The sequence below is a fragment of the Limosilactobacillus caviae genome (assembly GCF_014635905.1).
GTDB classification, from domain to species: domain Bacteria; phylum Bacillota; class Bacilli; order Lactobacillales; family Lactobacillaceae; genus Limosilactobacillus; species Limosilactobacillus caviae.
Genome location: NZ_BMDS01000001.1, coordinates 346,028 through 403,698, shown reverse-complemented (window position 1 = coordinate 403,698; position 57,671 = coordinate 346,028). Strand labels below are relative to the sequence as shown.

At 37.7% G+C, this 57,671-nt stretch carries 55 protein-coding genes, 2 pseudogenes and 1 other annotated feature (2 of these 58 running past the window's edge); of the genes and pseudogenes, 22 read left to right on the top strand and 35 right to left on the bottom strand.

The window, feature by feature from the left end; translation table 11 throughout:
* Nucleotides 1-634, bottom strand: the 5' portion of a protein-coding gene (locus IEU90_RS01660) for a galactokinase (protein ID WP_153709221.1). 545 nt of this gene lie to the left of the window's left edge; 634 of the gene's 1,179 nt are visible here — the first part of the coding sequence; its start codon is at nucleotides 632-634; the stop codon falls past the left edge of the window.
* Between the two features lie 194 nt (nucleotides 635-828).
* Here IEU90_RS01660 and IEU90_RS01655 point away from each other — a divergent pair, with 194 nt between their 5' ends.
* Genes IEU90_RS01655 through IEU90_RS01640 form a run of 4 tightly spaced genes read left to right on the top strand, consistent with a single transcriptional unit; the run spans nucleotide 829 to nucleotide 3,388 of the window.
* Entirely contained in the window at nucleotides 829-1,797 is a 969-nt protein-coding gene (locus tag IEU90_RS01655) for an SGNH/GDSL hydrolase family protein (RefSeq protein WP_188357636.1), read from the top strand.
* A gap of 29 nt (nucleotides 1,798-1,826) precedes the next feature.
* Nucleotides 1,827-2,609, top strand: a complete 783-nt coding sequence (locus IEU90_RS01650; RefSeq protein ID WP_153709223.1) for a tyrosine-protein phosphatase — start codon at nucleotides 1,827-1,829, stop codon at nucleotides 2,607-2,609.
* A gap of 34 nt (nucleotides 2,610-2,643) precedes the next feature.
* On the top strand, nucleotides 2,644-3,150 hold the full coding sequence (locus tag IEU90_RS01645) for a YbhB/YbcL family Raf kinase inhibitor-like protein (RefSeq protein ID WP_153709224.1): 507 nt from the start codon (nucleotides 2,644-2,646) through the stop codon (nucleotides 3,148-3,150).
* Between the two features lie 13 nt (nucleotides 3,151-3,163).
* Nucleotides 3,164-3,388, top strand: a complete 225-nt coding sequence (locus IEU90_RS01640; protein WP_153709225.1) for a hypothetical protein — start codon at nucleotides 3,164-3,166, stop codon at nucleotides 3,386-3,388.
* Nucleotides 3,389-3,443: 55 nt separating this feature from the next.
* Here the strand turns inward: IEU90_RS01640 and IEU90_RS01635 are convergent, their stop codons facing one another.
* Nucleotides 3,444-3,770, bottom strand: coding sequence for a hypothetical protein (locus IEU90_RS01635; protein ID WP_153709226.1), 327 nt, complete (start codon nucleotides 3,768-3,770; stop codon nucleotides 3,444-3,446).
* Nucleotides 3,771-3,791: 21 nt separating this feature from the next.
* Nucleotides 3,792-4,910 (bottom strand): hypothetical protein, encoded by a 1,119-nt coding sequence (locus IEU90_RS01630; protein ID WP_153709227.1) that lies wholly within the window; start codon nucleotides 4,908-4,910, stop codon nucleotides 3,792-3,794.
* 105 nt (nucleotides 4,911-5,015) lie between these two features.
* Between IEU90_RS01630 and greA the strand changes: the two genes are divergently transcribed.
* Nucleotides 5,016-5,513: a transcription elongation factor GreA gene (gene greA / locus IEU90_RS01625; protein ID WP_153709228.1), complete on the top strand. Its 498-nt coding sequence runs from the start codon at nucleotides 5,016-5,018 to the stop codon at nucleotides 5,511-5,513.
* Between the two features lie 248 nt (nucleotides 5,514-5,761).
* Nucleotides 5,762-6,514 (top strand): nicotinamide riboside transporter PnuC, encoded by a 753-nt coding sequence (pnuC, locus tag IEU90_RS01620; protein WP_188357635.1) that lies wholly within the window; start codon nucleotides 5,762-5,764, stop codon nucleotides 6,512-6,514.
* Between the two features lie 50 nt (nucleotides 6,515-6,564).
* Here the strand turns inward: pnuC and IEU90_RS01615 are convergent, their stop codons facing one another.
* Nucleotides 6,565-7,407, bottom strand: a complete 843-nt coding sequence (locus tag IEU90_RS01615) for an aldo/keto reductase (protein ID WP_153709230.1) — start codon at nucleotides 7,405-7,407, stop codon at nucleotides 6,565-6,567.
* 118 nt (nucleotides 7,408-7,525) lie between these two features.
* On the opposite strand from IEU90_RS01615, the gene IEU90_RS01610 reads away from it, so the two are divergent.
* From IEU90_RS01610 to cysK, 6 genes are all read left to right on the top strand, one after another.
* Nucleotides 7,526-8,206 carry a response regulator transcription factor gene (locus IEU90_RS01610; protein WP_153709231.1) on the top strand — a complete coding sequence of 227 codons (681 nt, stop codon included), beginning with the start codon at nucleotides 7,526-7,528 and terminating at the stop codon, nucleotides 8,204-8,206.
* On the top strand, nucleotides 8,199-9,176 hold the full coding sequence (locus IEU90_RS01605) for a sensor histidine kinase (protein WP_153709232.1): 978 nt from the start codon (nucleotides 8,199-8,201) through the stop codon (nucleotides 9,174-9,176). Before IEU90_RS01610 ends, IEU90_RS01605 begins: the two co-directional genes overlap by 8 nt.
* A gap of 117 nt (nucleotides 9,177-9,293) precedes the next feature.
* Nucleotides 9,294-10,049: an ABC transporter ATP-binding protein gene (locus IEU90_RS01600; RefSeq protein ID WP_188357634.1), complete on the top strand. Its 756-nt coding sequence runs from the start codon at nucleotides 9,294-9,296 to the stop codon at nucleotides 10,047-10,049.
* Between the two features lie 3 nt (nucleotides 10,050-10,052).
* Nucleotides 10,053-11,978, top strand: coding sequence for an ABC transporter permease (locus IEU90_RS01595; RefSeq protein ID WP_188357633.1), 1,926 nt, complete (start codon nucleotides 10,053-10,055; stop codon nucleotides 11,976-11,978).
* A gap of 244 nt (nucleotides 11,979-12,222) precedes the next feature.
* Nucleotides 12,223-13,050 (top strand): homoserine O-acetyltransferase/O-succinyltransferase family protein, encoded by an 828-nt coding sequence (locus tag IEU90_RS01590; RefSeq protein WP_188357682.1) that lies wholly within the window; start codon nucleotides 12,223-12,225, stop codon nucleotides 13,048-13,050.
* A 5-nt stretch (nucleotides 13,051-13,055) separates the two neighbouring features.
* On the top strand, nucleotides 13,056-13,979 hold the full coding sequence (gene cysK, locus IEU90_RS01585) for a cysteine synthase A (protein WP_188357632.1): 924 nt from the start codon (nucleotides 13,056-13,058) through the stop codon (nucleotides 13,977-13,979).
* A gap of 119 nt (nucleotides 13,980-14,098) precedes the next feature.
* Here cysK and IEU90_RS01580 read toward each other — a convergent pair whose 3' ends face one another.
* The 12 genes from IEU90_RS01580 to IEU90_RS01525 all read right to left on the bottom strand — a co-directional run bounded on the left by IEU90_RS01580 (nucleotide 14,099) and on the right by IEU90_RS01525 (nucleotide 27,753).
* Nucleotides 14,099-15,643: a glycoside hydrolase family 43 protein gene (locus tag IEU90_RS01580; protein WP_153709237.1), complete on the bottom strand. Its 1,545-nt coding sequence runs from the start codon at nucleotides 15,641-15,643 to the stop codon at nucleotides 14,099-14,101.
* Nucleotides 15,644-15,670: 27 nt separating this feature from the next.
* On the bottom strand, nucleotides 15,671-16,906 hold the full coding sequence (locus IEU90_RS01575; protein WP_188357631.1) for an MFS transporter: 1,236 nt from the start codon (nucleotides 16,904-16,906) through the stop codon (nucleotides 15,671-15,673).
* A gap of 219 nt (nucleotides 16,907-17,125) precedes the next feature.
* Nucleotides 17,126-18,124, bottom strand: coding sequence for a LacI family DNA-binding transcriptional regulator (locus tag IEU90_RS01570; protein WP_153709239.1), 999 nt, complete (start codon nucleotides 18,122-18,124; stop codon nucleotides 17,126-17,128).
* Between the two features lie 126 nt (nucleotides 18,125-18,250).
* Nucleotides 18,251-19,744, bottom strand: a complete 1,494-nt coding sequence (gene cls / locus IEU90_RS01565; RefSeq protein ID WP_153709240.1) for a cardiolipin synthase — start codon at nucleotides 19,742-19,744, stop codon at nucleotides 18,251-18,253.
* A 76-nt stretch (nucleotides 19,745-19,820) separates the two neighbouring features.
* The gene (locus IEU90_RS01560; protein ID WP_153709241.1) at nucleotides 19,821-20,981 is read right to left on the bottom strand and encodes an MFS transporter; all 1,161 of its coding nucleotides are present in this window, start codon (nucleotides 20,979-20,981) and stop codon (nucleotides 19,821-19,823) included.
* A 97-nt stretch (nucleotides 20,982-21,078) separates the two neighbouring features.
* Nucleotides 21,079-21,582 carry an O-acetyl-ADP-ribose deacetylase gene (locus IEU90_RS01555; RefSeq protein WP_153709242.1) on the bottom strand — a complete coding sequence of 168 codons (504 nt, stop codon included), beginning with the start codon at nucleotides 21,580-21,582 and terminating at the stop codon, nucleotides 21,079-21,081.
* A complete protein-coding gene (locus IEU90_RS01550; protein WP_153709243.1) occupies nucleotides 21,582-22,229 on the bottom strand; it encodes a helix-turn-helix domain-containing protein in 648 nt (215 codons plus the stop codon). Before IEU90_RS01550 ends, IEU90_RS01555 begins: the two co-directional genes overlap by 1 nt.
* A gap of 172 nt (nucleotides 22,230-22,401) precedes the next feature.
* Nucleotides 22,402-24,306 (bottom strand): M13 family metallopeptidase, encoded by a 1,905-nt coding sequence (locus IEU90_RS01545; RefSeq protein ID WP_153709244.1) that lies wholly within the window; start codon nucleotides 24,304-24,306, stop codon nucleotides 22,402-22,404.
* Nucleotides 24,307-24,379: 73 nt separating this feature from the next.
* Nucleotides 24,380-24,673, bottom strand: a complete 294-nt coding sequence (locus tag IEU90_RS01540; RefSeq protein ID WP_153709245.1) for a hypothetical protein — start codon at nucleotides 24,671-24,673, stop codon at nucleotides 24,380-24,382.
* A 6-nt stretch (nucleotides 24,674-24,679) separates the two neighbouring features.
* Complete coding sequence (locus IEU90_RS01535; RefSeq protein WP_153709246.1) at nucleotides 24,680-25,975, bottom strand: vWA domain-containing protein; 1,296 nt, start codon at nucleotides 25,973-25,975, stop codon at nucleotides 24,680-24,682.
* Nucleotides 25,972-27,117, bottom strand: a complete 1,146-nt coding sequence (locus IEU90_RS01530) for a P-loop NTPase family protein (RefSeq protein ID WP_188357630.1) — start codon at nucleotides 27,115-27,117, stop codon at nucleotides 25,972-25,974. The genes IEU90_RS01535 and IEU90_RS01530 overlap by 4 nt, the downstream gene beginning before the upstream one ends.
* A gap of 3 nt (nucleotides 27,118-27,120) precedes the next feature.
* The gene (locus tag IEU90_RS01525) at nucleotides 27,121-27,753 is read right to left on the bottom strand and encodes a DNA-3-methyladenine glycosylase (protein ID WP_153709248.1); all 633 of its coding nucleotides are present in this window, start codon (nucleotides 27,751-27,753) and stop codon (nucleotides 27,121-27,123) included.
* Nucleotides 27,754-27,816: 63 nt separating this feature from the next.
* Between IEU90_RS01525 and IEU90_RS01520 the strand changes: the two genes are divergently transcribed.
* Nucleotides 27,817-28,194: a DUF488 domain-containing protein gene (locus tag IEU90_RS01520; RefSeq protein ID WP_153709249.1), complete on the top strand. Its 378-nt coding sequence runs from the start codon at nucleotides 27,817-27,819 to the stop codon at nucleotides 28,192-28,194.
* Between the two features lie 307 nt (nucleotides 28,195-28,501).
* Here the strand turns inward: IEU90_RS01520 and IEU90_RS01515 are convergent, their stop codons facing one another.
* The 5 genes and pseudogenes from IEU90_RS01515 to IEU90_RS01495 form a co-directional block, all read right to left on the bottom strand.
* Nucleotides 28,502-28,675: a hypothetical protein gene (locus IEU90_RS01515; RefSeq protein ID WP_188357629.1), complete on the bottom strand. Its 174-nt coding sequence runs from the start codon at nucleotides 28,673-28,675 to the stop codon at nucleotides 28,502-28,504.
* A 1-nt stretch (nucleotide 28,676) separates the two neighbouring features.
* The gene (locus IEU90_RS01510; protein ID WP_153709250.1) at nucleotides 28,677-29,360 is read right to left on the bottom strand and encodes an NAD(P)H-dependent oxidoreductase; all 684 of its coding nucleotides are present in this window, start codon (nucleotides 29,358-29,360) and stop codon (nucleotides 28,677-28,679) included.
* 5 nt (nucleotides 29,361-29,365) lie between these two features.
* Nucleotides 29,366-29,675 (bottom strand): annotated as a pseudogene (locus IEU90_RS01505) (DUF7671 family protein).
* 14 nt (nucleotides 29,676-29,689) lie between these two features.
* Entirely contained in the window at nucleotides 29,690-30,637 is a 948-nt protein-coding gene (locus tag IEU90_RS01500; RefSeq protein ID WP_153709252.1) for an Lreu_0056 family protein, read from the bottom strand.
* A gap of 119 nt (nucleotides 30,638-30,756) precedes the next feature.
* Nucleotides 30,757-31,854: an Rpn family recombination-promoting nuclease/putative transposase gene (locus IEU90_RS01495; RefSeq protein ID WP_188357628.1), complete on the bottom strand. Its 1,098-nt coding sequence runs from the start codon at nucleotides 31,852-31,854 to the stop codon at nucleotides 30,757-30,759.
* Between the two features lie 174 nt (nucleotides 31,855-32,028).
* Here IEU90_RS01495 and IEU90_RS01490 point away from each other — a divergent pair, with 174 nt between their 5' ends.
* Together IEU90_RS01490 and IEU90_RS01485 are read left to right on the top strand one after the other, a co-directional pair.
* Nucleotides 32,029-32,409 carry a hypothetical protein gene (locus IEU90_RS01490; RefSeq protein WP_153709254.1) on the top strand — a complete coding sequence of 127 codons (381 nt, stop codon included), beginning with the start codon at nucleotides 32,029-32,031 and terminating at the stop codon, nucleotides 32,407-32,409.
* A 189-nt stretch (nucleotides 32,410-32,598) separates the two neighbouring features.
* Nucleotides 32,599-32,883: a hypothetical protein gene (locus IEU90_RS01485; RefSeq protein ID WP_153709255.1), complete on the top strand. Its 285-nt coding sequence runs from the start codon at nucleotides 32,599-32,601 to the stop codon at nucleotides 32,881-32,883.
* A 322-nt stretch (nucleotides 32,884-33,205) separates the two neighbouring features.
* On the opposite strand, the gene IEU90_RS01480 is transcribed toward IEU90_RS01485, so the two are convergent.
* The 6 genes from IEU90_RS01480 to IEU90_RS01455 all read right to left on the bottom strand — a co-directional run bounded on the left by IEU90_RS01480 (nucleotide 33,206) and on the right by IEU90_RS01455 (nucleotide 42,422).
* Nucleotides 33,206-33,655 carry a hypothetical protein gene (locus tag IEU90_RS01480; RefSeq protein ID WP_153709256.1) on the bottom strand — a complete coding sequence of 150 codons (450 nt, stop codon included), beginning with the start codon at nucleotides 33,653-33,655 and terminating at the stop codon, nucleotides 33,206-33,208.
* 105 nt (nucleotides 33,656-33,760) lie between these two features.
* Entirely contained in the window at nucleotides 33,761-35,953 is a 2,193-nt protein-coding gene (locus IEU90_RS01475) for a DUF7017 domain-containing protein (RefSeq protein ID WP_153709257.1), read from the bottom strand.
* Nucleotides 35,954-35,966: 13 nt separating this feature from the next.
* Nucleotides 35,967-37,958 (bottom strand): AAA family ATPase, encoded by a 1,992-nt coding sequence (locus IEU90_RS01470; protein ID WP_188357627.1) that lies wholly within the window; start codon nucleotides 37,956-37,958, stop codon nucleotides 35,967-35,969.
* A complete protein-coding gene (locus tag IEU90_RS01465; protein WP_153709259.1) occupies nucleotides 37,958-38,950 on the bottom strand; it encodes a hypothetical protein in 993 nt (330 codons plus the stop codon). The genes IEU90_RS01470 and IEU90_RS01465 overlap by 1 nt, the downstream gene beginning before the upstream one ends.
* Before the next feature lie 90 nt (nucleotides 38,951-39,040).
* Complete coding sequence (locus IEU90_RS01460; RefSeq protein ID WP_188357626.1) at nucleotides 39,041-41,980, bottom strand: LPXTG cell wall anchor domain-containing protein; 2,940 nt, start codon at nucleotides 41,978-41,980, stop codon at nucleotides 39,041-39,043.
* Between the two features lie 16 nt (nucleotides 41,981-41,996).
* Nucleotides 41,997-42,422 (bottom strand): hypothetical protein, encoded by a 426-nt coding sequence (locus IEU90_RS01455; protein ID WP_188357625.1) that lies wholly within the window; start codon nucleotides 42,420-42,422, stop codon nucleotides 41,997-41,999.
* Nucleotides 42,423-42,763: 341 nt separating this feature from the next.
* On the opposite strand from IEU90_RS01455, the gene IEU90_RS01450 reads away from it, so the two are divergent.
* Together IEU90_RS01450 and IEU90_RS01445 are read left to right on the top strand one after the other, a co-directional pair.
* Nucleotides 42,764-43,117 (top strand): helix-turn-helix domain-containing protein, encoded by a 354-nt coding sequence (locus IEU90_RS01450; protein ID WP_229723520.1) that lies wholly within the window; start codon nucleotides 42,764-42,766, stop codon nucleotides 43,115-43,117.
* A gap of 105 nt (nucleotides 43,118-43,222) precedes the next feature.
* The gene (locus IEU90_RS01445; RefSeq protein ID WP_153709263.1) at nucleotides 43,223-43,522 is read left to right on the top strand and encodes a hypothetical protein; all 300 of its coding nucleotides are present in this window, start codon (nucleotides 43,223-43,225) and stop codon (nucleotides 43,520-43,522) included.
* Between the two features lie 86 nt (nucleotides 43,523-43,608).
* Here the strand turns inward: IEU90_RS01445 and IEU90_RS01440 are convergent, their stop codons facing one another.
* From IEU90_RS01440 to IEU90_RS01430, 3 genes are all read right to left on the bottom strand, one after another.
* The gene (locus IEU90_RS01440) at nucleotides 43,609-44,964 is read right to left on the bottom strand and encodes an APC family permease (protein ID WP_188357624.1); all 1,356 of its coding nucleotides are present in this window, start codon (nucleotides 44,962-44,964) and stop codon (nucleotides 43,609-43,611) included.
* A 2-nt stretch (nucleotides 44,965-44,966) separates the two neighbouring features.
* Entirely contained in the window at nucleotides 44,967-45,875 is a 909-nt protein-coding gene (locus tag IEU90_RS01435; RefSeq protein ID WP_153709265.1) for a proline iminopeptidase-family hydrolase, read from the bottom strand.
* Nucleotides 45,876-46,178: 303 nt separating this feature from the next.
* Nucleotides 46,179-47,258, bottom strand: a complete 1,080-nt coding sequence (locus IEU90_RS01430; protein WP_188357623.1) for a DHHA1 domain-containing protein — start codon at nucleotides 47,256-47,258, stop codon at nucleotides 46,179-46,181.
* A gap of 135 nt (nucleotides 47,259-47,393) precedes the next feature.
* Between IEU90_RS01430 and IEU90_RS01425 the strand changes: the two genes are divergently transcribed.
* Both IEU90_RS01425 and brnQ read left to right on the top strand, forming a co-directional pair.
* A complete protein-coding gene (locus IEU90_RS01425) occupies nucleotides 47,394-48,629 on the top strand; it encodes a DUF2325 domain-containing protein (protein WP_153709267.1) in 1,236 nt (411 codons plus the stop codon).
* A gap of 63 nt (nucleotides 48,630-48,692) precedes the next feature.
* Nucleotides 48,693-48,931 (top strand) — a binding site (T-box leader).
* A 51-nt stretch (nucleotides 48,932-48,982) separates the two neighbouring features.
* A complete protein-coding gene (brnQ, locus tag IEU90_RS01420) occupies nucleotides 48,983-50,368 on the top strand; it encodes a branched-chain amino acid transport system II carrier protein (RefSeq protein WP_153709268.1) in 1,386 nt (461 codons plus the stop codon).
* An 82-nt stretch (nucleotides 50,369-50,450) separates the two neighbouring features.
* Here the strand turns inward: brnQ and IEU90_RS01415 are convergent, their stop codons facing one another.
* The 3 genes from IEU90_RS01415 to IEU90_RS01405 all read right to left on the bottom strand — a co-directional run bounded on the left by IEU90_RS01415 (nucleotide 50,451) and on the right by IEU90_RS01405 (nucleotide 53,493).
* Nucleotides 50,451-51,044, bottom strand: coding sequence for a glycoside hydrolase family 73 protein (locus IEU90_RS01415; RefSeq protein WP_153709269.1), 594 nt, complete (start codon nucleotides 51,042-51,044; stop codon nucleotides 50,451-50,453).
* A 78-nt stretch (nucleotides 51,045-51,122) separates the two neighbouring features.
* A complete protein-coding gene (locus IEU90_RS01410; protein ID WP_153709270.1) occupies nucleotides 51,123-51,902 on the bottom strand; it encodes a putative ABC transporter permease in 780 nt (259 codons plus the stop codon).
* 49 nt (nucleotides 51,903-51,951) lie between these two features.
* Nucleotides 51,952-53,493: an ABC-F family ATP-binding cassette domain-containing protein gene (locus IEU90_RS01405; RefSeq protein ID WP_153709271.1), complete on the bottom strand. Its 1,542-nt coding sequence runs from the start codon at nucleotides 53,491-53,493 to the stop codon at nucleotides 51,952-51,954.
* A gap of 210 nt (nucleotides 53,494-53,703) precedes the next feature.
* On the opposite strand from IEU90_RS01405, the gene IEU90_RS01400 reads away from it, so the two are divergent.
* On the top strand, nucleotides 53,704-54,318 hold the full coding sequence (locus tag IEU90_RS01400) for a helix-turn-helix transcriptional regulator (protein WP_153709272.1): 615 nt from the start codon (nucleotides 53,704-53,706) through the stop codon (nucleotides 54,316-54,318).
* A 94-nt stretch (nucleotides 54,319-54,412) separates the two neighbouring features.
* On the opposite strand, the gene IEU90_RS01395 is transcribed toward IEU90_RS01400, so the two are convergent.
* Together IEU90_RS01395 and IEU90_RS01390 are read right to left on the bottom strand one after the other, a co-directional pair.
* Nucleotides 54,413-54,700, bottom strand: a complete 288-nt coding sequence (locus IEU90_RS01395) for a helix-turn-helix domain-containing protein (RefSeq protein WP_153709273.1) — start codon at nucleotides 54,698-54,700, stop codon at nucleotides 54,413-54,415.
* Nucleotides 54,687-55,043, bottom strand: a pseudogene (locus IEU90_RS01390) (type II toxin-antitoxin system RelE/ParE family toxin). Before IEU90_RS01390 ends, IEU90_RS01395 begins: the two are co-directional and overlap by 14 nt.
* 326 nt (nucleotides 55,044-55,369) lie before the next feature.
* On the opposite strand from IEU90_RS01390, the gene IEU90_RS01385 reads away from it, so the two are divergent.
* Both IEU90_RS01385 and trpX read left to right on the top strand, forming a co-directional pair.
* Entirely contained in the window at nucleotides 55,370-56,389 is a 1,020-nt protein-coding gene (locus IEU90_RS01385; RefSeq protein WP_153709274.1) for a C40 family peptidase, read from the top strand.
* A gap of 371 nt (nucleotides 56,390-56,760) precedes the next feature.
* Nucleotides 56,761-57,671, top strand: the 5' portion of a protein-coding gene (trpX, locus tag IEU90_RS01380; protein ID WP_153709275.1) for a tryptophan ABC transporter substrate-binding protein. 85 nt of this gene lie beyond the right edge of the window; 911 of the gene's 996 nt are visible here — the first part of the coding sequence; the start codon lies at nucleotides 56,761-56,763; its stop codon lies off the right edge, out of view.

Sequence of the window (57,671 nt, the reverse complement as noted above, 5' to 3'; positions counted from 1 at the left end):
CGTAGTCACCTAGTTCAAGTGGCAAGTACTTATATTCAAGGGTATTACAGTCAAGGTAAATTGCATTATTTTCTTTACCCATTCCAACCGCGAATTGGTCCATAATTCCAGAGTTTAAGCCGACAAAATCATTTTCCGTTTTTTGACCAAGCTTAACAAGTTCAATCTCATCAATGTCAAGGTTAAATTCATCTTTTAAGATATTACCCATCAGCATTTCAATTGATGCAGACGACGATAAGCCTGAACCATATGGAAGGAATCCATGAATGTATAAATTAAAACCATGGTCAATCTTAAAACCGCGTTGCTTTAAGTAAACCAGCATCCCTTTGAAGTAATTAACCCACTTCTCATCTTTTGCGCTTTGTGGTTCTTCATCATTAATATCAAAAGTAATAATCTTACTATCTTCTTCCTTGGCTGAGTTTGCCGAGTAGATAGCAACCGTTGTATCTTCACGCAGACCATATACTCCATACGTACCAATACTAATAGCACAAGGGAAAACGTGTCCGCCATTATAATCAGTGTGTTCCCCAATTACATTGATCCGACCTGGTGAGAAAAATACATCTTGTCCTGGTTCCTTAAAGACGTCTTGGTATTCAGCTAAAAATTGTTGCTTATCCATCAGAATAACCTCCATACATCAAACAAACATTAGTAAACTTTTACTAAATATAATTTACTCCTTTTTCACCCGCCCGTCAACAAGCGCTTTCAAATTAATGTTATCAATAAAGAAAACGTTTTCTATAAAATAAAAATAAATAGCCCCGTCGCCTGTCAAAATGCTACACTATTTAACATAGACGGAGGCTTTTTATGAAAAAATATATCCCAAAAGATTTAATTAAGCTTGCTTCGCGGACAGGTCGTTGGACGGTTAAAAAAATTAACAACACTTCCGCCTTGTATACAACCAATTTGGGTAGTTATCTACGTTTTAAAATTCAAGGAGCAACCAAGTGCTATGTGGAAGTTATCGCAAATCAAAACTTCCTTTCACCAAGCCAGGTTTTTGCTATTCGGATTGATAACGGGGACTGGCATCGCTATCAAGCTGCTTTAGGAAAAATCGCAATTTCTGTAAGCCCTGAATCACATATTATTGAGATTATGGCAGCTGGTAATACCGATATTGATGAAGTATGGACTGGTAATGAGGGCTTTGCGATCAAGGGAATTATTCTAAATCAAGGAAACCTTATACAATCTTCCAAACGGTCAATAATCAACTTTATTGGCGACTCTATTACTGCTGGATGCTGGGTTGCTGGTGACCATCCTTCATTTGATTATCGTCCCGAGAAAAATTATGCAGCCATTAGCGCTGATATCCTCAATACCGATAGCGTGCGAATTGCCTATTCCGCTGGCGGGGTATTACGTTCTGCCACTGGTGGCGTTCCTACTGCTAATAAGTTTTTAGCAAGAATCGATGCGCAAGACTTATGGACCCCTAACCGTCCTGATTTAACAGTACTTAACTTAGGTGTCAACGATCGCCGGTTCCCTGTAAAACAATTCATTGCCGCTTTTGACTTGTTTGTCCAACAAATCAAATTAACTTTTCCAAATACCCCGTTGACAATAATGATTCCATTTAGTCAAACTTTTGCCCAAGAAATTCGGTCAATTGCAGCTAATCATCAGTGTCCCATCATCGAAACAAATAGCTGGAAGCATAGTTTTACAGATGGATTACACCCCGATCAGCGAGGCGCCATTGCAGAAGGAAAAATGCTGGCAAAAGCTTTAAGTCCGCTTTTACATAAATCCAGTGTACAATAAAACTAAGAAATAATATGAGGAGGATTCCTATGGCTAACCAACGATTATTACCAATAAAAAATGGCTATAATTTCCGCGACCTAGGCGGCTATCCTACTAGCGACGGCCACACGACGAAATGGCAACGTCTGCTTCGAACTGGATCGCTCGCTCGATTGGGACAAGATGATTTAAAAGTACTAGACGCAATCCCGGTTACAATTGATGTTGACCTGCGTGCCCCTGATGAGGTAAAAAAGGCTCCTGACCGTGTTCCTGCTACTGCTGCTTACTATCATTTACCGGTTTTTGAATCAGATGAAACCGATGCATCGCACAGTGATGAGGAAATCGCTGCACAAATGCAGAAGCCGGGTAATGGATATCATCATATGATTGATGTCTACCAGCGAATGACAACTGTCAATTCTGCAAAGCAAGCATATCAAGATTTATTTAAGCTTCTATTAAGCAATAAACACGGTGCCTTGCTTTTTCACTGCACTGCTGGAAAAGATAGGACTGGAATGGCATCATTTCTTATCCTTAGCGCTCTAGGGGTAGAACAAAAAGTTATTATAGAAGATTACTTATTGACTAATACTGTTACCCAAGAGTTCCGAAATAACTGGCTACAAGAAATGCGGGATAACGGGGCTAGTGAAGAATTGGTAACGAATCGTGCCGCCCTTGCTTCTGTCGCACCTGATTATATCAATACCGCAATAAAAAATATTAATCAAAATTATGGAAATGTTGATCATTACCTTAATGAATATCTCGGGATAACTCCTGCTGAAATAAAAGAACTGCGGGAATTGTATTTAGACTGACCTAGATTATAATTGTTTATGAGGAGGGATTTTTATGCAAATCTCAGTACCATTAGTTAACGGAATGTTAGCCGATGAATATGGTAAATACGCGCCTGCAGCGGATATATTAGCTGATCACCCAATCAAGTCTTTCCCAATAAAGATTACAGACGCTCCTGCCGATACCAAAACATTTGCGATTGTATTTGTTGATTACGATTCAACACCTGTTTGTGGTTTCACGTGGATCCATTGGCTAGCAGCTAACATCCCCGGAACATTAACGGATATTCCTGCTAATGCTAGTCGAAACTTAGCCGCTCAATTCGTTCAAGGAAATAATAGTAATGCCGGTTCACTAGTAAATGGCGATCCACTTATTACCAGCGGCTATGTAGGTCCACAACCACCTGATAAAACTCATAACTATACCTTAATGGTGTTTGCCTTGGATGACACATTACCCTTAGAAAACAAGTACTGGCTTAATGATTTCATTCACGCCGCCAAAGGACATATTCTAGCAAAAGTACAAGTTGATTTACCAAGTCGTGCGTAAGGAGGAAATGACAATGGAAACAAGAATTTTCTTTAATCCTGGCGATTCAGTTGCTAACATTAATGATTACAATGAAGCAGTTCGGAAGGGCCAAATTTTCAAGCGCGAGCGTCGCAATGACGATCTTGTTATCGCAAAGGATCCTAACGATAAAGAATATGCTATTTTTTATGCTAAAGATGCTTTACCAGCTGAGCACAAAAAATCCAAGCCATATGAAATTAAAAATCGTCTTTAAAAAGAGAAATGACCAATGGAAATATTCCACTGGTCATTTTTTCTTTTATTAGGCTTTAACGACCACCAACAATTCTAGCCGTTTCCTCCTCGAGTCGTTCAATTAACGAGTCAGCATCCGTCTTAAAATCATTAACAAATGAATCTGACTGTGGGTGAACACGACCAGCCTCATTACCCATAACATCAGTAACAACTAAGTCATTTTCATCCCAGTTAACATCATCATAATGACCTTCAAGAGCTTCGTCAAAAAATGCTTGGAGTATATCCCGAACCGCATTTTGAATAACAGTTGTTTCATCAACCTGCTCACCGCGGACCTTGTGTTGAGCTAGTTGCATTGCTACATCTTCCATATTTTCTGGAATTTCAACGCTCATTACGGATTCCTCCTTTATTAATTACCGACGACGTAACTTGCGCCGGGCCTTTTTACTAAACTTAATACCTTGAAGCGACTTTTTCTTCCGCTTTAACTGCGAATCGGTATGGTCACTTACAGCCATTTGTTGCTGTTGCTTTTGTTGCATTTCACGTTGACGCTTAATTAAACGTTTCCGCTCATATTCACCCCATGGATTTAACAGGCCACGCATAAAGTCAGCAACTTCTTGCTTATGATCATCCATCCATGCTTCAGCCACATCTGCATCATCTGTATCGATTCCATTACTATTAATGAACGATAGAACTAATTGCGTTTCACGTTCATCACGATTTAATGAAGCAAGCATGTCTTCCGACGGTTGCATATTGGCAATTGCCTTTAAACCGAGCTTATACTGATCCATGTCAATATAATCATTTTGCTTCATATATTCAAATAATGCCTGTGCACTTGGTACAATATTATGAATCTGCTTTATTGAAATATGCGGATCCAATGGCATCATCATGCCCAATACCCGCTGTAAGTTACTGAAAGTCCACTGATCTGGATATTCAGCACATTCTTGAACCATTAATTCTAAGAACTCTTGTACAACATAATTCAGTTCGACATTATCCAATTCAAGGTTGTTAAAGTGCGGATCAGTCTTAATAGCTTGTTGAATATTTGCTAACAAGTCCTTAAATTTTTCAGGTGTCCATGTAACTTTTTCTTTAGCTGGAGTTTCCTGAACTGGCGCTGATTCTTCTTCGCGCTCTTCATCCCCGTGTAATTGGGCCCATGTCTTATGTGCTTTACGACATTCATTCATTTTTGTTCGTTGTTCTTCCATTGCCTTAACGACTTCAGCGAGATTATCAACTTTCAAAAATTCTTGGTAAGCACGTAAAACCGGAACAACCGCAATCCCAAATTGATTAGTTAATGATGGATCAGCGATAAATTCCCCGACCATGACCGCTTTTACTGCTTCTGGTGTCCAAGTAGTATCGGTCAAATGCTGATCATTTGCCATCTGGTTATTAAAACGAGTCAAAATATCCTGTGCATGTTTTTGCTGATTAGCAGATAACTGATGATAGTTGGACGAAGTAAGGAACTGGTCAATATGCTGTTCTTGTTCGTTCATTATCTATTGTCCTCCGTCTCCAAATTGAATTTTCCTTTCTATCATATCATAATTATATCTAGTAAATATAACTAGATTGTTAATACATAAGGAGATATTATACCAATGCAACGAAAAAAGATTCAAGAAGCAATGAAAAATGTCTATTTTCAAAAAATGACTGCTAATGGTTATCATGAAATTGAGGAACAAATTGCTGGATTACAAAAGCAGCGTCCAGCAAAAATAGAACAGTTAAAAGCTGCCCGCGCCCTTGGCGACTTATCAGAAAACACGGAATACAGTACTGCTAAGCGAGAACTTCGCCACCTCGAAAGCCGGCTGCGTTATCTCAACAAGCAGCTTCAATACGCTGAAATTGTGACTCCTAGCGATGATCATACTGTTGACCTTGGTACGACCGTCACAATTGAATTTGAAGATGATGATGAGCAAGAAATCTACCATATTGTTGGTAAGCAAGAAGCTGATATTGCTAAACAAAAGATCTCCTTCGACTCCCCGCTCGGTCAAGCCCTCCTTCATCAAACCGCCGGAACCATTGTAACCGTTGAAGCGCCACAATCATCATATCGGGTTAAGATTGTTAAAGTTGAGTTATAACATTGATAAGCTATTTTAGTTTCTTTAATATTACAGCAAAAATTTTTTAATTTATTATTTTCGGTAATAGGGTTAATCCCTCGCTGTTCAATTGCTCTAAGCAACTGATTAAACAAAATTTTAGGTATTGCATCTCTGATTTTGACCCGCTATACTATTAAACGTCGCTTTTTATAGCCACAACATATTGTGTTCTTAACTGATATAAAGCACAACTTATACAACATATAGTAGAGGGAGTTATATTGATGCTTAGCAATTATTTAAAATTTCTTGCCCACCAGTTAAAGGGCTGGCCACAACAAAACTATTACCTATTCTTTTTCAGTTTAGGCTGTCAGGTTATGACCTTAGTAAGTGCCCCGATAACATGGGTTACTGTCATTACTTTTATCGGTACCACGCCTGGTGTCCTTTGTGTTCTAGCAATTAATGCAGCAAAGTCAGTAAATGGTTTCTTAGGCATTTTATCAGCACTGTGTTTCATTATTGCTGGTTTTAGTGCTAAAAATTATTTAAGTATTGTTGAGCAAATCGCCTATGTTATTACCCTCGATTTACCAGTATTACTTTCTGCAAACTGGAACGTTAACATGGCTTCTAAGATTCGTAAGTTCAATGCCCGTTCATGGTCAATCGCTATTGTGGCAACCATTGCGGTATATCTCGTTTCAGGTTACTTGATTGGTAATTTAACTGATGATCCACGACCATGGATTGATGCAATTAGTTTCTCCATCAGTCTTTCTGCTGGTGTCATCTGTTTCTTACGTTTTAACAATCAATACTTCTGGTGGCTTGCATCCGGTCTTGCCCAATTAGTACTTTGGTTTGTTTCTTACAAGCAAGGTTCAGCTACTTTAGCAATGGCCGTTAATAGTTCAATCTATCTAATTAATGATGTTCTCGCCTTCACCATTTCACCATGGTATAACGAACGTGAACGTCAACGACTTAGTGAAGAAGAATCTGCCTATGCTAAAGAACTGGGCCTAGAGTAGTACAAAACAGCAAAGTGAGTGGATAATTTTCCAATCGCTTTGCTGCTTTTTTAATATTGCTTATTATATTCATACACCAATTCTGGTTCACGGCCGGTCCGATGGTAGGCGTTTAATGAGTCGATCTGCGCCATTTCTTGTGCACTAAGTTCAAAATCGTAAATATCAGCATTTTGTGCGATTCGTTCTTCGTGAACTGACTTAGGGATAAATGACACGCCGTTTTGCAAATGCCAGCGTAAAATCACTTGCGCGGTTGATTTATCATGAGCAACGGCAATATCTTTTAATATTGACTCATTAAGAACGGCTCCCCTGCCAAGCGGACTCCATGCTTGCGTTACAATTTGATGCTGACGATTAAATTGTAATAGCGGTTTTTGCGTTAATAGGGGATGCAGTTCAATTTGATCAACAACAGGCATTTCACTTGCTTGCGTTGCTAAATACTGAAGATGAATCATTTGGTAGTTGCTTACACCAATCGATCGTGTAAGTCCCGCCTTCTTCATTTCTTCAAACGCCCGCCATGTATCAAAAAATGAACGTTCAATCGGCCAGTGAACAAGTAATAAGTCAACATAATCCATTTGTAGTTTATGTAATGATTCTTTGACCGATTCGATTGCCTTCTCATAGCCCTGGTTTCCCTCAGCGACTTTTGTTGTAACAAAAATATTATCACGTGGAATTGCTAATTGTTTAAAGGCATTTCCAACCTCTTGTTCATTGCCATATAGTTGTGCAGTATCGAATAAGCGATAACCTATCTCATACGCTTTGCTTACCGCCTGATTCATCGTTTCCTGTCCATCTACCTTGTACAGGCCAAAACCCTCTTGCGGCATTTTGTTACCATCAGCTAGGGTTAATAAATTATCCTTAATGTCCATCCATTCCCACTTCCTTTTGCCTTATTTTCAAACAGCCATTCAAAATTGTCAAACATGTATTTTCCTTTCTGAACTAACTAATGTATTATGATGTTAAATCTACTTACGAGGAAAAATTATGGCTAAAATATTTATTGTTGAGGATAATCCCGACATTATCCATGCAATTGCGCAAAATTTAAGCAAATGGCAACATGATACCATCACAGTTAAGGACTGGGCAAACGTTGCAAACGAGATTATTACTGCAAAGCCAGATCTTGTTTTGTTTGATATCACTCTTCCTACTTTTGATGGTTTTTATTGGATTCAGGAAGTCCGTAAATACAGTCAAGTACCGATCATCGTAATTTCCGCAGCAGAAATTGATACCAATGTCATGCACGCAGTTACGGCTGGGGCTGATGATTACATCATGAAGCCATTCACAATGACCGTCCTCTTAGCAAAGATCCAAGCTTTGTTACGCCGAAATAAGCAGGTAACCGATACGGAAAAACTAGACTGGGGGCATAATTCATTTAACCCGCTTACTAATGTTCTTACAAATGCATACGGCACTGCGCAACTTACTCCAACTGAGGGGGCAATGCTACAAGTTTTACTTAGTCATCGCAATAAAACTGTTTCTAAAGATCAACTACTGCAATGGTTATGGCAAGGTGGAAAATATCTCAATGAAAACACCCTCAACGTCAATATTAGCCGTCTAAGAACTAAACTAAGCACAATTGGTTTACGTCAATGTATTCACACAGAACGTGGCCTTGGTTATCGCCTGGTGGTTGATCATGAATAAGTATTATTTCAAATTATTTTGCCGTTCAATATTCCCTGCTACTATCGGTTATATAATTTTAATTGGTCTAATCGGTCTGCTAGCAATTTTGTATAATCTTCCTATCGTTTTTTGGGGTGACACTATTCGTTTCTCCCTTCCAATTTTTATCATTTGGCTTATTTGGACAGGTGCAATTCAATTCTATCGTCTTCGCCATTTAACGATTTCACAGCTTGACAACTTTAACCCCGCCAATATAACTGAAGGAAGACTTATTGAAATTCTGCAGAAAGAACGCTCAAAAAACATCCAGACTATCCGTCAATTACAAGCAGTACAACATGAACAACTTGACCACCTTGAATTATTTGCCCACGAAATCAAAAATTATTTAACAAGTTTAACTGCTGCTGCAGAAAATTCACCAACAGTCACCAGTGAAGAAGTTAAGAGAAATACGTACCAAGCAAATTATTATCTAAATTTACTATTAAGCGATGAACGCCTAGCGATCAATAACCACGATTACGATTTTCAATGGGTTAATATTGCCCAGCTAGTGAACGCAATCCTACAGCAAAACTCAGCTATTTTTATTAATAAACAGCTTATTCCTGAGTTACAAAATTTAACTGGAGTTACTATTCTTACTGACCGTAAATGGTTGCGCTTTTGTATTGAACAACTACTTTCAAATGCAATCAAATACTCAGCCCCCAACAATACTATTAATATTTCCTGGGAAATTAATTCTTTACGGATCACTGACCATGGTTGCGGAATTCCAACGACTGATCTTCCACGAATTTTTGAAAATGGCTTTACTGGGGAAAATGGTCACCAAATAACTGCTGCTACTGGCATGGGGTTGTACCTTGTTAAAAAGGTTACTCAGCAATTAAACTTTCAGGTTAGCGTTTCATCAATCCAAGGCCGAGGAACAACAGCCATTTTATCTTTTCAGTCAGCCAACGTTAAACATGCTTAATTTAAAGCTTACAAAATTGTAAGGTTCTGTACGTTTCCGTAAGTAGGAAGTAGTACAGAACCTTTTTATAATTAAGACATAATCAAACTTAGCACTTTACCAGAAAGGAAAACTATTATGACAGTATTAAATCTCCAACACGTTCAACGCGTATACAACCCTAACTCCGCGAACCCTGTTATGGCCTTAAAAGATATTACCTTTAAAGTTGAAGAAGGGGAGTATGTGGCAATCATGGGTGAATCTGGTGCTGGTAAAAGTACCTTGTTAAATATAATCGCAACCCTAGAACAGGCAACTAATGGTCAGGTGGTTCTTAATGGGCAAGATCTTCGTCAACTATCAAAAGACGACGCAGCACATTACCGTCGCGAACATCTCGGCTTTGTTTTTCAACAATTTAACTTACTTGACAGCCTCTCAAATCGTGACAATATCTATTTACCGCTTGTCCTAGCAAAAACACCTGTTACAACAATGGAAGAACGAATCAAGCCCCTAATTGACCGCTTACGAATTGATAAAATTATTGATCGTTTCCCAAGTGAGATTTCAGGAGGACAACAGCAGCGTATTGCAATTGCACGTGCCCTAATTACCCATCCTGACCTTCTCCTCGCCGATGAACCAACTGGGGCCTTAGATTCAAACACCAGCAACGAAATTCTTGAACTTTTTGATGAGGTTAATGCTAACGGTCAAACTATCATCATGGTTACGCACAGTGCCGCTGCTGCTAGTCATGCTAAACGCACCCTCTTTATTAAGGATGGGCGAATCTATCATGAGCTTTATCGTGGAGATCTTTCACTAAAAGATTATCAACAGCAAATTAGCCAAACAATGATGACCTTAACGAATGGCGGTGAATAAACAATGCTTTTCTTCAAACTAATCAATTCTAGTTTTAAGCGTAATCTTAAGGTCTACATTCCTTACCTTATTTCAATGATAATGCTAGTCGCTATTAACTATATTTTTAAGGCGGTTGAAATTAACCGTAGTCTTAAAGATTTGCCAAGTGCAGCTGTAACTAAAGCATTAATGCAGACAGGATCAACCTTTATCATTCTTGTAACCCTTGCATTTATGATTTATGTCAACCGTTTCTTATGGCAACAACGTCAGCGGGAAATGGGTCTGTACAGCATGTTAGGAATGACTAGCCGTAATTTACAGGTATTAACAATTATTGAAAAATTATATCTGCTAGTAATTAGTCTTTTTATCGGAATTTTATTCGGAGTTATTTTTGACCGCCTCGCATTTCTCGGTTTTGCCCATTTGTTGCAAATTGAGCATTTATCACAACCATGGGTAGAATGGCCTGCTGTAACCACCACAATTTTAATTATCGGCGGCTTTTTCTTAATCTTGATGGTTATTGACTTAATAAAACTATTTCGTTTAAATCCCAATGAATTATGGCAGCCCAAACAAGCTAAAATTGCTAGTCACGGAAAGCTATTCACTTTTGCTGGACTTCTCGGGGTCGCTGCCCTTGCTTTCGCTTATTACCTTACAATTACTGTTAAGCCCCGAATATCCGCCTTATCGACATTCATGTTGGCAGTTTTCTTAGTGGTAATTGGAACCTACCTTGTTTTCATTACTGGAAGTATCATTGTTCTTAAAATTCTTCAAAAGAACAAACGATATTATTATCGGCCTCGTCACTTCATCGCCATTTCAGGAATGCTACAACGAATGGAGCAAAACGGCGCTAGTCTTGCAACGATTTGTTTACTTTGCAGTTCCGTCCTCGTGATCCTCTTTACCTCATTAACCATGTATGCGGGAATCAATGATACTGTTAATTCCTTTGCGCCTCGCGATCTTACTATTATTACTTCGCAAAAGCTTTCTTCTCAGCAAGAAGCTACTATCAAGTCAGTTGCAAGTAAACATCAGGCCCACCTTGATAAGCCGCTAACATTTACCACCAGCGCGCCACAATACGGATACTGGAAAAACAATCATTTTATTATTCAAGGTGGTTTAGAAAATATGACTAATCAAACCACTAATTCGATCATTACAATGTCAACCGCTACTTATAATCGAATTTCAGGCCAAAAAGTCAAACTAGGAAAAGACAAGGCGTTAATTTATTCTCCTGCCAAGGAACATCAGGGATCCTTACAAGTAGGCTCACAAAAGTATCAGGCAAAGGTCCTCCATAATTTCAATTATTACTTCAACCCTAGCCATTCGATTTATTCTCCTATTTTTGTAATTACCAATAACCTTCCCGCAAATACTGCCACAATTTGCTTTATCGGAATCGACTATCACTTAAACGGAAGCAAAAAAGAGCATCTTCAATTTGAGAATGATTTACAGGCTAAGCTACATTTACCAAACCAAGTATATTCTTCTCGAACAAACCTTAAGAGCCAGTTAACAAGTCTCTATGGCGGGATCGTCTTTTTAGGAATTCTCATTAGTTTTGCGCTTGGTATCACGACAACCGTTGTCATCTACTTCAAACAAATCACTGAAGGTTATGAAGATCAAGCTCGTTTCAAGACAATGCAACAAGTTGGGTTAAGTGAAAAAGAAACAACTAAGAGCATCCATAGTCAAGTATTGATGGTCTTTATGCTACCAGTAGTCGGTGCGATTATTAACCTTTGTTTCGCTATTCCGGCGATCCGTCAAATTTTAATCCAATTTAATTTTTACAATGTTCAATTAATGACGATAATCGCAGTATCAATCACATTAATTCTGCTATGTCTTTACTTTGTAATTTATGGTCTCACCACAAAAATTTACCGTAAAATCGTTGAACAAAGCTAGGTACTATAAATTGACATTTCCTATTCCAGCGGGTACACTTTAATTACTAATAATAAGTGCGATCGATAAAATGAGGAGATGTCGTTCATGACTTTTATAACCACCACCGTTCAACAAAAACTAACAAGCTGTTGCTAAACTAATTAAGGCTAGGCAAGCCCTTCTCTTTAAATGTGGCTAATTGATGCTTTAAGGTTCTAGTAACAGTTTTTTAGTTTGTTTTAGATTAAATCGAGGTGATTCCATAATGACAACTCCATTAAAAATAGGAATTCTTAACCTAATGCACGACAAAGAAGATACTCAGCAACGGTTTACAAAGGTCCTTTCCGCTGGGCCACACCGTGTTAATGTTCAATACTTTTATCCTCAAACTCACTATACTTCACGATCTGTTCCTAAGCTTGTTCAACAAATTTCCCAGCCCTTAGAGTTAGGAGAGGTTGCAACGATGGATGCTTTTATTATTACCGGTGCGCCAATTGAACAGCTTCCATTCAAAAAAATCACTTATCTCGATGAAGTTCACCAACTAATTGACGGCTTGGTCGCTAATAATATTCCACAGCTTTATGTTTGCTGGGGAGCAATGGCAGCTGCTAATTATCTTTATGGGATTTCTAAAATGCCTCTTCCTCAAAAAATCTTTGGTGTTTTTCATAACTATATTCAACATGAAGATCCGTTATTAACGGGTTTAGATGATGGCTTTCTTGCTCCCCATGCTCGGTACGCTGAGTTGGATATTAACAAGATTGCTCGCGATCCACGTTTGATTATTAATGCTACTACTAAAGATAATCGTTTATTCTCATTTCGTGCGCGCGAGAAGAATCAATATTTCTTATTCTCACACCTCGAATATGGTCAAGATGCGTTATTGAAAGAGTACTTACGGGAACGAAATACACATCCTGGTGTCGAATATATTAAGCCGCAAAACTATTTCCGTGATCCGCTTCATATGAAAGATCCCCAATTTAGCTGGCAGCGAACCCAACAAGTATTCTTCGATAATTGGCTTCAGACCGTTGCTAACGACGCAAAAACAAAACAATTGGTAAAGGAGTAAATATTATGACTGAAATCACTAATTCTATTACAAACTTAATCGGAAACACGCCAATCGTTAAGTTAAATCGGGTTGTTCCTGACGATGCTGCTGACGTTTACGTTAAGCTGGAATTCTTCAATCCAGCTGGCTCAATTAAGGACCGAATTGCCCTTGCAATGATCGAAGAAGCAGAAAAAGCCGGTAAACTGCAAGCTGGCGGTACTATTGTCGAACCTACTTCAGGTAATACTGGTGTCGGTCTTGCAATGGTTGCTGCTGCTAAGGGTTACCACCTGATCATCACAATGCCTGAAACAATGAGCGTTGAACGTCGGAAGCTCATGCAAGGCTACGGTGCTGAATTAATTCTTACTCCAGGTGCTGATGGAATGAAGGGGGCAATTGCGAAAGCAGAAGAGCTAGTAAATGAAAAAGGCTACTTCATGCCAATGCAATTTAATAATCCTGCTAACCCTGATATTCATGAAAAGACAACAGGAAAAGAAATTCTTGAAGCATTTGGCAACGATATTCCTGATGCTTTTGTTGCTGGTGTTGGAACCGGTGGTACATTGACGGGAGTTGGTCACGCTTTGAAGAACGCCAACCCATCTGTCCAGGTTTATGCACTTGAACCAGCTGAATCACCAGTTTTGAAGGATGGTAAAGGCGGTAAGCATAAGATTCAGGGAATCAGTGCTGGATTTGTACCTAAAGTCCTCGATACTGACGTTTATGATGGAATCCTCGAAGTCAAGAGCGATGATGCAATCGCCACTGCTCGTGAAGTTGCCCACCAAGAAGGAATCCTTGTTGGTATTTCTGCTGGTGCTAACATCAAGGGCGCAATTGAGGTTGCTAAGAAGCTCGGCAAAGGCAAAAAAGTAATTACAGTTGCTCCTGATGGCGGTGACCGTTACCTTTCAACTGAATTATTTGATTATTAAAAATTTAGGCATGTAATGAGAAGCCTTTCTCATTACATGACATGCCGTTTTTTATATGGCTCTACAATAAAAGCTGCAACACCAATTAGTTAGCGTTACAGTTTTTATTTTATTTCTAATTAAAAAGGGATGTAGCTGAAGTTTTTAAATAGTGCCGCCGTTGAATTGCGACGATGCATATCAATTACGTTCAACCCGATAAAATTCCCAGTAAATCCTCCTGATAAAAACGAAATATCAGTTGTTCCAAGCGAAAGCCTATTGTTCCCATCATCAATGATAAAGCTTGCAGCTTCGTTGTCTATAGTAACCTCTAAGTGGTATTGACCATGATCATTAATAGGAATTTGTTTTATTCTATTGAACTCACCCTGAACTTCTTTTTGTAACTCAATAACCGGATTATTATTCTCGTCTACAGTAATAACCAAAAGCGCATAATTTAGTGTGTCAAGGTATAAAGTTATGCCAGCTAGTTGCATATAAGTACGAGGCCGGTATTCCATATCAACAGCAACCTTCACCTTAAAATCGCATTGACGAGTAGCAATCATATGCTGATCAAATAAAGATTGTGGAGATTGACCTCCACGAATTAATAGTCCCCTGCTATCAGCAACAAGCCATTCAGGATCAGAAAATTGTCGTAAAGTATTCCAATAGGCTTGATTTAATCCATGCTTTAAATCATCTGTGAATTTATGCGTAATAGGATGAATTGATGCAGCATTTTGAGGTGCAGGTACATCAACTTCTGGTAAATTGCCTTCATTAGCTAAATGTAGCCAGCCATCATTCGTCCATTTGACCTTTTGAATAGCGGTTTCCCGTCCAAGAATTGGTTTATTCCCAGAAAGCGGTCGCGTACATAAGTGAGCAATATACCATTCATGGTTACTAGTCTCCATTAAGCTAGCATGTCCTGCTGATTGTAGTTTGAGTTCAGGATGATTTTTCGACGTTATTAATGGCGTATTAGGATCTACTTCATAGGGTCCCCAAATATTTGTAGAGCGAGCAACTGTCTCCTGATGCTCTAAGCCGGTTCCGCCCTCTGCTGTCATTAAATAATAATAACCGTTATGTTTGTATATTTGAGGAGCTTCAGTTTTTCTAGCACTAGTACCATCAAATATTTTTTTCGGTTTACCAATCAGCGAAAATGAAACAGGATCAATTTCCTGCATTTCAATACCACAGGACTTATTATGCGTCTCCATTCGATAATCCCACAATACATTAAGAAAATATGCCTTTTTGCCATCAAAAAATATTGAAGGATCAAAGCCCGAACTATTTATATATACCGGTTTACTCCAAGGTCCATGAATATCATTTGCCGTAACAATATAGTTATCTACATCCTTATACGGAACACGCGTTGAGTTAACATTAGTATAAACTAAATAATATTTACCATTATGATATGTAGCAAACGGCGCCCATATAGAGCATCCCCGAGGGTTTCCTCGAAAATTAATATTCATTGATTCACCAATTACCGAAGTCTCATATTTCCAATTTGCTAAATTTTGTGAGGAATAAATTCTAATACCTGGTAACCATTCAAAAGTTGAAACTACAAGATAATATTTTTCATTATCACGAAAAAGCAATGGATCAGGATTAAAACCTGTTAAAACAGGATTGTGTATTTGTTTCAAGTAAAACACCTCATTTATTTTTTAATACTAAGCAACTTTTCGGATCATTTGGAAAAGTACCCCACCAATTACACACATTATAAATGCTGCCATAAAAATTAAGTGATAGCCCATTTGAGTAATTACAACAGAAGCTACAATCGGGCCAAGAATCTGACCAATCGTATTAGCCAAATTTAAAATTCCTAAATCCTTAGCGGCCGCTTTTTTAGAAGGTAAGACGGAAACATTCAATGCCTGATCAATTGAGTTATAGATACCATAACATGATCCGCCAATAACAGCGTATGCAAACATCGTCCAAGGTTGCGGATCAAAGAATGGCATTAGTACACCAATTCCAAAACCAACGGAAGCAATAACCATCATTTTCTTAATGCTTCCAATCTTATCAGCAATCGGGCCGGAAATAGCTGCAAAAAACATCCCGGTAAACATTAAAATTGTAGACATAATTGAAAGACTTGATGCAGCTTCTCCTGAACTTAATTTCATATAATCCATAAAGATATATAGTTGATATCCTACGATAATATAGTGCGCTGCAACTATTAATAACTTCCCGAATAATGATAAATAAAAGTCTCTTAACTGTCCGTGAACTGGAAAAATAAATGCTTCAATTAATTGATAGCCATGTAATGGTTCTACTTTATCATCTTTATTCCCAGGTTCATGAATAACAGCAACACATAGAAAACCCAATACTAATTGAATTGCAATCATTGTCCATATTCCCATATTAATTTTGGTTAAAAATTGGGATGCAACAATCGTCCCCAAAGGATTAGCAACTGAATTAGCAATTCCGTAAAATGATGCAATTGTCCCTTTATACTTTTTAGGAACCAAATCAGAAAGAATTGCCAATAATGGACCAACAACTGCATTAAGTGCTGCTTGATAAACACCCCAAATTACTAACAACATTGGGATTGAAGTTGTAATTGTAATTAGCCAAAAGCAAATCGCACTGCCAATTGAGCCAATAATAATCCACGGAGTTCGCCTACCATGTCGCGACCTTGTTCTATCCGACAAAACTCCAAAAACAACATTAGCAATAGCTGCAACTATCATTCCAATAGTGGCAACCTCAGCAATAATTTGCACTTTCTGGGCTGGTGCAATTTTCTGTAACAACGCAGGCAATAAAGTACTATTAACTCCAACATATGGTAATAACCACGAAAGGACCCCAATAGCTAATCCGATACCGATACGATAAGGCGGTCGTGATTTAACTGCTTTTTCTGATAACATTGTTTTCACCCCATTATTCTCTTGCCTTTTGGGAGCGCTCCCAAAAGATAGTAAAAAAATACAATTTCTCAAAATAACATACTTACTGTATAGATGTAACCGGTATCATCTATAATTCATTAGACCACTAATTATTGGGAACGTTCCCATTTAAATGAATAAAAAAGACAAAGGTATCTTAATAACCTAAGTCTTATATCCAATAAGTAAATGATTTTCTTATTGCGGGCTAACAGAACTGCGAATAATTAAGGATGGTTCAATGACGAGAGTCTGTCTTTCCGTTGCCGAATTACTAATCCGTTGGAGCAAGAATTTCATCCCATTTTCAATCATTAATGACAATGGATTCTCAATAGTTGTTAATGATGGTGTTGATACCATTGAATATGGAATATTATCAAACCCCGTTATTGATATATCCCGCGGAACCGATAAATCATGTTGATGACATGCTTTTAAGGCTCCTAAAGCAATATCATCACTAGCACATATAACACAAGTCGGCCAATCAGATCGTGGCAGATTCAAAATCTCATTCATCATTACCTCCCCTGTGGTTAATGAAAATTGCCCTTGTTTAGTTGCAAATGGGATAATGCTCATTTTCAATTTTTCAGCTTGTTCTTTAATTCCTATGTAACGAACCTCACTAGTAATGAACTCGGCAGATCCGTTGATAATCCCTAATCGTCGATGCCCTTGCCGATAAATATATTGAACTAGATTATGCATTGCTACTCGATCATTAGCATATATATTATCAATTTCAGGTAAATCAACTCGCCTTAATACCACAACTGTAGGAATCCGGGCTTCTTTCAATTTATCGATAAAGGTATCATCATTCTTGGATTGACTTACAACAATTACCCCATCAAAGCGATTTCTAACAGACTGGTCAAAGTCTTCTAACTGGTCAATACCGGCAACTGACAATAGATAATTAGAAGGAAGCCCAGCATTAGCGCTACTAATTATATTTGAAAAATAAGTTGACATGTCGGCATGAATTCTTGACATAAAAACGCCAATTACATACTTTTTCTGTGTAACTAAACTACGAGCGCTGAAATTAGGCGAATAGTTTAATTGTTTAGCAGCTGCAAATACTTTCTCTTTTGTAATTTGTTTAATACTTGAATTAGGGGTAAACGCTCGTGAAGCGGTAGAGCGCGATACGCCAGCTAATTTAGCAACATCATTTATAGTAACCAATTTATCATTCCTTAATTAAAGATCATATTTATTATAAATAAAATTATTACCAAAAAGCAAAATTTAAGTAAATAATTATCCCTAGTGAAGTATTAAAACAAACATTCACCAGGGATAATTGTCGATTTATAAAATTGGCGATAACAATCTTGAGAAGTATTGCTTGAATTTCCGCCATTTTGACTGACTATCAAAATATTCTGGCGTAAGTAAAGTACTTTTCTTCATGTCGTCCTCGAAATCTTTCTTCAAGCGAGCCGTTAGTTCTTCATTATATGCAAACGTATTAACTTCAAAATTAAGACGAAAACTACGGTAATCCATATTGGCTGAACCAACAGATGCGATGTTGCTCCCGCTAACCATCGTCTTGGAATGAATAAAGCCATTATTATACTTATAAACTTTCACGCCATTATTAACCAGGTATTTAGCATAGTATTCAGTTGCACGATAGACAAATGGATGATCGGGCATACAAGGAATCATGATCCGCACATCAATCCCACTTCTTGCAGCAATCACTAACGCCTCAAGCACTGAATCTTCTGGAATAAGGTAAGGTGATTGAATATAAACATACTTTCGTGCGGAGCTAATAATTGATTCATAACCGCGGCGGATCGAGTAATTTTCATTATCAGGACCAGAAGAAACAATCTGCATCGGAACCTCATCTGGATCACCTGTTGGAGCAACTAATTCAAAGTTTTTAAATTCATTTTCAAGATTGATTTTCTTTTTATGTGTCTTCCTGCAAGTCGTATTCCAATCCATCGCAAAGCGGACTGTCATCATCATTGTAGCCTGACCGACAACACGAAGGTGCGTATCACGCCAATAACCAAATTTGGGATCTTCACTAACATATTGATCACCGATATTAAAGCCACCGATATAGCCGATTTCCCCGTCAATAATAGCAAGCTTACGGTGAAGGTGATAATTTAACCGCGGCGTTTGGAAATAAGCTTTGGCGGCAGCAATGAACGCCTGCGCTTCTCCACCTAATTCTTCTAAATGCTTAAAAAACTTAAAAGTAGTTCCATGAGACCCGCTCAAATCATAAAGGACCCGCACTTTTACTCCCCTAGCTGCCGCGTCCTCCAAAGCTTTCAATACACGCTTGCCTAAATTATCAGCATAAAAAGAGTAGTACTCAATATACACATGATCAGTTGCGTGATTTATATCATCAATTAATTTGTCAAATTTCTTCTTTCCATCAACAAAAACATGGACTTTATTATTAAAAGTTACTACTGAATCATTCAAGCTCAGAAAAAGGTTTACTAACTGCCGATCTCGCGACAGCCTGCTTCCTTTGGGCATTAATTCATGTTCTTCACTTAGCTTTCGTTGTTTTTCAAGATATTTAATTCGTAACTGCTTTTGCTCATCTTGAATACTAAATATCTCATCATGTGACAACTGACGGCCAACAAAAAGATACATAATAAAACCGATTACCGGCAAAACACTTAATACTAACAACCATGCCCACGTTGATGCAATATCACGCCGGCTACGAAAAACTGTCCAAACTGCAAAAGCAACATTAATTAACCACAGGACTTCAATAATCCGCCGAACAACATCCCATGTCCAAACAATATTCATACTTATAATAATCTCCCTACTAGTATTACTGATTTATTATAGCTATTATTTGCTTACTTTTCAGCAGATTCATTGATTATTTTCGGTAAAAACGACGAAGGGCAAAAGAAAAAGCGATGGCTAAAATACCATAAACCGCCCCTACATATCCTAGTGTAGTCAGCCGCGCAAAGCTAACCGTAGTCGAAGCCGTAAATGAGCCAAGCGATATTCCGACATTAGCAAAAATTGAGATTAAAGATGTCGCCAAAGCTAGTGACTGGGGGTATTCTTTTTCAGCCACGCTAATAAATACCAACTGAATTGTTGTTCCATATATAATTACAACCACACAGAGCGCAGCTAGCGTAAGCATCCCAGTAACCTTATTTCCTAATGCGACTCCCAAAATAAGACTTAAAATTGTCATTATCGTGAAAACAACCGGTAACTTTTGAACCCCTTTATTGCTTGCAACTAAACCAGCAATTTCATTCCCGATAATGCTCATCACTCCTAAAAGAAGCAACAGCCAGTTTAAACTAGTTAAGCTAAAGCCCATAACATTAGTAATTAGCGGACGGACATACGTATAGAAAGTATACTGCAGACTTAAAACAGCTACTGTAATACCAATTCCTAATAAAACACGGTGGTCTTTCAATAGCGCTAGTTGCTCTAAAATACTCCCCTTCACTTGTGGTGTATCGCGAGGCGTTAACCATGCAAGCAATGCAAATACGATTAACGTTAACCCAGAAATTATCCAAAAACTATCATGCCAGGAAAGCAACGTTGCGATTGTTGTCCCAAGTGGAACCCCGATAACAGATGCAATACTAAAGCCAGCGCCGACCCATGCTAGAACCATTGGCCGCTTATCCATCGGTGTAATGATACTTACCAACAAATTAATTAGTGAGATAATAGTTCCCGCTACAGCAGCCGTGATAATTCTTGCAAGTAGGAGCCAGCCAAGCGAGGGTGCAATTGCCGTTAATGTATTGCCAATAAAGAAAATGGTCATTAATAACATCAAAAGTTTATACCGGTTCCAATTACTAGTTAGGGTTGTAATGATGGGTGTGCTAATTGCATAAACACCTGCAAACGCGGTAACCAGAAAACCAACCGTTGAAAGCGGGACATGGTAACTGCGAGCAATATCTGATAAAACACCTACGACCATAAACTCATTGCACCCAAGCATAAATGCAACAAGAATAAAAGTAAATGACCGTAATTTAGTGTGCGTCATAATAAACCTCCTTTAAAACAAAAAAATTTTCTGAAAAAGTCAATCCAGAAAATTATAAACGTTTAACAATAAATTTGCCACTAGTTTGAACAGTTTATTAATAAAGTTGTGATTGATATGCTGCAAATGTCCTATCGTCAAAGCAGACCATTGTTACTTGGTCAACATAATTAGCAGTAGGTAAAAAGTTCTTTATCGTTGCAATAGCAATCTTAGCTGCTCTTTGAAGCGGAAAAGCATAAACGCCAGTACTGATAGATGGAAAAGCAACTGTTCGACACAAATGTTGATCTGCTAGCTGCAAACTATTTTGATAAGAGTTAGCTAATAGTTGATCTTCACCATTATCTCCACCATGCCAAACCGGACCTGGTGTATGGATAATAAACTCTGCTGGTAAATTAAAGCCACCGGTTATCCGCGCCTCTCCCGTTGGACATCCATGAAATTTTTCACAGGCATTATATAAAGCTGGCCCGGCCGCGCGATGGATTGCACCATCAACACCGCCACCACCCATCAAGGTTGTGTTAGCTGCATTAACAATTGCGTCTACTTTTACTTTCGTAATATCGCCTTTAATAACATTAATGTTATGCATTATTTCTCTGACCTTTCCTTAAATTGCGGGAACAAACTGAATGAACAGGTTAACGATAATGAAACTATCATAGAGCCTACAATACGGCCAGTAATTATGCCACTAGTATAGTCCGCACTCCTTCCTGGAATATGACTCAACGGGTTAATTAAATTAATTGCTAATACTAGACTTAAAATAATAATAAAAGCCAGTGTAAAACTAATCTTTTCGTTAGTCCGCACCCTATTCCAATTAGTTTCGCCTAACAAGAGGTATAAATTCACGATCGTAAAGCCAATTATTGCTCCAATTAATACTCCAAATATACCACCATGTCCTGGTAAAACGTGAATAAACTTTAACATCATAAATATACTTCCAACAGCATTATAAAGATAACTCTTCCTAAAGTCCCTATCGCTCTTTTTATTAGAGATATGTTCTTCCTTATAATTATCCATCATTTCATGATCCTCCCGTAATAAATTATCTAAGCTAACGTGGTAGAGATCACTTATTTGAACCAGCATGAATATATCAGGATAACTCCGACTATTCTCCCAACTAGAAATTGTCTTTCGTGAAATTGCAAGCCGTTCTGCTACCTCTTGCTGAGTCCAATTATGCTGGTGACGATATAATTTTATCTTATCGGCAAATTTCAATAAGTTCTCCTACCTTCATCTAAAATTTATTTCCCGGGAAATTAAGCTTATTAACACCTTACAAGATGGGGTTCAAAATGTCACGCTAAGTTCTGTAGCCATTAAAAAAGAGCGTGACAGAAGGCATCAATAGCGCTTCATCTCCACACTCTTACAGATTAAAAATTAAGTTTTACCAGATATGAACCCGTTCTTCTGGTGCACGATACATCTTGTCACCCGGTTTAATGTCAAACGCTGTGTAGAAGTCATCCAAGTTTTCTGCTTGAATGTTTGCCCGTAATTTTTGTGGCGCGTGGACATCAATCGAAAGCAGCAATTGCATGTATTGTTCAGTAGCTTTCATCCGCCAAATAGTTGCCCAATTAATAAAGAATTCTTGGGCGTTAAAGTCAGCCTCCGTTTTAGCTGCTTCAAGGGCACAACTTAATCCCCCTGCATCTGCAATATTTTCAGACACTGTTAACTTTCCATTTACCTTTTGACCAGCAAATGGAATACCATCAAATTCATTAATCATTTTTTGAGCTAATTGCTTAAAGTGTGCGGAGTCTTCGTCTGTCCACCAATTATTGAGGTTACCAAATTCATCAAATAATGATCCGTTATTATCAAAAGCATGTGAAATTTCATGAGCAATAACGGCTCCGATACCACCATAATTCTGACTGCTGCTTTGTTTCAATGAATAGAATGGTGCTTGTAAGATTGCAGCGGGGAAAACAATAATATTCTTAAATGGGTGATAGTAGGCATTGACTGTTGCGGCACTCATTTCCCACCGCATCCGGTCTACTGGTTTGTTCCAACGACTAAATAATTCCTTATTAGCCACTACCGTTAGTTGGTTTAAGTTAGCAATTAGGGATTCCTCTTCATCAACCTTAAATTGATCGTAAAGAGCAGGAATCTTATCCGGGTACCCTACTTGAATTCCTAATTTATCAAGTTTAAGAATTGCCTTATCACGGGTATCTTTGCTAAGCCATTTATTATTAGTTAACCGTCCCTTATAAACCTTAATCATTTGTTCAACCATGTGGTGCACATCCGCTTTTGCTTGGGGGCCAAAGTATTTTTTACCATAGTAATCCCCAGCAACCTGGCTAAACATATCACGTGCAAGGTAGTAAGCGAACTTACGCTGACTAACCGGTTTCTTGCTCCCTGATAATGCGCGACTATAGCGACCGTTGATTTCACGCATCTCATCATCAAGGTAGCTGGCATTTTCTCGAATGACACGAACTAATGCCCAGCTCTTAAATAATTCAAAGTTACCCCGCAAGATTTTATCAAGTGCCTTAAAGTAATCTGGTTCCATCACAATTACTTTTTCAGGTTCTTCATTAACTAATTGCTTAATCACGGACGCAATATCAAGCTGATCTGTCGCTGTCGCTAATTCCGCAACGCTTTGTGGATTATACATTTTACTATAATCCGCTGCTTCCTCGGCGCTCTTGACGTTAGGAGCAAGGAGAGCATCAAACTTAATTGCGTCGTTAATGATCTTAGACGCCTCTTCTTTGCTATAGCCAAGCTTATCCATTAATGCTTCGACCATTGAAGACCAGAGTTGGAGTAATTGGTCATGCTGCTCTTTCTTTTCTTCCTCATAATAACTCTTGTCAGGCAAAATAAGGGATGGTGAAGAGGCAAATAGTGCATAAACAGTAGCATTTTTCATATCAGCATCAATATCAAAACTAATTGGAGAAGGCATCCCCGCTAATATCCAGTTTTTCCATTGAGATTGGTAGTCAGCATATGATTTAAGGCTGTCAACACTAGCTAACATTCGTTTTAGTGGTTGCGGTCCGACCTTTTTTCGCCAATCAAATTTTTTAGCGAGGCGATATAGTTTGATCATCTCGTTAAATCGTGAATCATCAGACTGTTCTTTCTCCTCAGCATAGGCATCAAAGTCATCCATAAGCTGCTTGTCAATTTCATCAACCAGGTCATTGAATCCCCCGGTTGCCGGCTTATCATCAGGTATTTTAGCCGTTTTCAACCATTCACCATTTACTGCTTCATACAGGTCATTTTTTATTAATTCGTTATCCACTGCCATGTGCAGGACCTCCTTAAAAGGTTACATTACTTACTATTATACTATGCTCTCTAACAATTCTTATAAATTTGCTTCAATCTATAAAAGGATTTAACAAAGTCTTACGGGCACTCTCCGAAAACCACGAATCGTGTTGCATTAATAATTGATTTACTGCCTGGTAATTTCCCAAGTTAATTTTGCCTTTAACCAGTCCCGCAATCTGTAATTGGCGTGCAAACTGGACATCAGCTGACTGTAAAACATTACGAAAGATTGGCTGTTCATCGGGATCCCACTGTTTATTAAGCAATCCGATTGCCCGTTGGTATTCTTTACTATGAGTAAGTACTTTTTGCATTGCCTGTGGATTTAATATTGTTGCCATTAATGATTACCTCATTTCTAAGACCTTACCAACCGGATCTTTTACTGATAATTGATCTGTCTTTGTCATCATTAGCCAATAAATGTTTCGATAATGATAAGTATTAATCCTTTCTTCTCCCCAGCCATCGGTAATAATTATGATTGTTCGTCCACGCTTTGTTAGGTTATGTTGATGGAGGTAATCAAAAACACACTGAAAACTAGTACCTCCGCCACCGCTACGAGTATGGATAAATTTCTTTCCCCCACGAAGCTGCTCCTTTGAGGTAACCTTAGCATCAAAGGAGTAAACAGTCGCTGTCAATTTGGTATGACTAATCATCTTTTCAATCGTTGCCAGTGCTTGATCTAACTCTTCATCACTCACCGAACCAGAATTATCAACAAAGATATCTATAGCTGGTGTCAATCTCGTAACTTTACCTGCTAAATCCATCCGTAATGGCTGACGACGATTAAATCTCGCGTGTGACTCTATCTGTCCCCGTGCGAGCAAGCCAAATTGATGCTTAAGAACTTGTTGCCAGTTAACTGCCTTCATTTGTTTTATATTTTGTAGCTGACTTTTTATATTTCCAGGCAATAAGCCCCGATCACGTTGAGGAGTTTGTTCCCACGCTTTAGCCAAGAGCTGCTTGATACTTGCCAACTTAATTAGTTGATTATTTAGTTGGTGCCCATCCTTTATAGTTGCCCGCCAGCCATGATGTGAATCCGATTTTTGAAGATTATCATCTACTGCATTTCCTTTGCCTCTGTCCTTATCTAGATTAACTCCCGCATGTCGCAATTTTTCTTGTTGCTCAATTGGTAGTTTTTCCAATAAATCAAGGTAATCCTGAGAATCCAACCGTGGTGCAATTTTTTGCCGAAGGAGCTGCTGTAATTGGCTAAGGGTAGCTGTATTACGAGGTGGCTCTGAAATGTATTGATTAACTGCTACATCTGTTGCGATTTGGACAAGGTGCTGGTGCGGATTAGCAGCATACCTTAAAGGGTGTAACCAAATGATATGCAATGCTTCATGTTCAAGTAGATTCTCAATTTCATCTGAACTAAGATTATCTAACTTATCAGGATTAATGAATAATAGTAATTTATTATTTTCCCACTCTAATCCCATTACTGCAGAAAATCGTAAATCAAACTTTCTGGGAAGCTGCAAAAGGACTTCACCTAATAACCGCTGTCTCTGTAAAAGGCTAATAACTCCCCTAGTGACACGTTGATCTGTGTTTTGTCGTTGGTCTTTAGCGGAACGTGAATGATTAAACCGTGAAAAGAGTTTATCAAAGCTCATCGATTATCACCACGGGTAGCCACCTCCGCAAAATATTGGTAAAGCCGACTAACAGCTCCTTGGGGATGTTTAATTGCTTGCTCATACATTGGTTGAAGAAGCTCGGTTAATTTATCACCAGCAGTTTGAACAATTGCATATTGCCCATCATTACTGACAAGCTGTAAATATTTCAAAAACAGCATAGCAGCTTTTTCTGTTGCTAACTCTGGACCGATCCACGAGCGCAGTACCTTAATTTTTGTTGCTTCATCCGCCTGATTAAACTGTTGTTCACCATTTTCCGCATTTTTTAATGTTTTTACTGTCAACTCATGGCCCTGAGCAAAAATAAACTGCGCAAAAGCTACCCCAACTTCCGCACCGAGGTCGCCACTAAAAATGTCCGCAGCAAGCTGTTGTTGTGTTTCATCATCTAATATTTGAAGCTGGTCTAAGTTTCGCGAAACTCTTTCCCATGCACGCGGGGTTGGTGCTAAATCTTCCTCATTAGGTTCAATAACTAATAATTGATTTGGGTACTGAGCAAGGTAAGCAATCACTAACTTATTAATTCCAGCAGTCTTAGCCCATTTTAACCATTCAGTTGTTGAACTAGTCATTACAAGGCGAACTGTTCGATCTTTTATCGCTGCATCGCCAATTGCAACCCCGTATTCTCGATCTGCAAAGCCAGTCATTGTTGAATCAGGGTTTTCTGCAATTATAATCCGCACCGTTGAGGGTAATCGTAAAGAATTAATCTTTCGTTGAAGGACAAGGTTCATCAATTCGCTTTGGACAGCCTGTGTTCCCCGATTGAATTCGTCTAAGAACCACAGAATCAACCGATTAGGATGCGTTTCTGCATACTTGATAATATCAATTAATGTTTCGGAATAGCCGAATTGAACATTAGCTAATCGCCCATAATCCTTTGTTTCAACAAAAGACTCGCTTGTTAATGGCGGGACCGGAATTGCTAAGTCTCCTTTTTCACTTAAGCTTACAATAGTCGTAAATAGTTTAGCATCTAAATTCATGGCTACTTCCTGTACAAGCGCAGATTTTCCAATCCCAGCATCACCGACAATGTTAGGAACATTTCCAGCATCTAAGACAACCGGAACTGCTGTTAATAATTGTTGATAAGTTAACGCCATTATTTACTCCTTCCAACCATGGTTTGCCATATCCATGTCCCGCTTTTTCATGTTAGACACATAGGGATTACCCTTCACATAGAACCGGCGTGGACTAAGCCCGTTAGCTCCTTTGATATTAACTCCTACACGGGCTGTGGTAGTAATTTCCCGGGGAATTTTAAAGTCTTGTAAATCAACTGTTAGCGGACTTGTTTCCATCGGCTGACCATCCAAATCACGCGAATGAATGCCAAGTGCCTGCACCAGTTTTCCTGGACCATTTGTAATATTTACACCAGTCATATGACGATTTTCTGCCATTTTCTCTACATTTATAGCTGGTTCAATCCCTCGTAGCAAAATTCCTTGTGGTTCTTCGGCATCTTGAACGACAATATCAAAACAATAATGACCCCGAATTTGGTATAAGTAGATGTTGCCAGGCATCCCATATAATGATTCAGAATAACCGGTTCGTCGCCCATTAAAAGCATGTGATGCTGAATCTTGCTCCCCTAAGTATGCTTCAGTTTCAACAATATAGCCACCAACTATTTCATCTCCGTCCTGATACTTTACCATTTTTCCCAATAGGTCTTTTGCAATTTCGGTTGTTGGACGGCCGGTAAAAAATTGTTGATATTTTGTCAGCATGTTTATTTTCCTCCTAAAAAGAACTATCCTAAACTTAACACTAATCAAAGGAGATCGACACTCATGGAACTTAAAGTTGAACGAATCTATACAAAACCAGCTGATTTAAACGGCTACCGAATTCTTGTAGATCGTATTTGGCCACGAGGTATTTCAAAAGTAAATGCACACCTTGATAAATGGCTAAAAGAGGTTGGTCCCAGCACCGAACTACGTAAATGGTTCAATCATGACGTCGCCCGTTATCCAGAATTCCGTGAACGTTATCTAGCTGAACTAGCCGCAAAGCCCGCCTACTACAACTCCTTAAAAGCAATTGTTCAAAATCAGCTATCAACGCAAAATGTTATCCTGCTTTATGGTGCACGTGACGAAGAACATAACCAAGCAGTTATTTTAGCCGAAAAGCTCAAAAGGGACTTACAACTTTCAGCAAAATAAGATAAATTAAGAATTTTATACTTTTTAATGATAATTTGTTCTATAATAAAAGACGAGAATTTGATTCATAATTCTCTGATACCCGTAAAGTATTACTAAATATTATTCTATAAATTCCCTTTGAAGACATTATCAATCAAATGATATTTATAAATTTTATCAGTAATATTTTTCATTTTAATAGTGCAGTTAAAATGAATGGGTATTAATAACCCCCTAGTTTCATTTTTTGAAACAATTATCTGATAAGGTGGAAGTCTATTATTGAAGTGGTAGGTAGACTTCTGCTTTATATTTTTAAACCAGTTTATTTATCAGCCCAGCTACGACCATCAAGTTCTCCGGTTGCGTTAATTAGACGTTGTGCCTGTTTAAGCATTAATTGATCTAATCCGCGGTAGAAAGCTTGATCTTCATAAGATGGGCTATTTTTTATTAAATTTTTCAACTCATTATGAGCCCATTGTTGGTTTTCGTTCATATCAATCATCCTCTTTTGCGCGTAACCATCCAATCGAAGCATGTAAATCATCTAGTTCTTCTTGTTGCTCAGTCAATAACATCGATAATTGTTCTAGCTTAGCCTGCTGAAGCGGATCATGTTCTTCGTTAATTTTGTCATTAAGCCGCTCAACAAACCATTGTGTCCGGTTGCTAAAATGCAAGAAATTATTAACAGTTAAATATTGCTGGTAGCGAATAAATAACAGTTGCCGTTCAGCCTCGTCTTGTTGCGCAAATTGATAAATTGGAAACGGTGGTAAAAACTTCATTCCTAAAGAATGTGCTAATGCTTCATAAGGCCGCAAGATTTCAGCGATCGTATATTGCTGGCTTGCACCTGGCTGAAATGCAGAAGCAGAATGTGCCAAAGTTGTCACAATCCCTAGCTGACGCCCCTTAAGAATCTGATTGCTCGTTATTCGTGAATCCAGCACTTCATCTAACCATTGCTTTAAGATTGCTGGTGCGCTATACCAATACATCGGAAACTGGAAAACAATCCGTGTCGCTGATTTTAGCAGTTCTTGTTCTTGAGACGGATCAAACGGTGCTTTCAATTCGTGCCAGATAACGTTATTTTCATTGGCAGCAGCTGCTTTTAAAAATGCTTCAGTTGTCGAATTTGCAAGGTGCGGATGTGCTACTATCACTAACGTTTTCATTAACCTTACTCCTTTAGCTCTGCAAGTCCCTGCTTCAGTACGTCATCCGTAACATCTACAGTTAGAAACCTTTGAAGGGGCGTTTCACTATGCCGATCCTTATTCTGCTTTTAAGATCACAACAGTTAGGTTATTTTCTGTTAGCATTAGCTGACCGGGATGCCTAAATTTACCCTTAGTATGCTTTCCGGTCCGCCAAGTATGTAATTTTGTTTCACCATTTTGGTCAGCTTTTAATTGATACTTTCCTCCAGCATCTGTCTCAACTGGAATTCCTGTAAACTTTTGAACATCATACTTATCTTTTTTACTCATAATATATCCTTCTTCTAGTTTTGGTCGATTGCCTTTAATTGATCTGCAAGCGTATTAACTTCATTTTGTTGATTCTCATTTGTTAGGGCTGAGACTGTCGTATGGGTAGTGGTCATCGGAGTTTCTGCTATACTTTGATTCTTATCTGGCTCAATTGTTTTGATTGTGACACTATTGCCATCACGTTTAAACCAAATATAGCTAGTTAGATCGCCATTAGTTGTTACATATTGATAATCCGAGACTTCACCATAACCATAATGCGTGCCATAGTACATCGCACCACTCTGAACATGATCTTTAAACCAATCAGGGTATTTTGAGAGGGCAACCATTGTTCCTAGTTGTTGAGTCGTTAAACCATCTTTATCGGTGATTGTAACTTTGCCCCGCATGTCCATAATCTGAGTATTTTGAGCTACATTTAAGATACGATTTACTTCCCCGTGAGTTTTGGCATATGTCACCATTTCATTCAAGGTTACCCCTGTTTTACGGATGCTGCCCCGACTATCTGCATAATAAATTTTCTTGCCAACAATTGTATAATAAATTGAATTTAAACGGTGTCCATTCTCATTAGTACCAGAAGTTAGTTTAACGGTATAAAGCTCTTTTGCTCCTTCAGGGTATGATTTATCAGTGGGACCTTCTCCTTGTGGGACCGCTTTTCTATCATATATTTTTACTACTGCGCCCTGGTCACGTTTTTCCATATTAGCAGAGTAATCATAATTATCAGCCCCTGGCATGTGCGCATCCCCATAATATAAAACAAGGGCCGCTGTCTGTTCAGGAGTTAACTGCGCGGCGTTCAATGAAACATCATCTTTTGCTTGTTGACTACTGGACAAAGAACTAGTCGTATCACTACTTGTTTTAGTAACAGAATGTGTTCTTCCGCAAGCACCCATTACTAAAATAATGAACGAAAGGGACATAATTAGTGCTATTTTTTTCATAAAGAAACTCCCCTATAAATCGTATATTCTAAACACATATTATACCTTACTCTTCATTTACTGCGCTTTCTGAAACTATCGAACATAAAAAGCCTCCAAAACTGGAGACTCCCCTTATTCTATTTAGAAAAATAATCTTTTATTTCAGTATCTGAAAGGCTAAAATTATCTTTTATTTTTTCTTTAATAGCTGTTTCATCAACACCATATTCACGTAGTCCTTCGATAAACTTTTTAATCAAATTTTGCTGATTTTCTTGTAATCTTTGTTTTTCTCTGCTTAACTTATGTTCTTCTTCCTGAACTTTACGGTTTTTTTCCTTTAAATTTTCCTGCACATCTTGAATTTTCTGTTCTTTTTCTTTAATTTTACGCTCTCCATCTTGAATCCTGCGTTCCCCTTCTTTAATTTTACGTTCTCCTTCTTGAAGTCTGCGCTCCCCTTCTTGAAGTCTGCGCTCCCCTTCTTGAAGTCTGCGCTCCCCTTCTTGGATTTTGCGCTCTCCTTCTTGAAGTCTACGTTCCCCCTCTTGGATCCTACGTTCACGAGCCTCTTGATCCATTTCATATAATGAGCGTCGCATATATTCCGACCTCCATTTCCGATTCCGCTTTACAACTGTCATTCGCTTCTTTAATTTTACGACAAGCGGATCGGTCTCTTCAACTTTCCGTTGGGCAATCACATCTAAAAATGCCTGCATCTTTGGATCAACATCATGTTTCAATGAGGGAACATTAAATAAAATATCGGTTTGCCCATCCTCAACTATATATTTCGGTAATCCATCAATATGTTTATGCAGTACATAACGTTGCTGGTCGAGGTGAAAGGGATCAAAATTACAAAAGAAAATTACATAAGAATCATCAGCCTGCTCATAAGGCTGCCCTTTGTCATAAGCCTCCATTGAACTAGCAGTCTGATAGTAGCGAATCCGTTTAGCAATATTATGATGGTCCGCAACCTGCATCTCTACATCATAGTGGTTACCTGCTTCATCCGTAGTATAAATATCAAAACGAACAGCCTTAGCATCGGGAGCCAGGGCGAATTCTTGCTGGTTATTCGGCAACTCAATCTTTTTAATATGCAAATCAGGTAAAATTCGGCGTAAAACTTCTAAACAGATATCATAATCTAACATGACCTTGTTAAAAATGTAATCATCAGCTAAGCCCGCCATCTCCCATTTTTTACGAAGGAAGTCATTCATCTTTACAGTTCACTCTCCTTTAAGTAGTTCTATAAAGATATATACGTAAAAAAATAGAAAATGCACTTGTATAAATAAAAAACCTATTTTACTGAAATCTTCTCCATTCCAGTAAAATTTGAGGCTAATCGCCTCTTGAAAACCTTTGAAATTAATTCAAAGGAGTAGATTATTATGATTTTAACGCAAAAGGAAATTATCCCTATTCTTAATCAGCTACTAACTACCGCATGGCATGACCACCAAATAGCTTTTCCAGTTACTAATAGCCAAATAGTTACCACAAAGTTGCCTCAATTTATTCACAGTTGCCACGACATAGCAATTATTAGTGAAGAAATACAGCTATTACTTCACTTGCCAAACAAAACAATTTATTACTGTTCATGGTCAGTTTCAATTAATGAAGAACAGCTGCCAATAATTGACTTAACAGTTCGTCCAGTTACCCCTGAATCACACCGTCCTGTGATTATCTCTCCACAACTTACTACTCGCTTTACCGACTACTTTATTAAGACTGGTCGTATACCAAACCCATGGAAAATTAGCTAATTTCACACTATTTGATACGTTTTTATTTAAATCATTATGGAATAAGTGTACTATTCTTGCATAATTATAAGCCTTTTTTCTTGGTAACTATAAAAACCAGTTTATAATAGAGAGTGAAAGGTAAATCTTCTTTATTGGGTGACATATCTATTCGTATGTGTAGGTACAGATTTGAAAGGAGATAATACTATGTTCGACGTTATCTTTTGGATTCTTGCAATCTGGTTCGTAGTAAACGTTGTATGGATGTGGTTTGCTCTTGACAATCAAGTTCTACAAAAGACATTCGCATGGATTAACGTATGTGCAATTGTAATTGGCTTTTGGGTATATTACGGCATGACACACGATGCAAGTGCTCTTAACGGCTGGTTCCTTACAATGAACTGGGTAAACATTGCCGTTGCCGCTGTTCAATTCTACTTTGGTTATCGTGAAAACAGTGTTACCCACAATAATCACACAACCGCATGATTTACTTTTCACGAAAGAACTATGGCATTATGTCATGGTTCTTTTTTTGTTTAAAAATCCGATGATGGCAAACCTGCCGTCATCGGATTTTAAACTATTATTTTGTTATTAACTAATCTTCTGTGCACTTAAAGATTCATTGTATTTGTTCCATTGTCTAAATCAGGAATTTTGATGTTCTTGAAGTCACCTACTGTCGATCATATCTATCGTTACGACTATTGACAATAAGTTAATTGCTGTTTTCTTCCATTTTAACCCTATCAGTAGCTATCACTATTTGACGAGGCGAAGCAATAGGTTTCAGATAAAAAGGATTCCCTTATAGATTCCACCATTCCCCAGTTTTTAAAACTCGTAATGTCTTTATATTCTTATATCCTTTTCGTAAAGCATAGGTTACATGAACATAATCATTTATTTTAATTGCTTTATATTGTTGAAGAGTACCCATCATATCCTTTTTGATATACTTACTCATTTCCTTTTCTTGCTCACCACTTACTATTGTTAACCAACACTGGAGTTGACTATCTTTAGTATTATGCCAATTAATATCCGTAACGTAGCCTGTAAAATTATACCTATTATTTTTAGAATGTAGAGGTATTTTCTCTGAATTATTACTTTCTATATCTTGTTTCTGTAAGCTTTCTTTCTCTATAACTTTATACTGTTGTCGAGAAGTAGGTTGTGTTGAGCTTGAATCAGTATTTTCCTTATATGTAGCATAAATTACTATTAACAATACAATTACTATAGTCACAGCCATAATTTATCCCGTCCATTGAGCAATTACTATTTTTACGTTCCTGAATACCAAGACTATTTGACTTTCTTGTATATTTTCTTAACTCTGCGTACTGCGTATCACCCATTATTTCACTCCTTTATTTACTTCTTGGATAGAGCTTGCTGCCCATTCCCACTTCTTACGCCTGTCATTATATTTTTTCTCTGCTAGAAGTTTTAGTGATAACTGGTCGTGTGAATTAAAATCTGTCGTTGAAGAATCCCTATTAAACTCAATTCCTGCTTTAGTTAACAAATCTCCAGAAACATAGCAAGAATCATCTCCATCGTCTACAAAAGCAAACGCATGCCCTGTCCTATTCTTCTTAATGGTTGTAGTTCCTTGGAATATTCGCTTAAATTCTGCAGGATTCGCATGGTTAACCGCCAAAATTTTATAATAGCCCCACTTCCACTTTTCATTTTTCTTATCAAATGAATATTTCGCAAGGAACTTTATCGTATCGTAATTTCTAAGGTTATTTTCTTTGACAATTTTTGAATTACAGAAATAATCTTCGTCAAACGCCTGATTATCTTTAACAATAAACCCAAAATCCCGAACTGCCGAAAATACTCCACAGTCTTCTTTTATATATAATTTTGTAAATTCATCATCTCTTACTTCATTAACAGCACCAACATATTTAACTTTTGTTGAGTCGTCATCATAAGAAATTAAAACTGCGCTGTAGCCTTGATTAGTTTTTAGTTTTTTATCAACTAGTTTCTTACGAATTTTACGTCTAACAAATAACTTGCTTTTAGCATTCGGGATAACTACCCAATAATTATGTTCATTTTGCCAATCAACATAAAAACGACATGGTTCTGCATCTGGATACAAAAGTTTAGAAACGACTACATCAAGTTGCGGAATAATATCATTTTTACTTGCTTCTTTTGTGTCATTAAACCATTCAAAACTTTTATATTGTTGTACTTGTTCTTTATTTTTTAATTGTGAAATTTCGCGTTTAGCAATTGGATAATAGTTAGGATCCTTCAGCGCAATTAATCCGTCAATAAAGTTTTTTCGCACATTTTGGCTCATCGTTCCCCGTGTGCAAGCCTGATATAAACATGCCATTTTCATGGTAAAGTTTTCTTGCCATGCAGTCGCTAAGAGTCCCCACATATTAGGATTTGCTATATTATTTTTCACCAATTGCAGTCCAATTTTACGCGCATTATCATAAAATCCACCTTGGATTAAAATCTGACAATAAAAGTATATTGCCCAAGTATAATCATTATGCTTTTCCAATATTGGAATAACTTTTGCAGAAATTTCTTTTACTTGTTGTGAAGTGTGGGAATAGCTTTTACTCTGTGCTTTTAAATAACTAGTTACTGTTCTTTCAGCTAATCCTGGATACTTTTTCCCATCTTCAATCTGATACTTTTCGTAGTCTTCCGTCGAAAAATTTCCTAAATCAAGCAAATCAATGACCTTAGTAAAATTTCCCGGGTAATTATCACAATATTTATCATCCTTACCATGATATTTTTGAATGAGCGGCAAAATAATGTTAACTATTTTAGTATCTTCAGGAAAATTAAGTCCTAATCTCAGATAAGCTTTCACACTACTATTTAATAATTCTTCGTTTTGTGATTTATAGTAATTCCATGTTAACCCACTAATAGTCCTAGTTATTTTAGTAACTAAAAAATAATAATATGGCACATGTTTTTTATTAAAATATTCATCTACTTGTTGGAGTCTAGAAATTAACACATCTAAATCTGCTTGGTTTTTAGGAAGATCTGCACTAGTAACCAAAGTGTTTACTAGTGCCTCAAAGAATCCTTGTTTACCATAATATTGTGACTTATCACGATGGAATAATTTGGTGTTTTCAATCAAACGCTCATCAAAATCTGCAAAATATTTAAATCCTCGCTCATAAAGCGCAAATAAATTAGGATAATCTTGTTTTTCTTTTAGTTTCCATGCCACCCAACAAATATTATTCTGAACGGCAATAATAAAATTTTTCTGCACTGTAAGCGGAATACTGCCATTGGTAAAAAAGCCTTTATTCTTTATGACGTCTAGAGTATGAAGGTAGCTCCGAATATTCTCGTCAGCTAATCTTTTTAGGTAATCATACATCACCCATGGAAACTGCCAACTAACATCAATACCTTGATCGTCAGCTTTTTGACATTCCTTATAGGCCTGATTCAATTCATTAATATCATTGCTTCCTTTATAATTATCACGCAGTTCTTTAATCCTGCTTATCCTTTCTTGTGTATTCTCCTCATTCATAATTATCCTCGCTTTAGTTATTACATGGGTTTAGCTTTTCTAATTGTTGCTTAAATTGATCTATCTGTTTCAAATCTTCCTCCTGATATTCCGACCTAATATAGATATTAGCTTTTGACCATCCTTTATGACTAAAGTACATCTGTAATTCAAATATTTCTCCTGATTTTAGTTGACAATAATAGCGAACAAAATTATTAGCAACTTTTGCTGTATCAATACCTACATACTTGATTCCCGTTTTTTGGAAAATCATTTTGAGATGAATAAATAGTTGTTCTAACAATACTTTATTCCCATGAATGCTTCCAAAAGATACACTCTCAAACTTACTAAGCTGTTGCAACTGTCTTATCTTAGCTTCACTTGCAATTTTCTTGTCAACTTTAAATCCATCCGTGAAAATTCCACGCTTATTTAAAACAATCAAACGTTTAGTTGATCGCGAAAGAGCTATATAAGCCCACCGAATAGCTGAGGACTTCACCCCATTCTGATTTTCAAAATCGACATAGATGTTTTCCCATTCGTTACCAATCGTTTTATATGCCGTTGTTGCATACCCGTATTTTGCTACTATACAGTTATAAAAGGGATCCTCATTAATCTGTTCCCAAGTTTTTTTATATGGATCTATTCGTTTACATTGTTTCTTTGGATCACATTCAGGATATTTAACAAGCAGTTTCTTTAATTCTTTCTTTGAACACTTAATAAACGATTGATTCAACTTTTGTTGTAAATTATTCTTCAACATCTCTAAATATTCTTTTGTTCGACGATCATGTTTTTGATGTTCAGTATCAGTTTCAATTTTTTGATTTTGCTTTTTATACTCGTTAATTTCTTCTTGATGCCGATCTAAATAGTCGATATATAGTACTAAATCATTGTTCTCTAAAGCAGATTGGTTTGTTGACAAAATATTAGTTAATAAATTACCCTTTAACTGTTTAACTGCTTTTCCTGATACTATTACCCAATACGTTACTGGCAAAAAATGTAACTCAATATTTTTATGATGTACCTTAACAGAATGGGTAATTAGATCGCCATCAATTGACTCAATCCAGATAAATGAACCCGTTGGGAGGATTTTGTTACCATGTTCAAAATAAATATTCTTAGTTAAAATTAGTAGGTCATTTTTTTCAAGAAATCGTTGCTTTCGCTGAAAATTACGAATTAAGCGATTATACTCTTGCGCTTTTTTCATTGAATTAGCAACAATCATACTGCTACCAATTGGAGAAATCGCGACTTTTTTCGCAATCTCTTTCATTTTTTCAAGCTCACTATGATTTGTTCGGTCTAAATTAAAAATATCGTGGCGATTATCTGTTATTTCATACACCGCCCCAACACCATTTTTTATAGTATTTTGTAAATTGTTAATATAGTATGAGATATTGGGCGTTACCCGATGATGATCTCGCAGAATATGGGTTTCAGCATGCAGACCTTTTGATTCAAAATAATTTATTTGAAGTGCTTGCGATTGATTATCTGTTACTGGCTTTAGTCCACACTCATCACCAATAAAAATTAATTTATTATGGCGACCAATAACAACATGTAAAATATCATCCAGTACTTTACCGCTGCCATATTGTAACTCTGTATTACCACTATCAATGTTTGGTAATAATTCAGCATTATCAATAATAAAGATAGTATTTTCGCTATAATAAGTTTGTAATAAAAAATTGACAGAAATACTTTGAATTTGATTCTGCGTCCCGTATATACTTCTCTCAGGCGTACCATAAAATTCATGATAAACTGTGTGCGCATTCAATCCATAATTAAAGATTAGATCACTCAACCCTTGATTTGTTGCAGATAAGGTTTTTACTTGCTTAGCCATAGTATTAATCTCTGGAATCAAAGCAGTTTTTCCACTTCCTGCTTGCTCTGTAAGTATAAATATATCTTTGTTGCTTTCAATAAAAGCTTTAATTGCAGTGAGTGCCTCCCGCTGTGAAGCACTATAGTTAAATTTCATTACTCCTCACCTGGTTTATCCTTAAATAAATAGCCAATCTGATCTTTACGTTTGAATTGAATGAATTCCGCTTTTTTATCAAGTGCCTTATACAGCAAAACTTGTTGTATAACATTTTTATACTTATCTTCATTCTGCTCGCCACTTTTATAATATCGTGCAACAGTCTCTGGTAATTTCGCATGATACTTTTTAATAGTTGGTATTAGTTCATGAACTTGTTTAGTAAAGTCTTTTTGACGATAACAGTCTTTTTTATTTACTTGTCGCTGTTTAACAGTACCGTTGCCCACCAACTCCATTAATTTCTGATAAACCTGATCATATCCTTTTATAAACAAATGAACTTCCTGAGTGATCCCTTTAAAATCAATTTCTTGTAAGCTTTTTTCTTGACTAGCAATATTTTCCAAAGTCTTAATCAAGTTTTTCATACTAGTAATTACTCGTTTTTTTCTATATTCAAGGCGGTTAGCTGCATCTATTCGATATGGTTTATCAGCAATAATCGCCTTTTTACATTCACTAGCTTCTTGAATAAATTCACGTAATTCAATCTGAACAATATTTGAATCTTGCAAAAATCCCTTAATATCATGATTGCTATCGCCAAGTAAAATCAAACTTGTTTCTGCCTGATCAACTGCTTTATGAAGTTCTTTGAAATAAGGATCTAGCATATCATATACCGCATCAAATCTATTACGATCATCAACTATATCTCGTAAATAATTCTTTAAATATTCTTCACTAACCAGTGATGGAAATTCGTCAATTAAATTAAGTAAATTAACGATATCCTGCTTAGCCTGTCTTTGTTTATCCAGATTTAATTGCCAGAAAACAAAGAGGATTGATAGTATTCCTCCAGCTAATGTACCAATTGTATTGCTCAACACATCACTTTTAAGGCCCCTGAATTCTAACCATGTAAACAAAGCAATAACTATTATCATTATTGCTAATATTGTAATAAACTTACTCTTTTTCATTTTCCTTTTCTTAATATATGTTCACTTTTTCATATGTTTTCATTACGAAAAAAGCGCCACTCACGTAGCGCTTTTTTCGTTGCCAAGCAATTAAACATGACGTTTTTTACCTGTTAAGCCTAAGCCAAACATAGCTGCTATAGCTCCCAAGGCAATTACACCCCAATTATTATAATTACCAGTGCTTGGCAACGTCCGTTGCTTGTTAGTCTGATGCGCAGTAACATCAGCATCAGCTAAATTAGTTACAACAGCGGAAATTTTATCAGCAAGTGAAACTAGAGATTCAGTACCGTTATTGGTAGTGGCCTTAGCACTTGAAATTAATAATGTATTGTTATGCTTTTCAGCGCTTGAACTAGTCTTTAATCCGTTGTTTGGCGTATCAACAGTTGTAGCTGGAACCTCTTCATTATGCTTAGAATCAACGTTAACTGACTTAGAATCGCTTGAAACAGTAGCTTGACTATCAGACTTCTTATCAGGTAATACGACAGTATGATCTTTAGTATTGATAACATGATCGTCATTTGCACTTTGAGAATTCTTAGGAAGCATAGCAGCTAATTCAGCATCTAACTTAGCTTTCAAGTCATTGTAAGCTTTAGTATCGTCAGCTTTTAATTGAGCAAGCTTATCTGCATTAGCTTTTACAAAATCCTTATGTGATTGCAATAATGCATCGATCTTAGCTTGAATATCTGAACTATCAGCATTGATCTTAGCAACTTTAGCATCATAGTTTTTCTTAGCATCCTGCTTAATTTGAGCAATTTTTTGCTGACGTTCAGCCTCAATTTGAGCGATCTTAGCTTGATCGGCCTTAACTAAGTCTTGATACTTTTGATCCAATTCTTGCTTAAACTGATCAACGCGGCTGTGACTGCCTTTTGCTTCAGCAATCTTGCTGTCACGAGCAGCAGCTGCGTGCTTAACAGTAGCATCAAAGGCGTCGTTAGCCTTCTTAACAGCAGCATTCTTTTGATCAGTCAAGGATTGTAAATTAGATTGATGATGAGCCGTTAATTGATTAGACTTAACAGTTTGATTCTTTTGGACGTCAGTTAAATTGTTTTGAGCATTCTTCAAGGCGTTAGTGTATTGAGCTGGAACAACAGTCCGAGTTTCAGTATGACCTTTGGTATGATTTTGAGCAGCAATAAATTCCGGAGCACTAGCATCTGAGCCAAGCAATGCAGCAATTTTAGCATTAGCTACGTTTACAACATTAGCAAGATTAGTAGGAGCTTTTGAAGCGGAAATAGCACTAGTATCTGTAGTGTTTTCGACATAAAAGCTCCAGTCATATGCATCTATTGTTAATGCATATTTTGCGCCTTTAATATGTGAACTTGTAGGTGTTTTATTGTCACCGGCTAAAGTTTCAGGAACTTTTTCTAACCCCACCGTGGCATATCCGCGATCGTTATTTAAAATTGAACTAGCATGCCCACCAAGGTTATAATGGCCCACCTGATCATTATAGATTTCGCCATACCACATTCCTTGCGTACTATTATAAGCTCCAACCAAATAGCCTAATAAAGTTGGTTGACCGTTAGCATTAATATATGGAACAAGTCCTTCAAGATTTTCCATACTACTAATAACATTACCAGCTGTATAGTTACCATTCCAAATATTGATTGATTGGCAAAGTTGTTCGTAAAGATTTTTAACGTTTTTTAACGAATCCAAATTTGTAAAGTTATGCGTATGAGTGTTATTAGTTAAATGGTCATTGGTACGCTGCTGAGCAATTTCATTGCCTGCTTGCTGCATTCCTATCGTATATTTCAATGTGCGAGGAGTAAAGTTTCTATAAAAAGCGTATTTATTAGCATCATTCCAAATGCCGCGATTATTATTGTAAATCCAGTTACGGAAACCATTAGCCCACGAAACCATAAAACTAGCAACAATGTTTTTTTGAGCATCAGTTAAGCCGTTTTCAGAAACGACCGGCGACTTATCTAGTTTAGGATTATAAGCAATTAAGCCAGGAATGAAATCAGTTGGCATTTCTTCGACAGTCGTTGGAACGTTTGTGTCGTTAACGGTAACAACACTATTATCGTACAATCCGTAATTTAAGTTCCGATACAATGGATTAGTCCAATTAGATTTAGGAAATGTTGCGTCAATCGTCGAAATAGGATTTCCCATCCCAACGAACCCATATGCACGTCCGTTGCCTTGATCTTCCATCGCATTAGTAATGCGTAAGAGATTCTTAGCTTGTTGAGCCGGAACGTTAACAGTCTCAGTAGTAGTATGGCTCTTAACATCTTGTTGAGCCTGGCTAACTGCGTTTTGGGCAGTAGTCAATTCATTAGCTAATTGTTGCTGATTAGCTTGATACGTATTGTTTTCATTGGCTACTCCTTGGTTATAAGAATCGTTAGCAGCCTTGATTGAACCGTCGCGAACACCAGTAGCTTCATTAACTGTTGATTGGTATTGATCTTGCGCTGACTTAATGGCAGCAGCAGAATGCTGAGCAGCTTGACTAGCAGCTTGCTGAGCTTGAACGATTGCACTGCTATTAGCTGTTTGCATTTGAGATTCAGCGGCCGAATTAGCAGCTTGTTGCTGTTGAGTAGCAAATGCAGCTGAATCATTGACCGTTTTGCTTTGAGCGTTAATTTGATCAGTCATAGTGGCAGAAGCAGCTTGAATTTGATCAGCAGCCTGCTGTTTTTGAGCAGTTAATTGATCATTAAGGTCAGATACTTGTTGACTAGTTTGGGCTTCATTAGCAGAATTAGCTGCTGCATAAGAAGTTGCTGCATGATCTTCTTTAACAGCATTAGAAGCCGCCAAGTCAGATAATTGTTGTTCATTTTGACTAGCTTTTTGCTGATAAGCGCTTTGACTAGCTTGGGCTGTTTCTTGTGCTGGTGCTTGTTGAGCAGCATCAGCATGAACGGTTGCGGTAGTCCCAGCAACTGCAACGCTCGCCATTGATAATGCCATCTTGCATAAAAATTTACCATTTTTATTTAATTTATAACGTTCTTTATTTACCATCTTAAAATCCCCCACTTTAATTATCGATAGCTTTGGTATACTCATATACTCGTGATTGGCCATCTGGACTCGTAACAATATCGGTTCCTAATTGGTAACCATCAGCTGTTTGCCCTGACATTGTGATATGATGAGTATTTCCCTCATCATCAACCGATGTACTTTCTGCGTTAACTGAACTATCATTCGAACTGTTACTTTGTGCATTGTCTTGTACAGTTGAAGATGCTCCATTTAGATGCTCACCACTTATAGATGCTGATGACTCAGCCAGTGATGAACTAGTCGAACTACTAGATGCTTCTTTTTGATGACGCTTAACTACTTTTTTTGATGAACTCACACTATTGCTCTTCTTGCTTGTCGAATTTGTAGAATTCCCACAAGCAGCTAATGATAGTGCACTAGCTACTGCAACAGTTATCGCAAGGAGCTTTTTCATATCAAAATCCTCCCTAAAACAAAACTTCTTATCAATACAGTATTATCGAGTAAAATAAGATAATTTATATAATTCTCCGTTTAAAAATAACACTATATTAACAGTTTGCAATGGTGGCATTTTCTTATTTATCGCTTGTCATCCATTAGATATTCTTTTATCTTAGATATATACGTGATAGATAAAAATTTTTAAAAGCAATGATTATTCAAATTTGTTATTTCACCGATAAGTATTTATATATAAACATATGCATTTATTAACAGTTTTAACTAGTGAAAAACATTTACGAATATAGTTATATCAGCATATTTTTTCAGTTATCTTTAATAAAAAAGAAGGTGACTGTTATCGCGGATATTGGGGACAACATGCGAGCAATTAGAAAACATCTCGGGGTAACACAAGAGCGTTTAGCTGAGTTAAGCGGCTTATCCGTTAATTTTATATCTCGTCTTGAACGAACAAGCGACCAAAATGTAAGTTTAAAATCCTTAAAACGAATTGCGGCCGCTTTGCAAATATCAATTACACAACTACTCGAAAATACAGACTTTAATAACAATGAACCTTCTGAAGTTCAAACTAATTTTTCTAAGGTTGATCAACTTTGTTTTGAACTTAAGTCAAAAGATCCTAAGACAGCAATTGAATTAACTGATTCATTTTTAAGAATTCTTAAATACACAAAATAATTATTTAAACGCAAAAATCCCAAGCCAAAACGACTTGGGATTTTTGATATCTGAGGCTAACCGCCTCATTAAAACCTTTGAAATTAATTCAAAGGAGTCATTCATATGATTTTATCGCAAAAACAAATTATCCCTATTCTCGATAAACTATTACAAACTGCATGGAAAAAACATCAAGAGTATCTGCCACTAGAACACGGTCATCTTAAGCCAGATCAACTAGCACAATTTGAACATAATTGCCACGACCTTGCTATCGTTACTAACGATCTACAACTACTTATTAACTTACCGACTGACACAGTTTATTACATCAAGTGGCAGGTAACAATTCTCGAAGAACAACTACCAGACATTACTCTTCAAATCCATCCTATCATCACAACTGATCGACCTTTTTATTGAATATTTCATTAAAACTGGCCGCATCCCTAATCCATGGATAATTAGTTAACTAAAAAAGCTCCTCAGATTGAGGGGCTTTTTTTAGTTTACTCGAGATCTTTTAGTTCAATTGAATCCTTAGTATGCAGCATTATTAAGTAATAGAATATACCGATTACAAACCATGTACACCCGATTATCTTAGCAAGAGTATCCATATTTAGCAGAACATAAGCAATGATTATAAAACCAATCAGGGGCGATACAAGATGTTTTAAGTAGTTCTTTGAATGTTGAATACGGAGATAATAATTTACTACTGAAACATGAATTACACAAAATGATACCAAGGCTCCAAAGTTAACCAACGCGGACAAAACATTAGCCTGGTTAACAAAGATTGCCCCCACAACTAATGAAACTATACAAACTAAAATATTAGCAGCATACGGCGTTTTGTATTTAGGGTGTACTTTAGCTAAAATAGTTGGCAAATTATGATCACGAGCCATTCCAAATAAAATCCGCGAAATCGCAGCTTGAGCAACCATTGAATTAGCAATTCCCCATGAAAAGATTGTTGCTAAAATTGTCATAATTTCTAACGGGCGACCACCAACCGAAAAAGCAATTTCATAAAATGCGGTATCTGCATTCTTAAATGATGTGTAATCAGGGTGCAATAAAGCGGCAATGTAAGTCTGTACAATAAATAATAGTCCTACTACAAATAAAGCTAACATTATTCCGCGGCCCACGACTTTATTTCCACCCTTTGTTTCCTCAGCAAGAGTACTAATTGCATCGAATCCAAGGAAATTTAATACACAGACGGAAACCGTTGTAAATACAAAATTAAGATTGAAGTTTTTCGCAATGTAGAAAGGTTTGATGGTAAAACCATCCCCAACCCCATGCATAACGCCATAGGTTCCGCAAACTAAGAATATCAGCAAAACAACTAATTCAAGACCGAGAAAAATAAAATTAGCTCTATTGGTAAACTCGATACCTCGGATATTAATAACAGTATTAATAATGATAAATGCTACCACCCATGCATACGGCGGAATCCCCGGCACTAATGTTCTTAAAGAGTTGGCGGCAATCACATAAAGTAATGCCGGTACAAATACATAATCTAATAAAATCATCCACCCAGCTAAAAATCCAACGTGTTTATTAATCCCGCGTTGCGCATAGGCATAAACTGATCCGGCTACTGGAAACGCCTGTGACATTTGTCCATAGCTCAAAGCCGTAAAGAACATAGCGATTACCCCAATTAAATAGGCAAGCGCAACCATCCCTTTAGCAGGTATAACTACTGAAGCGTAAATTCCAAATGGTGCAATTGGGGTCATGAATACCAATCCATAAACAACTAGATCTTTAAGGGTTAGCCGGCGGTCAAGTTGTTGATGATAGCCCATTTTTTCTAACATATTATCAGGCTGTTGCATAATTACTCACCAAACTTTCCTTGAAAAACATCTGTGAAATAGCGACGTAAATTAGTGAAAAACACCTCTGGATTATCAACCATGTGGTTATGGCCCCCATTTGGCGTAATTACCAGTCGTGAATTAGGAATTGACTTTTGCATCCTTTGTGCTGTCGCAAGCGGCATTGTTTCATGAGCTCCAAACGTTAATAACGTTGGCACCTTGATATTATGAATGTCATTGCTTCGATCCCATCCGTCTAAGTCACCGTTAATAATAAATTCATTATCACCTTGGAATGTGTTATAAACCGGCTTAGATTGAATATCAATTTGGTGACTCATCTTGGATGGCTGTTTGCGATTAACATATTCTTTATACATGTGATCAATATACTTGCGATACGCTGAGTCCTGATACTCTCCTCGTAATTCCGTATCACTCATATATTCAACCTGATAAGAAGCAAATTCATCATTAAGAATTTCTTTCAAGTGCGTTACATAATCGGCTATATTATCAATCATACTAATAATAATTAAACCCTTCAGATGTTCCGGATAACGGAGAGCATACTCCATTGATAGAAGGCCACCCCAAGAATGACCTGCTAAATAGAATTTTTCTAAACCTAACTTTTGGCGTACTTCCTCAACTTCGCTAATGTAGTATTCCATATCTAGGTACTGCTTACGAATTTGTGGATCACTCCAGTTAGGCGTGTCAGAATACCAAGAACCAAGCTGATCATAAGTATGTACGGTAATACCAAGAGATTCCAGTTCTAGTCCAAATCTTTCGTAAACTTCATGCGTGTCTCCAGGGCCACCATGCAAGCACAGCAAATCTTCTCGACCCGTAGTATTTTCTGAATGCGTCCATAAATGGTAGCCATTATTTAACGTCATAATATGTGTTCCATCCCACATAATAATTCCCCCCCTCGCTAATATTAAAAACAAATTAAAATCATTATATTTAGATTAGAATTAAAAAGCAACCACTAATTTTTTGTTAGCTCCAACTTTAAGTAATAAGAAATCAGTCCCATCTTTATAGCCCTGTGGATATTCAGCATTAGCAATTTAGTTAAAATTTAACTTAGATTTCATGATGATTACTTTGTATTAAGACAAAAAAAGAGCAAGACAGAACTATTATTTGTAGCTCTTGTTCTCGCTCTAGGATACCTTCTAGCTTTTTTATTAACTCTCAGAATCACTTATCACAAGTCACTTTTTCCCAAACAATGCCGCCATCTTAGCCGCAACTTCCGGATCAAGGTTATCGGCAAGGGTACTTTCATTTGACTTCTGTTTACTCTGCTGATTATCAATTGTCTGCTTAAGATCATCAATCACCGCTTGCTCGCCGGCTTCTATTGGGTTGACTGTTAACCGACCGCCAGCAGCATCAGCATGTCCGCCACCGTTAAAGTACTTTTCAGCAAACTTAGCCACGTCCAGCTTACCATTACTCCGAAGCGATATACTAACCGGACTAACCACCAATGCGGCATCAACTTCTGGATGTTGTTCTAGTAATTCATGAGCTATTTCCGATTTGTAATCACTCGCATATACTACGCCGAATTTATGACCATCGAGTTCCGCTACTAAAACGTCTTTCAGGTGGCTCTTAAGGTACTTAGCCCGCCGTTCATTAAGCGTTCGAATCAACAAACGATTTGCGTCTTGGTACTCTTGCCAGCTAGTATTAAAGACATTTTGAACAAACTCCTCGGAATCTTGTAGGGGATAAAACCAAAAGAGCTGGTCAAAGTTGTCAGCATCAACTCGTTCCTGTTCATCCATTTCAGGATCATTTTGCCAATCCCACGTATCGTAAGCACGAATTAGTTCAACTAGATAAGCAAGCTCCTTTTGCCGCTGCTCATCAACCTTAGCAAAAGCTGGTTGCTGTTTTAACCAATCCCATACTAAACTAGTTGCACTCGGATTAACCGCTGGATCAGCAGGCACAATACTATTTGTTGCGTATTTTTGCCGCAACTCTGCTTCACTTTCATGATGATCAAAAACCAACCAATGATTGGCAAAGCGTTCATTAAGCATTTTAAATGAGTAATCGCTATCCGGTGTCATGTCCATGATATACACATCTGTAAAGCGCCCCGCTTCTGCTGTCTGCATCCACCGGCTTAACTCTTCATCAATCCGGCCTGCGCCACAGTTTGTCATATCGAACTCAGTGTTCTCAAACATTACCGGTTGCAACGTTTTTAATAGCAATGGAGCCCCGAATCCATCTAAGTCATTGTGCGAAAATAATTTTATTAACCGTTGTGCCATTTTCTGTCCTCGCAATCCTAATTTTGTCTCTTATTATACCTTTTGAAACTACTGCTAACCACATTAATTACTGACATTGCGCTAACTAACTGCTATCATTGAAATTAGTAACTTATTTTAAGAAAGGAAAGCAATATGGAAATTTATGATTATCGTCAAGAACTAATTGACCTTTTAAATAACACCACTGATGATCCCCAAAGCCTCTTACAAACACAGCGGAGTCTTACCACCATTCTTAATATCTTAAACCATTATCAAGATAGCACCCCTGTTAAACCGGCAACTCCACGGTTCGTTCAGCGAAAAGTTCAACCGGTGGCCAGCAATCTCCCGCCACAGGCACGCAAAACACTTAAGTCACTCTTAACTGGACCCGCTGCTAATAAAGAGCAAACAGCTTCAACAGCAGCTGCACCTTCCCCTGCCACTTCTGCCCCACAGAAAATTACTGAAGAAGAACGACTAGCTGCTGACAATTGCTATCTCGTTCACCGAAAACTAAGCGGTGCCGAGATTAATCACCGTTATTATCCAGAAGCAATCCTCCACGCACTGCCTTTCCCTGTTGAAGATGGCGATATCGCCCAATTAGACTATGAGCAAAAAGTACGAGGACTCCCAGTCATTCGACGGATTACTGGTGACCACCTTCGTGAATACACGCCTGAGAAAATTAATGTTGTTGAGTATGGTGAATTAACGCGTGTTCCCGGTTCGGATATCCTCCAACTAAACAAAACAATTAAAGGTAATTCAATTGTCGACGAAGCACCAGAAAATACAATTGTCATTGATCCGTTCAAGTATCCCGGTCGCGACATTAAAGCTGGGATGGTTATTGACTTTGCCTACTACGATCGCGGTAACGGATTGGCAGATGCTAAAAACGGCTCTATTCGCTGGATTCATGAAAAGCAGGATTACGATACAACTAAACAACCTGCTAAGCCAAAAGTTGTCAAAAAGCCTACTAATCCGCGTCATGATTATGAGAAAAAATTGGATTATGACCTTCACCAGCGTAAGGTTCTTGTAATTACTGGTATTCGGAGCAAGGTTAAGGGACTTAAACCAGTTATTGATAAACACCATGGACTTTTCCGCGGACTAGATGCTTCTGCTGAAGAAAAAGTTTCTAGCAGCAAGTTAAAGCGCGAAATCCGTGACGCTGACTTTGTAATCGTCTGCATCGATGCTATCCACCACCGAATCAGTCAACTTGCTAACCATCACGCTAAACGTTATGAAAAACCATTAGCAATTGCAAATGTAACTTCTAACACTGCAGTTGAGCGAGCAATTGCACGAGCATTAAATGGGGACCCAGCATATGCCGAAAGCAGTGAAGATTTAAAAAACTATAAATAAATTTTAATTTACTGTTGACTTTTATGAGAAACGAGTTAATATTAATTACAACAATTTAATTATTCGATCGCAATGAGAAAGAAGAGTAAATTAGCCGATAACTTCAGCGAGTCTCGGGTGGTGTGAGGAGACAGTTTAACTCTAATTGAAAATCACTTTCGAGTCTACAGCTTAAATACCAGTAAGCTGTAGTGGTTACACCCATTATCGTGTCAGCGTATCGCCATGATGGCCGTACGTGTGAGGTATTGTTAGTAATAGCAGTACAATGATAGGGTGGTACCACGCTCAGCGTCCCTTAGCCATATTGGCTAAGGGACTTTTTTGTTGGGATCAGATTAGGAGGAGAAAACATGCAAGATTTAACATCGCGCAAGTTAACATTCAAAAACTATTTAGTCGTTGCATCATTGCTTTTCGGTTTATTCTTTGGGGCCGGAAACTTGATTTTCCCATTACACCTTGGTCAATTAGCTGGTAGTCATTGGGGACCAGCTGCAGTTGGCTTTTTGATCACCGGAGTTCTCTTACCGCTTCTGTCAGTTCTCGCCGTTGCGGTTACTCGTGCAGAAGGGGTCTTTGACATCGGTCGACCACTTGGCGTTGGCTTTGCTTTAGTTTTTATGGTTCTTATTCACGCAACAATCGGTCCATTATTCGGTACACCACGGACAGCAACTGTTTCATTTACAGTTGGACTTGCTCCTTTCGTTGACAAGCAATATCAATCAGTTGCACTGCTATTATTCTCAGCACTATTCTTCGCCGCTGCATTCTTCTTTTCATACCGTGAAAATGATATCTTAGCTAACATCGGAAAGGTATTAAATCCTGTTTTCCTTGTGCTTTTATTCTTAGTATTCGTTGTAGGTTTTGCTAAACCGCTTGGTAACCCTGCTACTGCACCAACAACCAGCGCGTACGTTCACGATGCCTTAACTAATGGTTTCCTTGAAGGGTACAATACAATGGATGCCCTTGCAGGTCTTGCATTCGGGGTTACTGTTGTTACTGCGGTTCGCTCAATGGGCCAACGTACTGAAAAGGCAGTTTCCAAGGTTGTTGCTAAGGCTGGTTTACTTTCAATGGGTGCCGTTGCTTTTATCTACTTATTATTAATCCTTCTTGGTGCAATGTCACTTGGACGCTTCAAAGTTTCTCCTGATGGTGGAGTTGCCTTTAACCAATTAGTCAACGCTTACGCTGGGGCATTTGGTCAAATCGTCCTTGCATTCTTATTAACAGTTACTTGTCTTACTACTGCTGTTGGGTTAGTCGCTGCCTTTGCCCAAGACTTCCACAAGCACTTCCCAAAGGTTAGCTATCATGCATGGCTTGCACTTAGTTGTCTTGCCTCATTCCTTACTGCTAATTTCGGATTAGACCAAATCATCGCTTGGTCAACACCAATGTTAATGTTCCTTTACCCATTATCAATGGTACTAATCCTTTTATCAGTTGCATCGCCGCTCTTTAATCGTGATGGTGTTGTTTACTTCTTCGTGGTCCTCTTCACCGTTGTACCAGCTCTCGGTGATATGGTTGTTGCTTTCCCAGCTGTTGTTAGCCAAAGCGCATTTGGTCAATCAGTAGCTGCACTCCGCAATATGATGCCACTTGCAAGTATGGGATTATCCTGGCTTGTTCCAGCACTTGCCGGCTTAGTCCTTGGTCTCTTAGTTCACTGGTTCCGTCGTCAACGGGTTGCTTCCACCAATGTCCAAAGCGAAGCAGATTAATAAGTGTCTTATAGGTTAAAAAAGTGGGAAATAATTTCTTTCAATATCGAAAGAGTTATTTCCCACTTTTTTTGTTTTTTAATTACTTTATATTATCGTATTGCGCAAGGTTAAACTTCTTAATCGCATAAATTAACTTGCTTGCATAGTTGGGATCAGTTGCATATCCGTTCTTTTGTAACTCATAGGCTGCTTGTTGATAATTCCGTGCAGTTTGTACACCACGAAAGCGGGCATGGTTATCAGCAGTTCCATTAACGATTAATAATGTGTGAGCATTAATCGAATCTGCCCAGCTATTATAAACTGTGAAGTATTGCTTTACTTGAACATTTTTACCGCGGATATTCTCGGTAGTATACATTTGAACTTTTTCATCATCACTATTGGCTTTGATTCCAAATAAGTTATTATATTTATTTGCTAACCGGCTGCGACCCCAATTAGATTCAAGGCCGGCTTGCGCAATCGTAATACTTGCCGGAATGTGATATTTCTTTTGTTCTTGCTGCGCGGCTGGTGCAATCTGCCGAACAAATTCATTAACCGTTATATCTGTGGGGTGCGTTTCACGTTGAATCTGTGGAGATTGATGGATGATAACCGCTACAATTCCAAATAAAACAATTAGAAATGCAAGCACACTTGCAATAATAATTTTACTTTCCTTTTTCATCATATATCTTTCCTTTATGTCCAATCTGACGCTATTATAACTAGTTTCTACTGATAAAGCGAGAATTGGAAACTATCCTTATTTACTCTTAATATCTTTCTTATATTCATTAAAATACTTGCTATCTGTAATTTTCATCTTTGGGAAGCTCTTTAATAACCGACGATGGTTCCAACTCAATTGCTTGCTGGCACCTTCATTATTTAAATGATGAGCAAATTGGTGATGCCAATCATGAAGACGGTGTTTAAGGACAGCCCGGTCTTCTGGTTGAGCACTTTCAAGACGTTCGCGTAATTTTCTACGGTATGCTGCTGCTCGTTCATCCCATTGCTGGGTCGTAACATGGAATTTCTTTACACTGATAATGGTCAAAACAGTATCCGTCCCCATCACTAAAACAATAATTAAAGCTAACATGCCGTGAGTCCATGCCTCTTCCCAATTAATCACCCGCTGGACAATTGGTTGAATAAACTTAACTAATAGTACTACGCCAATCCCCCAGAAAAATGATATTTGAGGAGCAACTCGTCCTTGAATATTCCCTTTCAGATGTGAATAATCCCATAGTTTCATATGGAACACTTTCTCCAAAAACCAGCTAGCAACGTATTCAAAAATCGAAGCAACAATGAATCCGACTACAAATAGTAAAAAAATATTATCTTGAAACGGAAAGGTCGTAATCAAGATCGTTGTAACCGCGAATCCATATACTGGACAATATGGACCAAACAAAAAACCACGGTAAGCGAAATGGTGGTCCTTAATTGAGCAGTAACACGTTTCCCACAGCCAGCCAATAAACGAATATGTAAAAAATAAGACAATGATTTCAGAAAGTGTATAGGGCATCGTTATCCCTCCTTTTGAATTCATTGTCTCATAGATATGAAAAATATACTTACTTCAAGCTAAGTTTTTCAACATTAAGGATTTTATCAAGCCATCCTTCAAAGAATCCCTGTTCGTGACTAACCAAAATTAAATTTCCCGGGAAATCTTGAAGAGCTTTCTTTAATCCCTCTTTTGTTTCATCATCTAAGTGATTTGTCGGTTCGTCCATAATTAAGAAATTACATGGCGTTAGTTCAAGAATCGCTAATTTGACCTTTGTTTGTTCGCCCCCCGACAAAAGATTCATCTCTTTCATCGTATTGGCAGCATTGATTCCCGCCCGTGCTAATTTTGTGCGGATCGTCCGCGGTTGCATTGTTGGAAACATATTCTGAATTGTCTGCAAAGGCGTAAGCGTCGGGTCATCCCACTCAAGATCCTGATCAAAATAATTAATCCGTGCAGATGGCGAGAATGTTGCCGTTCCGCCTAGCGCTGGAATTTTCTTCAAGATTGACTTAATTAATGTTGATTTACCGACCCCATTAAATCCGGTAAATAACAATTTTTCACCCATCGTCATTGAGAAAGTAACTGGTGCAAGCAACGGGCGGTTATAGCCAACAGATAATTTTTCCACTCGTAATGCATTTGCAGATCCGGTATTCTCATATGGAAAATGAAAGGTAGCTTTCAAATTATCTTCTGGCGGATCAATTTTCTTCATCCGCGCAAGCATCTTTTCTCGGGACTTAGCCATTGTCGATTTTGATCCCGCCTTATTTTTACTAATAAAACGTTGCGCCTTTTCGATAACGACCTGTTGCTTTTCATATTCACGTTCCTGAGCTTCCTTGCGTTCTTCCTTTTGACGCATTGCTTGTTGGAAGCTTCCTCGATACTTAGTAATCTTACCAAATGATACATCACAAATTGTATTCGTAACTTGCTCAAGAAAATCATAATCATGTGAAATGATCATTGCTGCACCGTCAAAATCATTAAGATAACTAATTAGCCATTCAATATGGGCAGTATCAAGATAGTTTGTCGGTTCATCAAGTAAAATAACATCCGGATTTTCAAGCAACATCTTAGCAAGAATAATCTTTGATCGCTGTCCCCCACTCATCTCAGAAACAACATGGTCCTTGCCAATGTCAGTTAGCCCTAAACCATTCATTACTCGTTCTACTTCTGTTTCGATTTCATAGAAGTTATTCGCATCTAGTTTTTCCTGAATACGACCAGCTTTAGCGAGGAGTTCATCATCCATTTTCTCTGCATAGTCGGCATACAGCTTATTCATTTGATCATTGAGTTGGTACAGTTCCGTAAAAGCAGTATGAAGGAAATCAATTAGGGTCATCCCCGCCGGAATATCAACATACTGGTCTAAATAACCAATTTTGACCCCCTTTTGCCATTTAATACTTCCATCTACTGGGAGGGTCTTTCCAATAAGAATCTTAATTAACGTACTCTTTCCAGCACCATTTTGTCCGACGATTCCCATGTGTTCGTGCTTTTCTAGTTGAAAGCTGGCATCTTCATAGAGCTTTTTATCGGCGTAGCTCATCGTCAGACCTTCAACATCTAATACTGCCATTTATATTCTCTCCTCTTTTTTCTTACTTATTACGAGCTAAAAACTGCTATCCATACTATCATATTTTGGGGTGTAGCTTCAATTTATTGAAAAGATTCCGGCACATCAATTACCTCCCACAACCGCGGATATATCAAGGACGCAATAAACCTTTGCTAGTTTTATCTTGATAAATTTCATATACTTATCCAAAAACATAGGAGCACCATAATGGAATTCGGAAACTACATCAAGGAACAACGTAATAACTTAGGATTTACTCAAGCAGAAATTGCCGAGAAATTACATGTCACTCGGCAAACAATTTCCAACTGGGAAAAGGGGAAAAGTTATCCCGACTTAGATACGCTTGTTAAAATTAGCGATATATACAAAGTCTCGATCGACTCCTTACTTAAGGGAGACAAAAATTTGAAAAAGTATTTGGATCAAGGAAAGGCCTATAACGCTTTTTGTATTTTTAGGGGACTGTTCTTCATAATGTATGGATTGTTTTTCTTGCTGACAAATTATCTAGTAGATTATAATTCTCCGACCGTTAATTTTTGTACTTTTTCTTTTGTAATTATTTTCGGAGTAGCTATCCTTTATGGTGAGCATGTAAAACCGTTCTTTTTAGGAATGAGCAAACAAGCATACAAACAAAAAGGGACCAATTTTAATCAGAAATTTTCTTTAACCGGTAAAATGGTTTTAGGAATTTTATTTACCATAATTGCAATCATGGTAATCATTCGTAATGACCATCTTAACAACTACCTAGGAACTTTATTGTTCATAATGATTGGATTAATGGCTATTTTTCAGAAATATATGGTTAAATAGCACTCATCATATTAAGGAGTTATTTTTATTTAAAATAAAATAATTCCCCATTAAATCTAAAAGAGAATTATTACTCATAGTATTAAAAAATGTTTTAAGCTGTTATAGGTTCAAACCGAACTGTCAATTTTTGATTAGTTGCATCAGCGATTTCATTTAAAACGTTAATAGAAACGTTCATTTTCCCACTTTCAATTCTAGCAATTGTTGACTGTGGCTTTCCTACTAACTTTGCAAACTCGCGCTGACTCATCCCAAGTTTGTCCCGGAGACTATGAACTTCAACAGCGACCTGTAATTGCTGATTTTCTTCTTTATATTCCCTAGTAAAATTAGCGCTTCTCTGGCTTCGTTTTGCAATGTATTCATCAATTTTGCTCATGTTGATGGCTCCCTTCATAAATATTGCGTCTACGTAATCCTTTTCTGATTTCGCGCCTTGGGGTTTTTTGAGTTTTCTTAGTAAACCCTTGCGTAATAACATACTTATTGTTTTCCCAATGGAAGTAGATTGCACGTTGAATATTTGAAGAATGTTTAGAACGGATCTCATAAAGATTTGATTCTAACTTTTTTGTCCATTTTTACCGCTCAGCAATCGCTAGTCCTTGCTCCTCAATATTATTAATCACTGCTAACAATTTAGCAGCATCCTTATCAGACAAACTGTCTAAATACTCCTCAAATTCATCCCAATCATAATAATCAAATTCTATTACTTTCATATATTTATGAAAGCAGGTTTGCTATCATAAATCAATTATCTACCCTACCTATTGCCAATTTATAAAGTAAACCTAACTGCTATGAAACATAATTGTACTTTCCATCAAATATTCCGACGTTCTCCATGAAGTCCAAGATACTTTCTTCAATCCCTTCAAATTATTACAGCAATTTAACAATTATGTAACAACCGCCACCCTTAAGATATTTTTCATATCTTCTTCACAATATCATCATATAGTAAAAGAGTGCACAAAAAGATGCATCATATGAAATAAAAAACAAACAAATTCAGGAGTGAATTATTATCGCTAATAAAAAAACAATGTCAAAAGTTCTTGTCGCTGCTTTAGGTGCTGCTGGTGCATTAGCTGTTGCTAACACGGCAAGTGCCGACACCCAAGTTCAAGTACAATCAGGAGATACTGTTTGGGGATTTGCTCAACAATACGCTACTACTATTGATTCAATCTCATCAGCTAACCAATTAGCTGACCCTAACGTAATTTACGTTGGTCAACAATTAGTTATCCCATCTTCTGCTATCAGTACTGCTTCTGCTGCTGCAACTGTTGCTACACCAACTGCATCTGATAACGCAAATGCTAGTCAAGCTGCTGTACAACAAACAACAACTGCTTCAACTACCCCCGTTGTTTCTGCTACAAACGCAAGCAATGTCGCTGATCAAGCACAACCAATGACTGTTGTTTCAGCTGCATCTGATAACAATGCTACTGCTCAAGTTAACGTTGCATCTCAAGCACCAGCCCAAGTAAGTGCTGCTTCTGCTACTATCAACGTTGCTCAAACCAGTGCAAATGTTGCAAACAATAACGTTACTACTCTAGCTACTAACGCTACTGCAACGCCAACACAAACTACATACGCTGCTACTGAAGCTGTTGCAACTCCACAAAGCAATACTACTGTTCAAAGCACCGCTGCTGTTTCAGCAACCCCTGCTACCCAAGCAGCTGCTGGTCAAGGCAATGGTTCTACTGCTTCTGCCGTTGCTACTGCCCAAGCACAACTCGGCACACCTTACGTTTGGGGTGGTAACCAACCAGGTGGTTTTGACTGCTCAGGTTTAGTTCAATACTCATACGGTCTTGGCTCAAACTACCGGACTACTTACCAACAAACAAACCTTGGTGCTCACCACTCTGATATTCAAAATGCACAAAGCGGTGACCTTTACTTCTGGGGCCCAGATAGCGCTCCTTACCACGTTGCAATTGCTACTGGTAATGGTGGCTACATCCAAGCTCCTGCACCAGGTCAAAATGTTCAAACTGGTAACATCAACTACTACACTCCTAGCTTCTACATCAGCATGAACTAAGAGCGTAATAGAATTCTAAGCAAGATAGCAGAAACATTTCCGCTATCTTGCTTTTTTCTTAGCAGATTTTAATAATTATATTGACAGTTTAATAAACATTCGCTATACTTAACAACAATTAATTATGTAGGGAGTAAGTATAATGAACGTATATCAAACTATCAACGTTAATACTCGTTGGCAAAGCCGGTGATTCAGGTTGTTTCGTCATGGATGCGACCTGAAAAGACAGATTGCATCTGTGCCGGCTGAGTTTGATGTTCATTTCAGTCCGCATGGATCCACATGCGGACTTTTTATTTTGCCTTTCAAAAGCGAGAGTCCGTAGTGTGGGCTCTCGTTTTTTATTATTTTGTGAGGTGAAGTTTCAGATGAAAAGAATGTACAGTTTAATTGCAATTATTATTGCTTTCCTTTGTTTCGCATTCTTCAAGGAAAATAATGGGTTTGTAAGTAGACAGCGAATTCCCAAAGTCGGGGTTTTAACTTTAATGCATCATCCAGCATTAGATGAGATTTATAAAGGATACGTCGATGAACTAGCAAAGGAAGGCTACCACAACGGTAAGAACATTAAGATTGAATACCAAAATGCAAATGGTGATCAAAGCAATCTTAAAACAATGGCTTCTAAACTTGTTAACGACAACTCAACTGTCCTTTTTGGGATCACAACACCAGCGGCACAGGCACTAGCAAATTCAACGACAAAAACACCAATCGTTCTGGGGGCTGTTACTGATCCAAGAGCAGCAGGGCTAGTTAAAAATAATCAGCATCCTGGTGGCAATATCACTGGTGTATCTGACCAGGCACCAATTCATGAACAGCTTAATTTAATTAAACAATTTATGCCACGAATGAAAACACTTGGCGTTATCTACACGTCAAGCGATGCCTCCGCGGTAGCTGGTTACCACCAAATCAAACGCGAGTGTCGTAAAATGCATATCAGCTTAAAATCTTATTCAATCGCAAATAGCAACGACTTAAACCAAGTCTCTGAACAAATGCTTAGTCAAGTCGATGCAGTGATTGTACCAACCGATAATACAATCGCCGGTGCAATGCAGACACTAGTCAAAAACGCCGATGCAGCGAACAAACCAGTCTTCCCTGCAACCGACACAATGGTTAAACAAGGTGGCGTTGCAACTTATAGTGTTAACCAACGGGCATTAGGAGTTCAAGGTGCTAAAATGACGGTTGCAATTCTCAAAGGGAAGTCAAAACCAGCAGACACGCCAATTGAGTATATGAAACACGGGACGCCGGTTCTTAA

Coding starts and splice junctions, on each gene's coding strand:
- IEU90_RS01460 (WP_188357626.1), bottom strand. CDS start 41,980: ATGGTAAATAAAGAACGTTATAAATTAAATAAAAATGGTAAATTTTTA.
- IEU90_RS01415 (WP_153709269.1), bottom strand. CDS start 51,044: ATGAAAAAGGAAAGTAAAATTATTATTGCAAGTGTGCTTGCATTTCTA.
- IEU90_RS01405 (WP_153709271.1), bottom strand. CDS start 53,493: ATGGCAGTATTAGATGTTGAAGGTCTGACGATGAGCTACGCCGATAAA.
- IEU90_RS01645 (WP_153709224.1), top strand. CDS start 2,644: ATGCAAATCTCAGTACCATTAGTTAACGGAATGTTAGCCGATGAATAT.
- IEU90_RS01495 (WP_188357628.1), bottom strand. CDS start 31,854: ATGAATGACTTCCTTCGTAAAAAATGGGAGATGGCGGGCTTAGCTGAT.
- IEU90_RS01515 (WP_188357629.1), bottom strand. CDS start 28,675: ATGAACGAAAACCAACAATGGGCTCATAATGAGTTGAAAAATTTAATA.
- IEU90_RS01630 (WP_153709227.1), bottom strand. CDS start 4,910: ATGAACGAACAAGAACAGCATATTGACCAGTTCCTTACTTCGTCCAAC.
- IEU90_RS01555 (WP_153709242.1), bottom strand. CDS start 21,582: ATGCATAACATTAATGTTATTAAAGGCGATATTACGAAAGTAAAAGTA.
- IEU90_RS01530 (WP_188357630.1), bottom strand. CDS start 27,117: ATGGCGTTAACTTATCAACAATTATTAACAGCAGTTCCGGTTGTCTTA.
- IEU90_RS01545 (WP_153709244.1), bottom strand. CDS start 24,306: ATGGCAGTGGATAACGAATTAATAAAAAATGACCTGTATGAAGCAGTA.
- IEU90_RS01655 (WP_188357636.1), top strand. CDS start 829: ATGAAAAAATATATCCCAAAAGATTTAATTAAGCTTGCTTCGCGGACA.
- IEU90_RS01520 (WP_153709249.1), top strand. CDS start 27,817: ATGGAACTTAAAGTTGAACGAATCTATACAAAACCAGCTGATTTAAAC.
- IEU90_RS01465 (WP_153709259.1), bottom strand. CDS start 38,950: ATGAAAAAGAGTAAGTTTATTACAATATTAGCAATAATGATAATAGTT.
- IEU90_RS01535 (WP_153709246.1), bottom strand. CDS start 25,975: ATGAGCTTTGATAAACTCTTTTCACGGTTTAATCATTCACGTTCCGCT.
- greA (WP_153709228.1), top strand. CDS start 5,016: ATGCAACGAAAAAAGATTCAAGAAGCAATGAAAAATGTCTATTTTCAA.
- IEU90_RS01540 (WP_153709245.1), bottom strand. CDS start 24,673: ATGGCAACAATATTAAATCCACAGGCAATGCAAAAAGTACTTACTCAT.
- IEU90_RS01425 (WP_153709267.1), top strand. CDS start 47,394: ATGGAAATTTATGATTATCGTCAAGAACTAATTGACCTTTTAAATAAC.
- IEU90_RS01575 (WP_188357631.1), bottom strand. CDS start 16,906: ATGTTATCAGAAAAAGCAGTTAAATCACGACCGCCTTATCGTATCGGT.
- IEU90_RS01440 (WP_188357624.1), bottom strand. CDS start 44,964: ATGCAACAGCCTGATAATATGTTAGAAAAAATGGGCTATCATCAACAA.
- IEU90_RS01650 (WP_153709223.1), top strand. CDS start 1,827: ATGGCTAACCAACGATTATTACCAATAAAAAATGGCTATAATTTCCGC.
- IEU90_RS01615 (WP_153709230.1), bottom strand. CDS start 7,407: ATGGACATTAAGGATAATTTATTAACCCTAGCTGATGGTAACAAAATG.
- IEU90_RS01480 (WP_153709256.1), bottom strand. CDS start 33,655: ATGGCTGTGACTATAGTAATTGTATTGTTAATAGTAATTTATGCTACA.
- IEU90_RS01635 (WP_153709226.1), bottom strand. CDS start 3,770: ATGAGCGTTGAAATTCCAGAAAATATGGAAGATGTAGCAATGCAACTA.
- IEU90_RS01445 (WP_153709263.1), top strand. CDS start 43,223: ATGATTTTATCGCAAAAACAAATTATCCCTATTCTCGATAAACTATTA.
- IEU90_RS01435 (WP_153709265.1), bottom strand. CDS start 45,875: ATGTGGGATGGAACACATATTATGACGTTAAATAATGGCTACCATTTA.
- pnuC (WP_188357635.1), top strand. CDS start 5,762: ATGCTTAGCAATTATTTAAAATTTCTTGCCCACCAGTTAAAGGGCTGG.
- IEU90_RS01500 (WP_153709252.1), bottom strand. CDS start 30,637: ATGAAAAAAATAGCACTAATTATGTCCCTTTCGTTCATTATTTTAGTA.
- IEU90_RS01475 (WP_153709257.1), bottom strand. CDS start 35,953: ATGAATGAGGAGAATACACAAGAAAGGATAAGCAGGATTAAAGAACTG.
- IEU90_RS01595 (WP_188357633.1), top strand. CDS start 10,053: ATGCTTTTCTTCAAACTAATCAATTCTAGTTTTAAGCGTAATCTTAAG.
- IEU90_RS01385 (WP_153709274.1), top strand. CDS start 55,370: ATGTCAAAAGTTCTTGTCGCTGCTTTAGGTGCTGCTGGTGCATTAGCT.
- IEU90_RS01525 (WP_153709248.1), bottom strand. CDS start 27,753: ATGCTGACAAAATATCAACAATTTTTTACCGGCCGTCCAACAACCGAA.
- brnQ (WP_153709268.1), top strand. CDS start 48,983: ATGCAAGATTTAACATCGCGCAAGTTAACATTCAAAAACTATTTAGTC.
- IEU90_RS01610 (WP_153709231.1), top strand. CDS start 7,526: ATGGCTAAAATATTTATTGTTGAGGATAATCCCGACATTATCCATGCA.
- IEU90_RS01430 (WP_188357623.1), bottom strand. CDS start 47,258: ATGGCACAACGGTTAATAAAATTATTTTCGCACAATGACTTAGATGGA.
- cysK (WP_188357632.1), top strand. CDS start 13,056: ATGACTGAAATCACTAATTCTATTACAAACTTAATCGGAAACACGCCA.
- IEU90_RS01455 (WP_188357625.1), bottom strand. CDS start 42,422: ATGAAAAAGCTCCTTGCGATAACTGTTGCAGTAGCTAGTGCACTATCA.
- IEU90_RS01485 (WP_153709255.1), top strand. CDS start 32,599: ATGTTCGACGTTATCTTTTGGATTCTTGCAATCTGGTTCGTAGTAAAC.
- IEU90_RS01510 (WP_153709250.1), bottom strand. CDS start 29,360: ATGAAAACGTTAGTGATAGTAGCACATCCGCACCTTGCAAATTCGACA.
- IEU90_RS01600 (WP_188357634.1), top strand. CDS start 9,294: ATGACAGTATTAAATCTCCAACACGTTCAACGCGTATACAACCCTAAC.
- IEU90_RS01490 (WP_153709254.1), top strand. CDS start 32,029: ATGATTTTAACGCAAAAGGAAATTATCCCTATTCTTAATCAGCTACTA.
- IEU90_RS01400 (WP_153709272.1), top strand. CDS start 53,704: ATGGAATTCGGAAACTACATCAAGGAACAACGTAATAACTTAGGATTT.
- IEU90_RS01560 (WP_153709241.1), bottom strand. CDS start 20,981: ATGACGCACACTAAATTACGGTCATTTACTTTTATTCTTGTTGCATTT.
- IEU90_RS01410 (WP_153709270.1), bottom strand. CDS start 51,902: ATGCCCTATACACTTTCTGAAATCATTGTCTTATTTTTTACATATTCG.
- IEU90_RS01395 (WP_153709273.1), bottom strand. CDS start 54,700: ATGAGCAAAATTGATGAATACATTGCAAAACGAAGCCAGAGAAGCGCT.
- IEU90_RS01640 (WP_153709225.1), top strand. CDS start 3,164: ATGGAAACAAGAATTTTCTTTAATCCTGGCGATTCAGTTGCTAACATT.
- cls (WP_153709240.1), bottom strand. CDS start 19,744: ATGAATATTGTTTGGACATGGGATGTTGTTCGGCGGATTATTGAAGTC.
- IEU90_RS01605 (WP_153709232.1), top strand. CDS start 8,199: ATGAATAAGTATTATTTCAAATTATTTTGCCGTTCAATATTCCCTGCT.
- IEU90_RS01470 (WP_188357627.1), bottom strand. CDS start 37,958: ATGAAATTTAACTATAGTGCTTCACAGCGGGAGGCACTCACTGCAATT.